This window comes from Bacillus testis (genome assembly GCF_001243895.1).
In the GTDB taxonomy this organism is placed as follows: Bacteria; Bacillota; Bacilli; order Bacillales; family DSM-1321; genus Bacillus_AD; species Bacillus_AD testis.
The window spans coordinates 1,984,866-2,042,536 of record NZ_LN851186.1 but is presented as its reverse complement, the minus strand read 5'-3'; the positions used below and the strand labels follow the sequence as shown (position 1 = coordinate 2,042,536).

Here is a 57,671-nt window from a genome sequence, read left to right as displayed (position 1 = left end):
TTTTGCGAAAGAAAAAGGGCTTTTTCATCTTGGCTCCCCTCGATGTGATCCCTCTCGTTTTCAATATATGCCTCCAAGGAATGCCTGCATGCTTGATTCAAGAAGATACTTCTTTCTTTATCGCCTTTCCCGATAATGTGGATGGTATCTCCCTGGATGGATTGCAGGTTAAGCTGGCATAGTTCCGATACACGAAGCCCCATATGTAGCAAGAAAGTAATGATACAAACATTTCGGTAATAATGATTCCCCTCTTTGATGCCTTCCATAAAAATTTTCGTTTCGTCCATATTCATATAGATAGGGGTCCGTTGCGCAATCTTAGGGCTTTCCAATTCATCGGCCGGATTATAATCCAACAATCTTCGTTTATTGGTTACATATTTAAAGAAAGACTTGATGGAGGCCACTTTTCTTGCTCTGCTGTGGGCACCGTTGCCCCGCACGCTTTCGCAATACTCCAGGAAGGCGTAACAATCCTCAAGGGTAATGTCACGTAGCAGATTAGCATTAACCCCTGAAAGGTCCGCCTGTTCCATTATTTCAGGTGTCAGCTCCAGTATCTCCTCATTTTGCACCGTACAGTAATATTTAAAAAATAAAAGTAAATCGTATTGGTATTCCCGTCTTGTACGCGGAGATTTACCTTTAATTGTTGTTAAGTAAATTAAAAAATCCTTAATGATCTTCGGTGTTTTAACTGCCACCTAAATCCCTCCCAAATCCCTATTATGTATGCTAAAATTCTATCATAAAATGTCGCCAAATTGTTATTTTGCGACATTATTTTCATTTTAACTGATTTATCTCCTATATATTGGTTTTTCAATCCTAAAATACAGGCTAAAAAGGCATCTCTATAAAAATAGTAATCGGTGGGATTTTCATGCATCCTCCGCAGCTTTATTAATTGAACCAATCGAAATTTTACTGGTGCTTGATCTTCCACTTCTTTTATTCTTGTGTTGAAGCTGGCAGCTCCAGATAAAACGGAATAAACAGGTAAAATTTAGTGTGTTGGAGAAACGCCCTCAGACGAAATGAAATCCTTATTTACTTAACCATCTATCATTCAATGCAAAATAAAAACCAAATAAAAAAATCCCTGATTTAGGAATATTTTTCTAAAATAAAGGGATATAATTAGTTAAAATGTTTAGTTTACATAATTAAATTATGATAAACCACCTCTTCTTCTTAAAACGGTCAATCAGATTCAAACCGACGAGGTAGCAATATTTTAAATATTTCAAATCTTTTTAACGCGACCACCCTATTTCTAAACCAATGATCCGCATATTATAGTGTAAGAATAGGTAAAATTTAGTGTGTTGGAGAAACGCTCTCAGACGAAATGAAATACCTGGTTACTTTATAACTAGCCACTCAATGCAACATAGAATATTTATATAATAGCTTTTTAAAAGTAGGTGTTATTATATCTTTTAGATCATCTAGTTTACATAATTAAGTTATAATAAACTACATTTCGATTCTATTATCGTAGAAGATTTTCATTTCTCCCCCCCTCTTCAGAAAAGTTTTCAATTTCAAAAAAATAAAGAAGACACTATGTTTTAATTAGTATCTTCTTTTTGACTTTTTACCTAAGAAGTAATTTATTTAATCTTCCATCCATTAAGTTTATAGATGCATCTAACAACTTAGTTATAAATTTGCCCACCGGCACAGTTAACGATTGATCCTGTTAATAGTTTTCCATTAGTCATCGCGAAAGTTACTGCTTCCGCTACCTCTTCAGCTGTTGCTGGGATATTGGGTCCTGTAGAGGCATGAATGGCTGCACCCACTTCATCTGTGAATGTGACAGCTGCACTGGCTGAAATATTTGTCTTCATCGTATTTGGCGCAACACCGACTGCAAAAATGTTCTTTGTTTGATAATCTTGGCCGATGGATTTTGTCATACCGGCTAAGGCATGTTTAGTGGCAGAATAAATACCATTATAAGCAGTAGGTTTAAAGGAGTTTGATGATACCGTATTTACAATTGTCCCTCCGCCATTTTCAAGCATGACAGGAATCACATATTTAATTCCCAAAAATGCACCTTTCACGTTAATATTCATGATTCGATCATATTCATTTATTTCATATTCGTGTATTAAACGGAACGGAATCATTATTCCTGCGTTATTTATGAAATAATCGATCTTCCCGAAACTTTCTACTGCTTTATTCACGTAGTTTTTTACATCTTCTTCGTTTGAAACATCCGCTTTCACAAAAATGGCTTCAGCGCCTTTTGATTTTGAGTCTTCAGTAGTCTGTAAACCATCTTTTTCATTAAAATCAACTAGCACTAACTTATAACCTTGTGTTGCTAATTTTAAAGCCGTTGCACGGCCTAAACCTGTTGCAGCACCTGTAATGACAACTACTTGATCCATTCCTGATTCTCTCCTTTGTGGAAAATGTCGTATAACTATTGTCTGCGAGAGTTCGTATTCACTACTTTAGTCGGTATTTAATCTTGCATTAACTTGCCACTTATAAAAGTGGGAGAATCTGATGACCGTAGTCAAATTATTCCTACTATTATTTTAAAACAGTCAAAGACTAATCAGCAACTACTTTCGACCGTAAAAAGTGAAATGTTAGTGACTGAAGAAGGGCTTATGGGTCTAACTAAAAAATATATAGGTGGAACAAATGCTTATTTCAACATGTATAAAAAAAAGACCCCTATATGAGGCCAATTTATCATTTTCTAATAGAACCACTAACGAAAAGCTCATCTACTGTTGTATTCAATACAGAGGCAATGTCAAACGCTAATTGTAAAGTTGGGTCGTATTTATCATTTTCAATTGCATTTATTGTTTGTCTGGATACCTTACAGAGCTTAGCCAGTTCTTCCTGGGATAACTTCGCTGATTTTCTTAATTCTTTAATGCGATTTTTCATTTAATCACCATATTTTTTCCTGTAAATGAGTAATGTTACCAGATATATAATTGAAATCACCGACAGAAACGCAATCGGCGAAATTCCCTTACCATTATAAGAAGTATTCCCCTGAATGGTGAGATAAATCGACTGTGCCACTTCTAAAATTAGCATACCTGTAACTACGATAAATGCATATGATTGAGCCTTCGTATAGATAAACTTCCTTCTTTCATCATCCTTCTGAGAAAATGGTGCAACAAAAATCCAAATACCGCAAACTAACAATATGGCTGAATACACAATTTTAACCCAATCCATTTTTAGTTCCCACCTTATTAAAAATGTAAAAAGTATTTGACACTCATTATGTAATATCCATCCTAAAATGTCAAATACTTTTTATATTGTGAATTATTTCCTTCGAATCCGAACAGCCAAAATAAAAGACGACATAATAGTCGTCTTAAATCACTTCTTATTCATCTTCTTCAGGGATACGATCAAAGATGATATGTTTTTCTTTAATATTTATTTTCGGATTCATGCCCCATCCTAATTTTAAGAATTGAACTTCATCATCTTTAAAATCAATATAGTCAATAAAAAATGGATCGTTCGTTCATGTAGAAATGAAAAACCCATTGGCACGTCAAGCATTCGCGCCATTTCCTAATCCCTCCCACCTTCTGCAAGGGGATTAAGACATAGCTCTTTCTATTGGTAGGTAGAACAGTTTAACGTTTACTCCGAGACAATCTGATTGTCTTGCAAGTAATGTTTAATTGATGATTGGAAACGGCTTTTCCTCTTTCCAATGATAGATGAATGTTTTATGTTGGGGATTAAGACTTTTCGGAAGGGTCGTCCGTTTATAAAAGCGATGCTCACGGTTGCTTTCATCGATAATTTTGACCTTTCCTGTAAATTCTGTGGCCAAAAAAAGGACCTGAAGGATAAATGCTTTATCACCGAATTTATTCGTTACAAAACAATCTCTGCCCGATAACATCCCGAAGAACTGCAGTGAATCTACTTTTAAAGCTGTTTCTTCCATTACACCCCGGATAGCGGCCTCTTCGTATTTTTCTCCGAGCTGCAGCATTCCGCCAGGCAAACTCCAATGATTGTCTCCCGGATTTCTTTGCAGCAATATTTTATCGTCTTTTTCAATAATTATCCCGCATCTGATATTGATCTGGTTTTCTTTTGCAATTGCCATATGGGCCCTCCTCTTACATACAACGGTCTACGAATATAAAATCCATCTTTACTATACAAGAAAGCCAGGCGATTTGAAAATACAGCTAGGAGAAGGAAGTTTTTTCTATAATCACTTTCCCTTCTTTCCACCAGTGCAGAATCCTTCGAGAACATATTTATATTCTTTAACCATGCAGATGACCCATTCTACACAATGATTAATGGGTAAGACATTAGCCAAAAAGCAATTTGATTTCATGGTTGCAATCTGATTGGCTTTTTCCTGCCATGCATTTTGTATCTTTTCTGCGTCGATTGCAAATGGTTGTATCGCGTAAATGGTCTCTCTGGTAATGTCTTTGTCCCCTTTTCGAAGGCCATATATGACGAAGAACTCAAGAATAATTAAAAAATGATAGGTTATGAAAAAAGTAGATAGCCAAATGGAAATTAAAGGAATTATAATAAAGAAGCAGGAAAAAGAAAAAACGGAGGGGTGCCTTATGGGAAAAATGTGGAAAACAATTAGTCTGATAGCAGGCATAACCTGCGTTGACGTGATTGTCCTGTCCCCTGGCCTTCTCGGCTTGCGGATTACGGGCGGCAGTGCGCTGCAAACAGCGGGCGGCGCAGCTTTCTTGACCTTAAGTGCGCTAGTGCTGATATATGGGTTATACATGCTCCATGCCAAAGAGAAAACGTCATCTCCACTTAATACGCTGGATACTGTAGAAGATTACATCCAAGCACTTCAGAAATACCAAAGCATCAAAGCTTTGCGGGCTGACATCCGTTTTGCGATAGAACAAACCGAACGGCTGAAAAAGAAAAAAGAAAAGCTCGCTGATATTCTGAGCCAACGATTCGACCCCAACGAAATCAGTTACGGAAAGTTCTCCTCTGTCATCAGCCAAGTCGAGGCACTATTTTATCGCAATCTGAAAAACATCCTGAACAAGGTCTCCATGTTTGATGAAAGCGAATACGCACAAATCAAGAATGGTTCGACCGTGCTTTCTTCCAAGTTGATCCGAGAGAAAAAAGAACTGTACGAAAGCTACCTGACCTTTTTGAAACACGCCCTCAACATCAATGAAGAGATCCTTCTCGACCTCGATAAACTCCTGATCGAAATCAATGCTTTGAATAGTTTTGATATGGAAGATGTGGATGAAATGACCTGCATGAAAGACATCCATGATCTAATCAGCCAGACCAAATACTATAAATAGGAAAGGAAGGACAATATGAACAAAAATAAAAAATTCATGCTTTTTTCCATCCTCGCTGTCGCCATTGTATTCGTGGTTGTGTATATTGGCGTCAACTTGACATCGAATCTAAAAGGCAGTGACGAAAGAATCACGGCAGCCAACGCCGATGAAAAACTCAGCGAATTATATGGCAAAATCCATGTCACGAAAGAAAAACCTATTAAAGGCCAAATCGACTTGAATCCAGCAGATGTCGCTGAAGAGCTGCCAAAAATTGATAAATACCCAGTTACAGTGCCCAATAGCACCGAATCATACGTTGAAATTTTCTCTTCCCCTGAAAAATCCGGTACTGGAAAAGACGGCTGGCTGAATGAAGTTGCAAAAGAGTTTAACGCTTCGAACCTGAAAGTGGACGGGAAAACAGTCTCCGTTAAAATCCGGAACATTGCTTCAGGAACTGCCATTGATTACATCCGGTCAGGTAAATATGTGCCAGATGCCTTCACCCCTTCTAATGAATTTTGGGGAGAAATGGTGAAAGACAGCGGCATCAAGACCGAACTGATTGCCAAGCGGCTCGCAGGAAACCTCCCTGGCATTGTGCTTTCGAAAACAAAACATGAAGCCCTCATAAAAAAATACGGCGCGGTGAATGTCAAGACGGTCACAGAAGCGATGACAAACAATGAATTGGCAATGGGGTACACCGATCCATTTGCCAGTTCCACAGGATTGAACTTCTTGGTCACGGCTTTGAACAGTTTCGACAGTACCCATCTTCTCGGCGATCAAGCTGTGAAACAATTCGAAGATTTTCAGAAAAATGTCCCTTTCATCGCATCTACCACCTTACAAATGCGGGAAGCCACCAAATCAGGGTTGCTAGACGGGTTTGTTTTTGAATACCAGACATTCGTCAACTCGCCTGACCTGAAAGACCGTTACGTGTTCACGCCGTTTGGTGCAAGACATGACAGTCCGCTTTATACGCTTGGGGAACTCCCTGAAATGAAAAAGAAGATTGTTCAAGCATTTGCTTCATTCGCTCAGCAAGAAACCTATCAGAAAAAAGCGAAAGAAGACGGATTCAATGCCATCAATGACTATGTATCCGACCTTAAGCCGATAGACGGGGCCACGTTAAATGCTGCCCAACGATTGTGGAAAGAAAAGAAAAACGGATCCAAACCAATCGCTGCCGTATTTGTTGCGGACGTATCAGGCAGTATGGAAGGGACTGCGATCCAACGCTTAAAAGAGTCTCTTCTGAAAGGGCAAAAGTATCTTGGAAGGGAAAACAGTATCGGCCTTGTCACTTACTCGGATGACGTTTCAATCAACTTACCGATTGGCATTTATGACACCAATCAGCAATCCAAGTTCGTAGGTGCGGTCGAAAACATGCAGACAAACGGCGGCACAGCAACTTATGACGCCATTATCGTTGCTTTAAAGATGCTGAAAGATGAAAAGGAAAAACATCCTGACATCAAACCGCTCATATTCGTCTTGAGTGATGGAGAAACAAATCAAGGCCACTCCTTGGATACGGTCAAAGGGCTCATCAAAGCCTATAAGACACCGATATACACCATCGGCTACAACGCTAACATCAAAGCGCTCGAAAGCATTTCTAAAATCAACGAAGCAGCAAGCATCAACGCCGATACCGACGATGTGACCTATAAGATCAAAGGACTTTTCAATGTCCAACTGTAAATAAAGGAGGAAACGTTATGTTATTTTCAATGACGGTGGCTAATGAAGAAGAAGTCAAGACGCTCATTGAGGAACAGGTCGCCCCTGTTCCTGCAGAAATCGCCAAATTGAAAGAGACTGCTGACAGCAATGTCCAGATGATCATGAACCTCGATGTGGAAGAACTGGCCGATCGAAAAAACATCCTGCAATCCATTGAATCCTTCGGCATGAATACCATGAAAAGCTCTTCGGAAAAAAACGCCCTGCTTCAAGTGTCCGTCGGGCGCTTATCCAAGACAGGCGATGAAGGCGGCCAAGTCGCCAAAAGCTTAACGGAGCTTCATACCCAATTGAAAGATCTCGACCCGAGCGTCATCGACTTTGCCAAAAAAGGGTTTCTTGGTTCGCTATTCAACCCCCTAAGGGCTTATTTCCAAAAGTTCCAGAAAGCCGACAGCGTCATATCCGACATCGTCGTATCGCTCGATAAAGGCCGGAACACCCTGAAGAATGATAACACCACGCTCGAAATTGAACAGCAAGCGCTCCGTGAACTCACAAAAACACTCGACAAAGAAATCCATCTTGGCACCATCATGGATACAAGTCTTGAAACCCAACTTGAACTAGCACGAAACAGGCAGGAAGATCCCGAAAAGATTCGGTTCATTACAGAAGAAGTGCTCTTCCCTCTCCGCCAACGAGTCATGGACTTGCAGCAAATGCTGGTGGTAAACCAACAAGGCATCATGGCTTTTGAAGTCGTCATTCGAAACAACAAAGAGCTGATCCGCGGTGTCGACCGAGCGAAAACGGTCACCCTCTCGGCCTTAAAAAACGCCGTCACAGTTGCAAGTGCCCTCTACAATCAGAAAATTGTACTTGAAAAAATCGAAGCGCTGAACGAAACGACCAATACCTTGATTGCAGGCACTTCCAAAATGCTGAAGGACCAAGGAGTGTCCATCCAAAAACAAGCAATGGAAACAAGTGTGTCCGTGGATACCCTGAAAGCGGCGTTCACCGATGTCTTGTCTGCCCTTGACTCCATCTCAGCATACAAACAAGAAGCTTTGCCAAAGATGCGGGAGACCATCCAACAATTCAAGGAACTCGCTCAAACAGGCGAACAAAACATTCAACGATTAGAAAAAGGAGCCCGCCTCGATATGTAGGTCAGTGGCCTGACAATGAAAGAGAGTCGGAAATCCTCTTACAAATGACGAGAAAAATATAAAAACTCGCGACCCAACCGGATCGCGAGTTTTTTATATTTTATGGATTTCATTTGCTAAGGTAGTAATGACAAATTCCATGTCTTCCTTGGCAATGTTAAGAGGCGGTGCCAATGTCAACACATTATTGTAGCCTGCAACAGTCGCTCCATTTTTTCCGATGATTACGCCATTTTCCTTGCATCCCGCAAGGATCTTATTCACTTGCTCTACTTCAATCGGTTCTTTTGTTTGGCGATTCTTCACCAATTCGACGCCGATCAATAAGCCTTTCCCACGTACGTCGCCGACATTGGGATGGTCCTTGAGTTTATTTTGGAGAACTTGCTTCATCTCCTCGCCAAGTTGCTTGGAGCGTGGGAAAAGCTGTTCCTGCTCCATAATCTCGATATTTTTCAAGGCAAGAGCACAGGCTGCCGGATTTCCTCCAAACGTATTGACATGCCGGAAATAATCATATTCCTCTGTTCCTTGGAACGCTTCATAGATTTCTTTTTTAACAGCCGTTGCCGAGAGCGGCAAATAGGCGCTTGTGATCCCTTTCGCCATGGTGATCATATCCGGCTTCACTCCATAATTCATGAACCCAAACGGCTCCCCCGTCCGGCCGAACCCACAGATTACCTCATCGACAATCAAGAGGGCCCCATGTTTTTCGCACACTTCCTTTACACCTGCCATGTACCCTTCAGGCGGCATAAGGATCCCACCGCCCGTAATGATCGGTTCCATGATCATTGCCGCAACGGTTTCACTCAATTCCCATGTCATGACGCGGTCGATTTCCTGGACCGATTTCAGTTCACCCGGTGCGCAATCCTTGCTTTCAGCATCCCTGTAAGTATCTGGGGGCGGCACATGGATGAAACCAGGAGCAAGCGGTTCGTACTTGAATTTTCTCTGTGCCTGGCCTGTTGCGGCAAGCGCTCCCATTGTATTCCCGTGATAAGAGCGATATCTTGATATGATTTTATAGCGATTATGCGCGCCTTTTTGCTCATGGTATTGCCTAGCAATTTTGAAGGCTGTCTCATTCGCCTCGGATCCGCTGTTCGAGAAGAAAATGACATACTCGCCGCCAAGCATTTCATTCAATTTGCTCGCCAGTTTAATGGCAGGAGCGTGGCTTTGGGTAAGAGGGAAATAAGCCATCTGTTTCAACTGCTCATAAGCGGCTTCCGCCAACTCGTTCCTGCCGTAACCGACATTCACACACCAAAGTCCAGCCATAGCATCGATGTAGCGGTTCCCATCCTGGTCGGTAATCCAGCATCCGTCTTTAGCTTTGTCGGCAATCATCGTTGACTCAGGGTTGTACGGCTTCATCGAATGCCAGACTTGCTCTTTATCATTCGTCAGTAAATCAACGCCATCCTTGATTTCTGCCATTTCGTTTCCTCCATATCTATTAATAATCGAATCTGGAAGTGATCATTTTCTTGCGTGTATAAAAATTGACCCCGTCCTTCCCATTTACATGAAGGTCTCCGTAGAAAGAATCCTTCCATCCTGAAAAAGGAAAAAACGCCATAGTAGCCGGAACACCGACATTGATACCGAGCATGCCAGCGTCTGCTTCCTCTCTGAATTGGCGCACCGCCTTGGCATCCTTCGTATAAATGGTCGCCCCATTGCCATATCGGGACTTGCGGATATAATTCAGCCCTTCATCCAGATTTTCGGCACGCAACAAACTCAAAACGGGCGCAAATAATTCCGTTTTGGCGATTGTCATCTCTGGTTTAACATGGTCGAAAATGGTCGGCCCCATAAAAAATCCTTTCTCCCCAGCGGTCATATCCTTCCTGCCATCTCTGATCAGCTCCGCGCCTTCCTGTAATCCTGTTTCAATGTAACCGCACACTTTTTCTCGCTGTGAATCCCTGATAACAGGCGTTAGCAGCACTTCTTCGTCCATCCCGTTTCCGATGATCATTTCATCCGCTTTCTTTTTCAGTTCGCTTACGAAGGCATCTCCTTCACCGACAACGACGACTGCGCTGCAAGCCATACAGCGCTGGCCTGCACTGCCAAAAGAAGAACTGATGATATGGGATACCGCTTTTTCAATGTCAGCATCCGGCATGACGATATGATGGTTTTTGGCGCCTGATAATGCCTGAACACGTTTGCCATTTGCTGCAGCACGGCCATATACATATTTTGCGACCGGCTGAGAGCCGACAAATGAAATCGCCTTTACATCTTCATGGTCCAGCAGGCCATTCACGACATCATGCGCTCCATGCACGATGTTTAAAACACCCTTCGGCGAACCTGCCTTCGTGAAAAGTTCTACAAGTTCATTAGCCAAAATCGGTGTCCGTTCCGATGGTTTCAAGACAAATGTATTTCCGCATGCAATCGCCAATGGGAACATCCATAATGGCACCATCATCGGAAAATTAAAAGGAGCAATGCCTCCAACGACACCATGAGGATAACGGTACATTTCCGAATCGATTTCTTCAGCGATATTTGATAGGGTTTCACCCATCATCAATGTTGGAGCCCCAGCAGCGAATTCAACACACTCAATTCCTCGCTGTACTTCTCCATATGCTTCCTTATACGCTTTACCATTTTCCTCAACGACCAGCTTTGCTAATTTTTCATGGTTCTCAGTCAACAGATAATGGTATTTATATAAGATCCTAGCCCGCTTCGGCACAGGCGTATTCTTCCATGTTTTGAATGCCTCTTTTGCTGCAGCAACAGCACGATTCACATCTTCAAGTGTTGAAATCGGCACCTTCGCCAGTACTTCACCGGTCGCAGGATTGAGCACATCCTCTACTTCAGAACCTTGTGAATCTACCCATTCCCCATTGATATAATTTTGTATGGTTTGTACTTCTGCCTTTATCATGGTCATTTGATCACTCCTTTTAATTTTATTCTCAATATTCTAATTTATTTAATTATCTCTCATTTTTAACTGTTCATCATTAGACATTATGTAAAATACCCCTCCCATATTCCTCGACATTTTGTTTTGAAAAGGGTGCTAAAAGTCAATGCTTTCGCCTCATTCCCAAAAAATCATAAGCCTTTAACAGAAATTCAATGGTAAGCCGCTTCTCTTGTTCCATAAAATCAGTGCCCAACAACGCCTCAATCTTCTCAAGACGATGGTACAAAGTTTGCCTGACGATATACAGTTTTTTGGCGGTATCCTTTTTGGAACCATTACAAGATAAATAGGCTTCCAGCGTTTCAAGGAGTTTCCCATTGTATTTAGAATCATGGTCAATAATCTTCCCGAGATATTCCTCGACCAAATCAGGAAGATTCATTTGTCTATGCATCTCGGAAATAATTCTGTATATATGTAAATTTTCATAGAAACAAACGAGATTCTGATCCGAAAAGCGTTCACGAATTCTCAGTGTCTCCAATGCGGTTTGATAGCTAATATGAATTTGGTCCATGTCTTCCAGATACTTTCCTATACTGATGAGAGGGAGATCTTTCTCTTTCAGTGTCCAGCCGGCAGAAAACAGCTTATCAAAGCCTTCCTCCATCCTTTTTTTCCACGTTTCTTTGTTCCGTTCATCAAATAAAAGCAATGTCATTATATTCTTCTTCTCCATGGCCAAAAAACGAATTCCTCTTTGTTCAAAAATGGAACGGAAGTAAAGCTTAAAATAGGTAAGGTTCGGAATTTCTTTAGGGAATTTCAGCAAGCAGGCTACGGAACCTTTTGGTTTGATTGAATCCATATTGGATGAAAGATACTCCTGAATGGTTCCTTCCCTCTGGTTGCCCTCTATCCATCTCATAATCGATTCAGTCTCTTCTGTTCTTCTCTTCTCCGCTACATACCATTCCCTTATGAAAAATTGGGCAAGCGCTGTTGCTGTCCGATCCAATATCAAGTGATCGTATTCAGTCAAAATCCTGTCATCCGAGCTGATGACTAATTCGGCATAGGTTTCCCCCAACAGATCGATCGGTTTGATCGCCATTGTGTGCCCATTGTCATTCGTTTCATCTGTATAGAACTGCTGCCGCTTTTGCAAGAGTGTTTGCTTGTCCGCTTTCGTCCGATCCGGTTGCAAAAGCACATTTTTGTCTTGGAAAATCAGCATCACCTGCACTTGAAGGGATTGCTGTATAAATGACAATATTTCATCCGGATATTCAATCGTCAAAAGTTTCTTGTTTAGTGTTTGTGAATAGTGTTCTAAGCTGGAGATCATTTGATGTTGCCGATTGATCAAGAATGTATGGATATCTTGCGTTATTTCGACGAATGATACCTCCTGCCGAAAGAGGATTATGGGGAAATGATTTTCATTGGCGATTCGTATTGCTTCCTCCGGTATCGTAGATGTATAAGTGCCTATTTCTATACATAAGCCAGCGGCATTCGCTTCGATAAGCTGTTTGATCATGGATATGAATACATCTTCATTTTTTGCCCATGCAACACAAGTGGATAGAATCAGCTCGTCCCCTTTCAAAAGATTGCGGATATTGGTGACTTCCACAATATGCACCCACTTGACCACCCTATTCAAACCTTCTATACCGGCAATGATATCAATGTTATGGAAGAGCTCTCTTTTGAGAATATCCGACACGCTACTGTAAGCATTCATTGCATTCACCCCTATATGAATTGGCGATGTAAAATTGGATAAGCGGAGTTTTCATCTATTCACTGCCTGCCACTCGTTGAAGCCATCCGAGTTCTCCATCCATACACTTCTCCGTCTTCAATCTCTGTGTGTATGCGAAAGGCCCAGCGCAGTGGAACATAAAGGCAAAAAGGGCATCGTCCTTTTGACAAATGCCCGATTCTATCCATCATTTCGATTGTAGTTCCATTACCGTTTCCAATAAGACATTTACGCCTTTCTCACAATCCTCCCACTCGGTACATTCCACTTCTGAATGGCTCTTCCCGTTGATACTTGGTACAAAGACCATAGCGGTCGGAACCATGGAAGCGATAAACTGAGCGTCATGCCCGGCGCCGCTTACCATCCTTTTATAGGAATAGCCAAGTGATTCAGCAGACTTCTCCAAAGCGCCGCAAAGCGCCTCATCGAACATGACAGTGTCGCGTCCCCATAATTTTCGGTTTTTGACTTCACATTCTTTTCCTGAAAAGGATTCCTGAACAGATGCGATGATGTTTTCAACCTCTTGAATGACTTTCGGGTCCTTATGCCTTGCTTCTAAAGAGAACACGACCCGGTCAGGGATGACGGTATGGATATTCGGTTCGGCGTTTACTCTCCCCATCGTATAGACTAATTCTTTATCCAGCTTGGTTAGTTTGTTTCTGAGTTCCATCATCATATCCACTGCCGTAAAAAGAGCATCCTTCCTCAAAGGCATCGGAGTCGTGCCCGCATGATCCGATTCGCCAAGGACTTCCCACTCATAGCACACCATACCGACAACACACTCAACAACACCAATGGACAAGGATTCCTGCTCAAGGATCGGGCCTTGTTCAATATGAAGCTCAAGGAATGCGCGGGCATCATTCAATCTTGCTTTTTGCTTCCCTTCGTAGCCGATTGCCCGCAATGCCTCTCCGAAAGTGATTCCGCTTGCATCCGTCTTCTTGAACATTTCCTCTTTATCAAATTTGCCGGATAGGATACCTGATGACATCATGGAGGGTTCGAACCGTGCACCTTCTTCATTCGTAAAGTTAACAATTGTCAACGGCAAGCGGGGAACCACTTTGTTTTCCACCAATGTCCGGACAACTTCAAGGCCGGCAACTACTCCCAATACACCGTCGAATCTGCCCCCTTTCTTGACGCTGTCCAAATGCGAACCCATCAGGATAGGGGCTTTATCCTCTATTCCCGGTAGAGTCGCATAAATATTCCCAAGATCATCGATCGTGATTTCCATCCCCAACTCCTTGCAACATTCACAGAAATAATCGCGCACCTGCCGGTCTTCCTCTGACAATGAAAGCCTAGTCACCCCATTGTTTGATGTTCTGCCGAAATCAGCAAATCTCTCAAGCGTCTCCCTTAGCCGCTGGCCGTCAATCAATAGTTTTTGTCCTTCCAACCGATCCACTCCCTTATCCATGTATTTTAAAGCTGGATTGTTATCTATAAGATTCAATATTTTCTTTAGGAAATCCTGGCTTGCTGCTCCATATATTTAACAGAAAAATATTTCCTAGCATCCGCAGTTGTAATATGCAAAGATTTCATTTCAGCCGAGCCGTCTTCAACGGCTCTGTGAAATTCGAGAAAGGCTCCGCTTAAGTTTTCCGTAATGTACCGTATAGAAAATCCCTGAGAGAGCAAGTGGTCAATCTGCTTTTTTTCTTTCAAGAACTGTTGGTAATCAGACATATTCAATCGTCCCTTCCTTACTATCTATTTGGAAATATCTAGAGGGGCAGGTATAGTCGTCGGTTCCTCTTCGACTATTTCCCAGTCCCGGCCAACCGTAATGCCCAAATACTTCTCATCGCTTGGGTCCTCCATTTCAGCCTGAGGATATTTTTTGAACCACCAATATTTTGCCAACACATAATAGACAATAGCTCCGACGGCAAATCCAACAAGTGATGAATAAGCAGGCAGCAGATTGGCCGCTGTTCCTCCGACGATCCAAGCAAGCAATCCAGCAATGTTTAACCCTTTCCAGTATTTGAATTGGCCATTCATTTCAAATAAATCGACAACATGGACTCTTCGCTTGCGTAGCACATAATAATCCGTAAACAAAATACCGACAATCGAGGCCAATATCCCGCCGATGATTAAAAGGACCGAATTCAGGATGTCAAATAAACTCCACGGTTGAGCAATGACTCCGATTATTCCAGCAATAATGACCCCCACCCAAAACGGCACTTTGGGCCCTCCGACATTAGAAAATATAGTAGCTGCTGGAATGACATTCGCAGACGTATTCGTAGACCATTGGGCAAGCACAATCATTAATAAAAGGACGCCCAGCACAATTCCTCCGGCTGATTCCTGCAGGGCAAAAATCGGATCTGCCGTTTTGACAGCGATATAACAGACCGCTCCAATCATGATCATGAAAGTGTTCACGATCGGCATAACGATGAGACTGCCGACCAATTGTGTCTTATTCCGCTTAAACCAATTCCGCTCGTAGCGCGGAGCCTTAAAAAAGCGGGAAAGCGATGGCATATCGGCAGCAAGTGTCGACCAAAAACCCATATTGGCCATCACGACCACCATGAAAGCTGTGAATGCGGCTCCGCCTGACGCAGGGGCTTCCACCCATGTCCAAATATCCTTATCCTGGACAGCAGCCTTGTCTTCTAAAGTAATATACATCCAACATGAAATTAGAATGATGACCGGCGCCGCCAAATCGGCAAACCTTTCAATCGACTTGATGCCGAGTGCTGTATTCAGCAATTGCAGGGCAGCGAAAATAAGAAAGCAGACGATCCAATTATCAAATCCGAATAACATGTTCAACACAGCGTTAATCGCCGTGGCGCCGAAATACGTGTTAATCCCGAACCAACAGGAAGCCGTTATCCCACGGACGATGGAAGGGACATGGGTGCCTATTGTTCCAAAGGGTGCCCTCATGTATACAGGAAAAGATAGGCCATGCTCAATACCGATATCCCCTATGATGGTCATAAGAATACCGATTGCAACCGAGCCGATCACAGTTGCCAGAATAACCATGGGCAGCGGCAAATGAATGATTCCACCGCCTCCTATTGCAAATGCAGCAAGAACGATGGCCATGCCTACCCAAATGACCGCAAATCCGAAGGTGCTTATTTCTCTGCCTCCATGACCAACCGGAAGTAAATCAGGAGACTGTAAATAATTTCTCTTCTTTTCCATAAGAACACCCTTTTTATTCAATTTTTTATGGATCCATTCAGGAACAGCCCGGAGATGGACTCTTGCTTCTCCAGGCTTTCATTTTGCTATCTCCATTTAGTTAGGATTGCGGAACAGCTTTCTTTTCGGCGCTCAATGTTTCCCCGTATTTGGCACGCTTGATGTACTGTCCGCTTCCGGCTTTTCCGACAAAGGTTTTATCCTTTATGACGAATTCGCCCCTCGATAATACGGAAACTGGTTCTCCTTTCACTCGGATGCCTTCAAAGGCGTTATAATCAACAGCCATATGGTCTGCATCTGAAGTGATCACCCTTTCGGCATGCGGATTGAATACTACCAAATCTGCATCTGATCCTACTGCGATCGTTCCTTTTTTAGGATATAAGCCGAAGAGCTTGGCAGCTTTTGTGGACATGATATCAACAAATTGATTGAGGTTGATGCGCCCCTTGTCAACTCCTTCAGAAAAGAGAATACTCACGCGGTCTTCAATAATCGGTCCGCCATTCGGTATTTTTGAAAAGTCTTCCTTACCAAGATCCTTTTGCCCATTAAAATCAAAAGAACATTGGTCTGAGCCGAGTGTCTGCAGCTGGCCGGACTTTAATGCATTCCATAGTACTTCTTGGTTCCATTTTTCACGCAATGGCGGCGACCAGACATATTTGGCCCCTTCAAATTCAGGTTTCTCAAGATAAGATTGATCGAGCACTAAATACTGAGGACAAGTTTCACCCCAGATATCGATGCCTTTGTTTCTTGCTTCCGCTATTTTTGCGGCCGCCTCCGCACAGGAAACATGCACGACATATAATTGGGAATTGGCCAATCCCGTAAGCGTGGCAGCTCTTCCCGTTGCTTCCGCCTCTGCTTCAGGAGGCCTTGTAAGCGCATGGTAGATCGGTTCGGTTTTTCCTTCTTCAAGTGCTTTCTTGACAAGATAATCAATTACATCGCCATTCTCGGCATGCACCATGACAAGTGCCCCTAATTCCTTTGCTGCAACCAATGTCTTGAAGAGTGTTTCATCGTCTGCCTGAAACTGATTTTTATAGGCCATAAATACCTTGAAAGATGAAATTCCCTCTTCTTTAGAAACGGTGGCCAATTCCTTCAATATCACTTCATTCATCTCAACGATTTGCAGATGGAACCCATAGTCGATGACAGCATTCCCATCCGCCTTTTCATGCCAGGTATCCAATGCGCTCCGCAACGTTTTTCCTTTCTGCGTCAGACAGAAATCGATAATGGTGGTTGTACCGCCAAACGCAGCCGCAATTGTTCCAGTCTCAAAATTATCCTTCGTGACCGTTCCGCCAAATGGCATATCGAGATGGGTGTGCGGATCAATCCCGCCGGGGAAAATATAGTTCCCTTTCGCATCGACCACTTCTGCGTCAGCGGAAGACAAATCTTTCCCAATCTGACTGATCATCCCGTTTTCGATCAAAATATCGGCTTCATAAGTATCCGTTGCCGTGACGATTGTTCCGTTCTTAATGATTTTCTTCATAAATAAATCCTCCTCCATTCCAGATTCTTTATTTTCCGAAAACTTCCGCTTGCAATGCGGCCGATCCGATGACTGCCTGCCGTTCATTCCATGTCATCGGTTGCAAGTCACGATTGACCTCCACCATCTCAATCGCGCCGTCAACCGGACAAACAATTGAACATAGGTTGCAGCCGACACAATCTTCTTCCCGCACCTTCAGATACCCGACTCCATCTTGCCCTTTCAGCATATCGATGCATTGATGTGAAGTATCTTCACAAGCGATGTGGCATTTATTGCATTTGATGCAGAGATCATTGTTGATTTGGGCCACTACTTTGTAATTCAAGTCGAGATCGCCCCAATCAGAATACTTATGCACTGATTTTCCAACAATGTCCATGACCGAAGCGATTCCTTTTTCATCCAAGTAGTGATTCAAGCCATCGATCATATCCTCGACAATCCTGAATCCGTGGTGCATGGCAGCAGTGCACACCTGGACACCTGTTGCCCCCATCAGCATAAATTCGACGGCACTCTTCCAATCGGATATCCCTCCGATACCTGAGATTGGGATCGGGATCTGTTGATTTCTTGCGCATTCACCGACCATATGTAAGGCAATCGGTTTTACCGCAGGACCGCAGTATCCGCCGTGCGCCCCTTTTCCTCCTACATGGGGGATTGTATTCCACGTATCAATATCTACGCCTGCCAGGCTATTAATGGTATTGATCATGCTTATGGCATCGGCTCCTCCGGAAACAGCTGCTTCTGCCGTAGCAGTGATATCTGTTATATTGGGCGTCAGCTTGACGATTACCGGTGTTTTTGCCACTTCCTTAGCCCAGTATGTTTGCTTTTCGACCAAGCTTGGCACTTGGCCTGAAGCGGCACCCATGCCTCGTTCGGCCATCCCATGTGGACAACCAAAATTTAATTCCAGGCCATCAACGCCGACATCCTCTACTCTTTTTACGATTTCATGCCACTTTTCCTGTTTGGGTTCCACCATCAAAGAAGCAATGATCGCATGGTCCGGAAACTTTTTCTTCGTTTCATACATTTCCTTCAGATTGACTTCCAACGGACGGTCGGTGATCAATTCAATGTTGTTGAAGCCTGCCACTTTTTGCCCATTAAAGCTCACTGCCGCAAACCGCGAGGACACATTCAGGATAGGGTCTCCAAGCGTCTTCCATACCGCCCCTCCCCAACCTGCTTCAAATGCGCGCTGGACTTGGTAACCCGAATTCGTGGGCGGAGCAGATGCTAACCAAAATGGATTCGGCGACTCGATTCCCGCTAAATTGATTCGTAAATCTGCCATGCTATGACCTCCCTGATCGATTTCTTATTTTCTCGATTGAATGCATATGTTTTCTGTCCATTATGCTGTTACCGAGTCAGCTTTAGCGAGTGATTGGTGAATGGCATGAGCTACTTTCTTCCCTTGATTGGCAGCCGATACAACCATCGCCTCTCCCTGTCCCTTGCCAAAAATCACATCTCCACAGGCAAAAATCTTTTGGTTGGACGTTTTATAAGTCAGCGGATCGATCTTAACCACCCCACCATCATGCTGAAGCCCAAATTGTTCAATCAATGAAAGATGGCGGGATTGGCCTATTGCTTTAATGACCGCGTCCGTTTCTATGAGGAATTCTGAGTTCTCGACAACTGTCGGCCGGCAACGTCCATCCGGTCCCGGCTCTCCTAATTTCATCTTGACGCATTCAATCGCCTTCACCTTTCCTTCTGGATTGCCGACGATCCGTTTCGGCGCAGTCAACCATCTGAATTCCACCCCTTCTTGCTTGGCGAATTCATATTCAAAATCATAGGCTGTCATTTCTTCTGCTGTACGCCTATAGAGGATTTTTACATTTTGGGCACCAAGCCGCACCGAGCAAGTGGCTGCATCGATCGCTGTATTCCCGGCACCGATGACGACCGCTTTTTTATTTAAAAATGCATCCGTAATTTCACTTGTTTTTGTATTTTTCACGAATTCAATCGCATCGTATACGCCCTCGAGATTTTCTCCCTCTATTCCAAGAGAAGGAACATTCGCCATGCCAGCCGCCAAAATGATAAAGTCAAAATTTTCTGTTATTTCTCTGGCGGAAATGTCCTTTCCTACCCGAGTATTCGTCTTAATGTCGACATCCAGTTTTTCCACTTGGCTGACTTCCCAAAAAGAAATGGCCTGCGGCAACCTAAAGGACACAATTCCGTATGAATTCAACCCGCCAGCCTTCTCTTCCGCTTCAAAAATCGTTACTGTATATCCAAGCAAAGCCAGTTCCCTTGCCGCTGACAAACCAGCAGGACCGCCGCCGATTATCGCCACTGAAATACCGTTTTGGGGTCCCTTACTGAATAGTTCCTGTCCATTGCGGATTGCCCAATCCGTTGCATAACGCTGCAGATTCCCTATCATGATCGGTTTTGTGGAGCTGTTCAGGACACAAGCTCCTTCACAGAGCTCCTCTGTCGGACAAACACGGGCACAGCTGGCGCCGACCGGATTGGCTGCCATAATGGTTTTCGCCGATCCTTTCAGGTTTCCGGTTGAAATTTTCTTGATGAAAGAAGGGATATCGATTCCAGTGGGGCATGCTTGGATACAGGGTGCGTCATAACAGTACAAGCAACGGTTCGATTCCTCTAGCGCTTCTTGATTTGACAATCCCGTATCCACTTCTTCAAAATTGGATTTTAACCGTTCTATTTCTGTCTGAAAAACTTCTTTCATTCAGCAAACCTCCCTCTTTGATTAGCCCTTTCCTTAAACAACAAAGGAAAAAGGCCATAATAGGAATCATTCACTATTCAAGTTTTAAACGTGCAGCTTAAGAAATTTGATGGTTCTTGGTGATTGAAGAATCACAGTGAGAGTAAAGTGGGTATGAGGGGGAAATTGTAAGATTACTTAACATCCATATTACAGATATTGTAAATGAAGAAAACAACCATGTAAACATATTATCTATTTTAATACCCAAATAACCTTGTATCACTAGACAAATTGTAAAGGAATTGAGTTCGATATCAGACATTTAGTTAAAACAAAGAAACTCTTAGACTCATCAAGAGGAAAAATCATATTTATTTTATAAAGGATTTGTAGATACCGGTAGAATCCTGGCGATTTTTGTTATTAAACCTAACATAAAGAATACTAGCATCTGCTTAATGATGGCATTTCATTAGGAATCTCATCAACTGGCGGACACACTCTTTCTCTATTTGCTTGTGATCTATTGAAAAGATCCTTTTTATCAGAACTACTTCGGCCAACATACATTTTTTTAATCGTTAATACCTGGCCATTTTTAAAAATAGCGCTAACATCCTGCCTAGTAACTTCCGCTCAGCGAGAGGTTGCTCAAAATTGAATGTTATCTTTTCTTTCGAGAACCACCTTCAGACTGGGGAGTCTTTTTGTAACGGGTTCTCTTTAGGGGGACAAAAATAAAAAAAACATTAAAAATAGCAGGTTGTTTAACATACGAAAAAGCATCAGTATTAGCACTGATGCTTTTTAAAATACTATTGTTTTCAGTATATAGAATAGCAATACAAGTTTAGTGTGTGAAGTAAATAACCGCCCGTAAAACGGGCGGTTTTGATTTCGCCCTATAAGGGCACTTTACCAACGTAGCCCCTAAAGGGACCTTTTAAATTGACCGTCAACCGTTTGTTCCGTGCATTTTATTTTTTAAACGGATCTATGTACTCTCGTTTACTCATATGATCTCGCAATTGGTCTTCGGCTTCCTGTTCACGAATATACTTCGCAACAGTTTTTTCATTTAATCCAACTGTACTTACATAATATCCCTTTGCCCAAAACGTGCGATTCCCATGATTATACTTTAAGTTTGCATGTCGATCATGAATCATAAGAGAGCTTTTTCCCTTTAAGTATCCCATGAAATAGGATACAGACATTTTAGGCGGTATTCTTACCAACATATGAATGTGATCTGGCATAGCATGTGCTTCTATAATTTCTACATCTTTCATTTCACACAGCCTACGCAATATAACACCTATATCCCTTCTTAATTTTCCATAAATCAGCTTTCTTCTGTACTTGGGTATAAACACGATGTGATACTTACAATTCCATCTTGTATGTGATAAACTATTGTCACTCGACATGAGTAAAATCCCCTTTCGTTCATTGAATTTGGTTTGACGGCCATTTTCTATTATAACGAAAGGGGATTTTTTATTCATTTACAACTCTATAAGTTTCGTTTGCACACGTGCATAGCACGTGGTTTTAAAACCCTAATCAATAAAAGAGCCATTCTAACTGAATTGGCTCTTTCGGTTTATGGTGTATTCCAGAATAGAGTAGAAGCAAATGGAAGTACAACAGCCCAAAAAAGCACAAATGAATTCCCAAGTAGCCCCACTATTTTAAGAGATTTTTTCTTAGTGTATAAAGCAGTGATTATTCCAATAATCGGCAGTATAACCGCTATTATCATTGCTGATTTTGAAAATAAATCTTCGTTAAAGAACCACACAGAATAGACCAGCAAAGAAATCAAAAAGGCTACAATTGATATGATACCAGCCTTTTTCATACCCATCCCCCTTTCCCTGTATTTTCTTTATTTTCCATTTATTATAACATTCCTCTATTATACACAAAATAAAAATTATTATAACGATAAAATCATCTTAAGTATAATATATCTTCAATTGTAAAAACTTTTTCTGTAATTCCTAAACGTTGTGCAGGAGTTAGTTTCTTCTTATCTCCTGATTTGTAAGGTATACAAAAGTTATAGTACGTTCGTAAAATAGTCAAAGCCATTTGAGCATATTTCGGATTGAAATTAGAGTAAATAAACTCTTCTTGTCGCCCCTTGCAGTGGTTAAAGGTCTTTCCAACACCGATAGTTTCCTTCTAATTTGCTGAATAAAAAAGTTTGTAGCGTGGGCATTCACATTCAATATCATTTTAGCCACTTCCTCTGGTTCATAAGAAGATAAATCAGTCGTACAGTCTACTGCTGCATGACCCTTATCAATGGATGCAAGTGGATGAAGAATCGGCTTATCAGCTTTTACTGTATATCGGTTGGTTGGTAATACAATCTCTTCGTGGAACTGATGTCCTTGATTTTCGAATAAATCTTCCAAGTAACTTAGAGCAAGTGTATAAAGGGATTTACTTTCTATTCCCATAGAATATCCCCAATTTAATAAATCTTCTTTAGCCTCCTTGAACTCATTGTAGGCTTCTTTCCTTGTTTTTTCTCGGTCAGTCAAACACAAGAAATGGTGGGCTGAAAAGGAGGTGAAATCTTCCGAAAATATTCGATACATCGCTGCCATTAAAGAAGTATCATTATCAGTTACAAAACGCCATTCCTTCGCTTGCACCAATTCCTTTATGAGCCAAAAATGAGCCATTGTTGTATAGGTTGAATTCGTGTGCAAACCATCAATGTAACGTTTTCTTGTATCAAATTTACGAAGGTCTTTGTGGTACTCATTTAACGTTTGTGTGTCGTTAGGAGTTGGTTCTTGTGGAAATAAGCTGAATCGTAATCGTGCGTTTTTACGAGCAAAATCGTGAAGATGGTCATCTTTATAGAGTACCGTATCCAACATTATATCTTCTAAACGAACATCTCAATCATAAGCTACATCAGCTCTAAATACATATCGTGAAAAACAACAGCAGAAACAATAATATGGGTAGGAAAGGTTGAATCTTCTACATCATCATACTTCTCTCCGCCCATTCCCTTTTTACGAACAATATTCAAATAATAAATCATCTTTTCCGTATTAATCCAAACTGTTCCAAATGATTTGTTTTGGATTGATTTTTGTTCGTGTCGTTCCAAGAATTCCAAGCACCTTCGATATACCCACTCTAATTACTGTAATAGGTTTTTACGCCAATCCCTAATACTTCAATCGATCGGGATACTGGCATTCTGTTTACCAGTACTTTTGTGAACAAAGGAAGTATGTCATTTCTTTTTTGAAGGTAGGTTGATGTTTGTCTTCTTGTAGGTATTATGTTTGTTCTTTTTCCGCACTTTTTACATTGCCATCTCTGTGTACCTGTTTTGCTTTTTCCCCTTTTGTAAAAAAGGTCGGTATCTTCAAATGGATTTTTCATTGTATAAATGCAAGTTTCTTTATGGAATTCATATTCAGGCTCAATGTCCTTAACAGTTTCACTTCTGATTAAACGCTCAATTTCTTGAACTACACTCCAATTGGAATACGGTGTCGCTTTACAACTATGTGTCATTGATTGATTTATCAATGCTTTAGCAAGAGTAATATGAGGTATTTCGGCAACAATAAATGTTCACTGCCGATTGAAGATAGGTTTTCGATTCCGGCCGCTATAAGCGAAACGATAATCAGTTGGTGTTTTCATCCAGCATCCAACGTCTACGGGTTCACACTTACCTTCCTCACCTTGAAATGGGAGCGTAAACGGCAGTTAGCAAAGATAAAGCACAGTCAATTCCATTTTCCATTTTATCTAAAGTATATTGAAATAATTTTATATTGTTTGCGCTTACAATGCGTATGGCGCTTAGAGAAATGGATTGGCTAGCGATTGGAATACTTAAGCAACCAATCAGAATTTGAAAGGATAGAAACTGTATTATATAAGATAGGATAGCTGTATGAATAATTTTAAGGGAGTGAAAACATAGATTTTTGCAGAAAAAAAGCCCCGCTCTAGGCAAGGGCTTTGATCTATAATCAGCATTATTTAGAAGCTTTAAGTGCTCTTTTACGTGCTTCGTAACGTTCCATTGCGAATTGGTAATGTTGTTTTTCTTCTTCTGTTTCTGGGATAACTTGAGGAACTGGAGTAGGTCTGTTGTTTTCATCCACAGCAATCATTGTTAGATGTGCTTGTGAAGTCATTTTTGTTTCGCCAGTCAACAAGTCTTCAGAATGGACTTTCACGAAAACTTCCATAGATGTTCTATGTGCGCAGACAACGCTTGCTTCAATGCAGATTGCATCCCCGGCTGTGATTGGTGCATGGAATTCGAATGAATCGCTTCGTACAGTTACAACCGGCTTACGGCAATGGCGCATCGCTGAGATAACAGCAATTTTATCGGCATATGCCATAACTTTACCCCCAAAGATTGTTCCGTGGTGGTTTGTGTCAGGAGGTAAAACCAAATCGACTAATTCTGCTTTAGACTCGCTTACTTTTTTTGGTGTTAATGTTTCTGTTTCAACTTTTGACATAAGTATTTACATCCCTTTCATTACGTATAATCTTAGTTGCTCGACCAATTTTTAAACAAAAATTTCATTTTTTCTGTTTAACTGAGGCCATTCAACTTTCGTCCGTATTAACCTATTTTGGTCATTCTTCGTGATCCTTTTATATTGTACAATAATTTCTACTATTTCTTCAACTAAATGAGCTTAGGGAGATGCATATCATTCTCAGCAAATATCAAAATACTTCATTTACCGACTAACTAAACGGACTTCCAATGGTCACATAGCTAGAGTCTCTAAATAGCAGAAACATACAAGTGAAAACCACAACGTGCCGGATGAAAGGTTAAGACGAAAATCCTATCAATATCCTCTCCCCCAACTTTCGCACTTTAAAACTGGTAAATGCAGGACATGTCTCTACAATCTGAAATCACCTGCTAACGACCAAAAACCCTCCACGCTATGTGAAGGGTTTTTCGTGTTACTGCTTAGAAACACTCTTTGCTTTTGGATCCGCTATTTCAACTTTACGGCGATCCTTCAGGAAGAATGTCATTAACAATGCAAGCATACAAAGGACAAATGTAAAAATGAAGGAACCATTGATCCCGTCGACTGCTGCGTCAGCCATTTTCTTCATATACGATGCTTTGTTCGTCACTGCCAAAGAAGCATCCGGACTGTGTGACTCGGTCACATTTGTCATGATTGTAACTAGAATGGCTGTACCGACCGAGCCGGCAACTGTTCTTAATGTGTTATTTACAGCAGTACCATGGCTGATCAATGAATTAGGCAACGAATTGATCCCAGCTGTGGTCAGAGGCATCATGACCATCGAAATACCGAAGAATCGGGCTGCATAGATAAAGGCAATCCATCCCATGCTAGTGTCTAAACCTAAATTCATAAATGGAATCGTAGAAACAACCAAAATAGTTAAACCAGTCAATGCTAGCCAACGAGCGCCGAATTTATCAAAAATGCGCCCTGTGATCGGTCCCATGACTCCCATCAAAATCGCGCCAGGCAATAGGACCAGCCCTGAGAACAAGGCACTCTTGCCATGGATGCTCTGAATATAGATAGGAAGAATAATGCTCGCTCCAAGCATAGCCATATTCAAAATGGCACCAATAGCGGTTGTTAAAGCATAAGTTGGTGATTTAAACACCCGGAATTCGAGCATTGGTTTTGCCATCGTTAATTGTCTCCAAATAAAGGCAACAATGCCAAGTACACCGATTAGTAATGTCCCTATAACGACCCCATCTGACCATCCGTCATTACCGGCAGAACTAAATCCATAAAGGATAGAACCAAAACCGATTGTAGACAGGATAATAGACAAAATATCAATTTTTGGTTTTGTAAGAGGGACTACATTTCTCATCGCAAAGAAAGCGAAGATAATATCCAGTACGGCGATTGGCAACACAATAAAGAACAGATAATGCCAATCCCATGTATCAACAATCCATCCTGAAATCGTTGGCCCAATAGCCGGAGCGAATGCGATTACCAGTCCGACCAGCCCCATTGCAGCTCCCCGTCTTTCAACCGGGAAAATCAATAAGAAAATAGTTTGCAAGAGAGGCATCATAATGCCGGCGCCCATCGCTTGGATAATGCGGCCGATCAATAAGACTGCGAAACTGTCTGCAATAGCCGCAAACACTGTACCGATGGCAAACAGAACCATCGCAATTAAGAATAGGGTTTTCGAGTTGATTTTATTAATCAACAGAGCTGTTAATGGGATCATGATTCCATTAACAAGCATGAAGGCTGTTGTTAACCATTGCCCTGTCGATGCCGTAATATCTAAATCAGACATTATGGTTGGCAATGCCGTGGAAAGCAATGTCTGATTTAAGATGGTAACAAAAGCTCCTACTAGTATAACCGCTACCAATAACGATCGATTAAATGGTTTCCCATGGATATCTTTCGGATTCTCATGTGAATAGCTCAATTAGAATCATCCTTTCTTGCTAATATGAAATTTTCTATAAAACGATTCGTATAGATTTTATACGTTCAGTATAATATGGAATTTTACTCTTCTTTTATTAATTGTCAATCCATTTGTATCGTTCACTTTAGTTGAATTTTAAAAATTATACACTTATTATAAAATGATACTGACCGTCCAAAAGGAGTCTTTGATATGTTAAACAGACAAGAAATAATCATTAATTGTGCGCAAAAATTATTTAACGAAAAAGGGTATTACTCCATTTCCGTCCAGGATATCATTGATGCATCCGGCATCTCTAAGGGTACTTTCTACAATTACTTCCACAGTAAGAAAGATCTTGTCCTCGCATTGCTTCAGCATGTGAATAATGAGATTGCCATCGAGCGGCAATTCATTGCAAAAACCGGCAGCAAGAAAGACAAACAACTGCTGAAGGAGCAAATCGCCATTAAGATGAGGCTATTCAAGAAATACAGAGTATTCTCTCTTTATGAAGCATTGGTTCTGGAGAATAACGCAGACCTTAAAGTTCTGATTTCGGATGAACGTGTAAAAGAAGTTGCTTGGCTGGCCCACCGGTTCATTGACGTATACGGCCCTGAAATCAATGATTATGCGTTTGACCTGGCCACAGCCTTTATTGGCAGCCTCCATCAACAAATACGTGTAGCCGAAATGATTTCTTTAGAAAAAAAATCGGTCGATGAATTTATCGAATTCAATCTGTATTATCTGGAATGTGCCCTGCCTGCCATTAAGGAAAAGAAAAAAATATTGTTTTCTGAGAGTTCCACTAAAATCGTCAGTGAACAATATTGGGACTGCCCTTCTAACATCCTTGAGAGAATTTGCACCCTTATCGCTGTGCTTCTGAAGGATACCGAAAACGAAGGACCGGAAATGGCTGAAATGCTCCATTTTATCCAAAAGGAATTAAAGGAGGAACAACCTCGGCTCCATGTGGTCATCAATATCACTAAAGTTCTTACTTCCACACCGGACCTGCCTTCAGATCTGTCCATGCTTTTACTAGAGCTGTTGCAATTTGTCCATATGTACCAAAAACAAAAACAGCGCAAATAAATTGTTTCTAAGGAGCTAGCAATCATGGTTTCATTCATCTTAACAGCAAAACGGTTTTTAAAATCATTTTTTTCGTCCATGCAATATAAGGCATTCCGCAGGCTCTTCTACACATTGGTATTAGTCCTGTTATCAGGGACGTTATTTTATCACGAAGCTGAAGGTATGACGTTATTTGATGCTTTTTATTTCAGTATCATGACCATCACAACTGTCGGCGATCCCCATCTGTCTCCGCAAACGGTATACGGCAAATCATTCACTATCCTGTATGTTTGCGTTGGAATCGGGTTGATTTTCACCTTTATCGCTTATTTAGCCAAAAGTATCATCAAACATGAAGAAGATGTTCATCTAAAAAAAGAAAACAGACAATGATAAAATAACCTAACTATATTTGAATTCATATCTCAATAAGCTTTACCACAACTGAACTTGCAAGAAACCAACTCACAAAATAAGCCCTATTCCTTCTATAGGAATAGGGCAAGTGTAACGTTACAGTTATTCACCTTTCGAGATAACTTCCTCATAAAAAATGGTCTTCAAACGAATAAACCGTTCAATTTCATTAATCAAAATCAATAAAGCGGCTCTAGTCTCAAATTCTTCCCGTGTTTTCGGCAAGTCCATCTCAGCAAAAGTGGCTTTCAGCTTGCGGAGATTCTCCAACAATTCAACAGCAGGATTATCCTGGGCCATGCATATGCTCAGCTCTTCAAGAAAGTTCGCCACCATATCACTTTGTTCGAACTTAGAAGGCAAATGGAGGATGGTGGGGATTGCCCGATGGAGAATGTCCACCTGCTGAGAACGCATTTTGAAATACCGGTCAAAGTAATTTTCCTTCTTCGTAAAAGTATTTTCTACGCTCCTCTTTGCCACCTGCAATCCATTTTTAATGCATTCAGCTGTTTTAATCTCAAATTCATCGTTCCAAATGGGTTCTTTTTTACGGATAAAACGAGATAGCTGCAATAACAGGAGCTTCATGTTTTCTTCCGTTTCTTTAGCAAGCCGCTTTAGCGTATTTTCCGTGCTTGGCATATACAAATTCACTAATAGAGCAATCATAATCCCAATCACGATCAGTAAGACTTCATTCACGATGAAACCCACTGTCAATTGCTTTTGCATATACACTTGCATGATGATGACGAAACCAGGCACAATCCCATCTTGAAATCCAAGCTTCGCCATAGACGGAATATAAATGAATAAAAGCAATCCGATCGTCAAAGGCGTATAAGCAGTCCCCTCAAACAATAGGGCGGCAAGCGCAATGCCGGCAATCCCCGCTGAAAAACGTTTTAAAGCGACAATGACGGATTGCCTTTTCGTGCTTTGCACACTTAGCAAAGTGATAATGGAAGCTGTACTGGCATTATCTAAATCCAGCAATTGAGCAATGACCAATGATACCATTGCCCCAATGGCTGTTTTAATCGTTCTTGTTCCAATTGTAAACATTCAAGACTTCCCTTCAATCATGATCAAGCACTACTTATTATGATAGACCCAGGGGTTTTTCTTACTTCAGTTTTCCCATTAAGAAAAACATCATATATCCGACAAGCGCAGCGACCAAATAAAACAAAAGATACAACAAAGCTCCCGGCCCTAAGAAAATCAATGCCAACACGGCATAAACCGCTAAACTGACCAGTACGGCTGGCATCAGTTTCACTTTGGAGAGACAGGAGAATATACCTTGGACTGCGAAAATAAGCGGAAAGATCACCAACAAACAAACGTTGTAGAATCCTTCCCATTGACTGCCTCCATCATTCTTAATCATCAGATCGGCCAGAACCGTCAAGATGATCATGATGATTGCCGGAAAAAACATAATCATACTGCTCTTAGGTGTTAATTTCTTCATTTCAGCATCCCTTTTTTAGTATTACTATTTTTTTGAACTAACATATTCATTTGAACTATGATTATGGTTGACATAACAAAGTAGCGACTTCTATTATACTATTTTAATATATTAAACCCTCATTTAACTAGCATATATAAGCCATTTTCATGAATATGGCTTATATATAGAATTTTGCTGTCCATAATCCTGTTTCTTCTATTATATAGGATTTTCTTTTTTCTCGCGTTCAAGCAGATAGGCCTTAATGATGAAATACGTTATTTCTTCAGGCAACTTTTCACGCAGTGCTTTCAACCCTTCTTGCTGAACATCGGTATTTTCAAGCGCCTGTTCGATTAATTCTCCGCAACCTGACGGGATATAAGATGACCAATCAATCTTTAGCCCTTCCTGATGGCAGACGAACAAATGCTGTTCGATGGTTCTTGTTTTTACATCACGCAATTGTGCGATTTCTTTAATGCTTTTCCCTTCCTGCAAGAGTTGATACGTTATATGATGGGATTTTTCTTTCAGACTCCCCACTTTCGTTTCATTGCTTGCTCTTGGTATGTCATGGGTTTCATCCATAACTTGCCCCTGCCCGCCATCTTCTTTGATGACTTCCAGGAAAGCAGCGGCGAATTTTTTCATCTTCACTTCGCCGATTCCTTTGACATCCATAAAATCGGCTTCCGTTTGAGGAAGTTTAAGGCACATATCATGCAATGTTTGATCAGAAAAAATCACAAAAGGAGGCACGCCTTCCCTTGATGCAAGTTCTTTGCGAAGCGCCCGCAATTTTTCAAATAAAGGACTTTGTGCGGAAACTTGGGCAGCTGCCACCGTTTCTTTTTTCCAAACCTCTTCCTCATTCTTTAACACGGCCATCCCTTTAGGGGAAACAACCAAATAAGGATACTCACCCTGCTTCATCGTAATGAATTCTGTAGCAATCAGGTAATCGATAAATGCATTCACTTCTTTGGTGGTTGCTTTACTCATTAAATTATAAGTGGAAAGTTCATCAAAATGAAATTGCAGGACCTTTTTATTTTTAGATCCTGTTAGCACCTGGGAAATCATGTTCTTGCCGAACCTTTGGCCTGTCCGAATGATACACGACAAGACCATCTGGGCCTCTTTTGTCATATCCACTGCATTCCGTTGGTCGGTGCAATTTCCGCAACTGTTGCACGGAGAACCTGCCAATTCACCAAAATAATTGACAATAAAATTCTGAAGGCAGCTTTCCGTATGGCAATAATCAACCATTACTTGCAGATTGGCATAGTCATGCTCGATTCGTTCGTATTCGGAATCGCCTTGCTGAATTAAAAATTTCTGCACCTGAACATCCTGGGGATTGTAAAAGAGAATGCACTCACTATCCACGCCGTCCCTGCCTGCCCTTCCGGCTTCCTGGTAATAGCTCTCCAGATTCTTAGGCATTTGGTAATGGATCACAAACCGGACGTTGCTTTTATTTATACCCATTCCAAAGGCATTGGTAGCGATCATGACATGGACTTCATCATGCAAGAATGCCTCCTGGGCTTCGAGGCGTTGCTTTGATGTTAATCCGCCATGGTAAAGGGCTGTGGAGATCCCTTTCTTCTCAAGCCATTTTTGGAGATTTTCACCGCTATTGCGCGTAGCCACATAAATAATGCCGGTCTCTTCTTTATTCTTCTTCAGAAAATCCAGAAGGAAGACATTCCGGTTTTCACCCTTCATGACGGAAAAAGCGAGGTTCTTCCGTTTGAAAGTAGTCATGATACTATTAGCATCAGGTATACGCAAAGAATCCCTAATATCTTTTTGCACATGCGGCGTTGCTGTAGCTGTTAAAGCTAATACGGTAGGTTTATTGTTCAATTGTTCAATAAACGGATAAATATGTGCATAGCTTGGCCGGAAATCATGTCCCCATTGCGAGATACAATGAGCTTCATCGACAGCCACCAAATCAATATTCAAATAGGGAAGCAAGCTTTGAAAATCATAAGATTGCAGTCTTTCCGGCGACAAATATAATAATTTATATTCTCCGTACCGGACGGCTTCTAAGATATCCCGTTGTTCCTGCACCGTCATGGTACTATTCAAATATGCCGCTTTGATCTCCAGTTGCTGCAAGGCATCTACTTGGTCCTTCATAAGTGAGATCAATGGGGTAATAACCAGTGTTAATCCTTCGAATAACAATGAAGGGATTTGATAACAAAGGGATTTCCCTCCCCCAGTCGGCATAATGCATAATGTATCTTTTCTTTCTAAAACTTGTTTTATGGCCTGCTCTTGGCCTTCTCTAAAAGCATCATAGCCAAAATAATGAGCCAATAGCTTCTGTGCTTCTGCTAACATTGATACACCCGCTTTATTTTAAACTTATGCATTTATTCTACCATAGATAGAACGATAAGCGAGAATCTCGAAAAAAGGAGAATGAGCAAAAAAACGGCCGAAAAAGGCCGTTTTTTCACTTGCTATTCTTTTATTTTCTCACTTTGAAACCACGGATTGTCTCAGCTTGTCTTAGGAAAATCCCTTCTATAATATCTAGAGGGCTATTCTCATCAATAAATTGATCCATTTCCTGTTCTGTGCGGAACCATTTAATTTCATGCTCTCCGCCGCGGTTATAAATTAAAAGATATGGTTTTTCTCTCATTAATCGATCAACCTTTCATATTATGTAATTAGGACGTTATGTATTAATAACTCTACAATCTATACCTCCTGCTTAACCGCATTAAACAACCTATTTATTCTTTTACGCCAGGTACTAAGACAACCGCTCCAAAAGGAAAAATGGTCCATCAATCTAGATCCTACATATAAAATGCGGGCTTACACAGTTTCGCTTTTTGCTTGCCTAGGAACCATTAGATAGGACTTAATTATCACTTCAAAAACGACTCGCATAATGTATTCGTTTTCCCTCGTTTTATGGCACTCCCAACGTTAGAAAACGCAGCAACCGGTATACAAGGGTTCATTCCATCTTGTTCAAGCTTATAGGAAACATTTTTCAGACTTTTCAAATTTCAATCTTTTTGGTATTTTAGTAACATATATCAGAAATAAAGGGGGATTAAGTAATGAATTGGGATAAAGAATATGATGTATTGGTGATTGGTTCTGGCGCAGCAGGGTTTTCTGCGGCATTGACGGCTACATTAGAAGGATTGGAAACTCTTTTAATCGAAAAGGAAAGCACATTCGGGGGCGCCTCTGCCCTTTCTGGCGGCGGGGTTTGGATACCAAACAATCGGTATCTCGTCGAAGCAGGCGCCGCCGATTCCTTCGAAGAGGCCATGGAATACATGGACTCAACCATCGGCGACCGTACGTCCCGTTCTATGAAAGAAACGTACCTCAAAAAAGGGATCGAAATGCTCGACTATTTCTATGAAAAAACGAATCATATGCGCTTTTCTTACGCGACCAATTATTCCGATTACTATGCCCATTTGCCAGGAGGAAAAGCGCATGGCCGTTCCATTGAACCGCTGATTTTCGATACGCGCAATCTGAAAGAATGGGAAACCAATCTCAAACAACCAACCTTGTCCACGAAAGGGTTCACAATGACAGGACAAGATTTCCATAAAGTCAATATGATCACCAGGACAATGGAAGGCAAGATGCGTTCCCTACGGTTAGGCATGCGCATGATTGGTTCCAAACTGTCCGGTTCCCATCTCTCTTCCTTGGGAACTGCTTTGATCGCACGGTTTGCCCTATCTTATAAAGAAGCCGGCGGACAACTTTGGCTGAATACAGCATTTGAGGATTTCATCATCGAAGAAGACCGGGTTGTCGGTATTAAAGTGAAAAAAGAGGGAAAAGAACAATTTCTGAAAGCGAGAAAAGGAGTCATCCTAGGGTCTGGCGGTTTTTCAAGAGACCAGAAAAAACGGGAAAAATACCTGCCTAAACCAACTGAAAAAGCTTGGACTTCATCTCCTGAAGGACAAACGGGCGACTTAATTCAGCCTGCCGAAAAATTAGAGGCTGCATTTGATCTGATGGATCGTGTTTGGGGAGCGCCATCCATCATTAACCACAAGGGAGTCCCTTTCTTCTTGGTGGCCGAACGAGGCATTCCAAGTATGATCATCGTGGATCAGGAAGGCAAACGCTATTTAAACGAAGCGATTCCGTACCACGAATTCGTCGATCTCATGTACCAGCATAACGATCAGACAGGTGGAAAGGCGATCCCTTCCTGGATGATCATCGATAAGAGGACGAAAAAACGCTATCTCTTCGGAGGCCAATTCCCAGGCCAAGATTTCCCGAAAGAGTATTTTGAACACGGCATCGTAAAAGTCGGCGAAACCGTCGAAGCACTGGCAAGTGAGATAGGGATCCAACCAGCAATCTTGAAAGAAACCGTTGATCGGTTCAACACCTTCGCACGGAACGGTAAAGACGAAGATTTCGGAAGAGGAGACAATCCATATGAACGCTATTACGGGGATCCAACCATGCCTAATCCGAATTTGAATACACTGGAAAAAGGACCTTTTTATGCGCTTCGTGTATATCCGGGCGATATCGGAACCAAAGGAGGCGTCGTTATCGATGAAAGCGCTCGCATTTTGAAGAAAGACGGCAGTCCAATCAAAGGGGTCTTCGCAGCAGGCAATTGCTCTGCTTCCATTATGGGTGAAACCTATCCTGGTCCAGGAGCCACTCTGGGACCAGGCATGACATTCGGCTATATTGCTGCACAATACTGTACAAATGAGACGGATTGACTGAAACATATATAAGAATATAATGTTCGAAAAAGCGTTGAGAACACAAAGTTTTCACGCTTTTTTTGTTTGATTATCTTCGACACTATCATTTAATGTTGGTGTTCTGAGATATAGTTTATAGAATGTATGGAGTGCTTCCTGGGAAGTGTTTCTTTTTATAAATGGATATTTATTTTTAAATTAACTATTGATAATTAGGAACATAGTTTAACTGGAATAGAAAAAGGAAATTTACGCTCTCTAAAATGCTCCCTTTCGTTGTTCCTTCGCCTTTTTACAATGATCGACAATGTCCACGCGCCACATAAAAAAGCGCGCTAGTTGCACGCCCTTTTTGAGTTTGTATGCACTAAGCGCTAACCATTATGCCTTATTCCATAGGGTCTCCCCGATTGCTAAAACAGCCAATTTCCCCTTTTCTAACCCGAACTGTTCCCACGCCTCAAACAACTGATCTAATGCCTCAGGACCGGTATCGTCTGCCAGCCGGTATGCCCCGTAATGCATGGGAACCATCACCCTTCCTCTTGTATCCATAAAAGCCATTACCGCATCTTTGGGTGTCAGGTGAGCATTGCCCATCATCCATTCCGGTTCATAGGCTCCGATAGGCATCAGTGTATAATCGATATCAAAAGCTTCGCCAATTTCTTTAAAACCTCTAAAATACGCAGAATCGCCGGCGAAATACACCGTCTGCTGCGAAGATTGAATAACCCAGCCTCCCCAATGGGATGTATTGGCATCAGTCAATCCTCTTCTGGTCCAGTGCTGGGCGGGGACAAAAGAAAACGCAAGCGACCCGATCTTATAGGTATCCCACCATTCTGCTTCGATCACCGGTGTAAACCCTTTCCGCCTAAAAGCATTCTTCATGCCATGGGGTACCAAGTAGGTGATATTCCCCTTTAGTTTTCTCAGGCTGCCGTAATGGAGATGGTCATAATGATTATGCGATAGAAGCACATAATCAATATCCGGCAGCTCCTCAATAGGCAAACCTGGCTCGGTCTCCCTTCTTTCATATCCCATCCAGTTTGCCCAAACTGGATCCGTCAAAATATTGGCTCCGTCTGCCTGAATTAAAAAGGTGGAGTGCCCAATCCAAGTAATAGAAAAATCGCTTCTGTTCCTTCTTAATGCTTGGGCTTCTTTTTTGGATGATTGTGGAATACGAATGCTTAAATCCTTTATTTTTTTTCTTCTTTCCTTCTGCCATCGGCGTGTATCTCTTAACGTACTTTGAGATTTGATCCGGTCGTAATTATAGTATCTTTTTCTCAACGCAATCACCTGCCAGTTTTATCCTTTTTAACTAGCACCCAAGTCGAAGATCGAGCGCCAACAAGAAGTTCATTCAACCATTATCGGCAAAATCGCCGCCGATTAAAGCTTTGTTTTATCCTTATTTTCCCTGTTCCCGCAGACAATTGTAAAAAATACGAGAAAAAAGAACAGCAAGAATCAATTGCTGCTCTTTTTCACTTATCCAACTTCGATATCCTTCTTAGTGGTTAATACACCATCTTCATCACAATATACGAAATCCCCCGGATGCCATTCGATCCCTCCGAAGAATAACCCGATGTCCCGGCGCCCTTTTCCTTCTTTATTACTCTTTTTAGGATGGGTGCCGATTGCAAATACACCAAGATCCATGCTCGATAACGCACTTGCATCTCTCACACAGCCGTAAATGATAACACCGGCCAATCCCCTCTCCAATGCCAGTTCAGCTAATTGGTCGCCCATAAGCGCACAATTCTTGCTGCCGCCGCCATCAACCACCAGTACACTTCCAGCCGGCGCCTGTTGGATCGCTTCTTTCACGAGGACATTATCTTCAAAGAGCCGTACTGTTTGCATGGGTCCGGAAAATTGGTGCCGCTTGCCGAAGCTTTTAAACTCTATTTCACAAATGGATACTTCTTCCGGGTAACGATCACAAATATCTGCCGTTTTCACGTGCCTTCCTCCCTACGTGATAAGTATATTCTTAACTGGCGCTAAAACGCCCACTTCACCTTAGAAGTGAAAACAAAAAAGTATATATGGGAGATCAAGCGCCAATAAGAATTCGATTGGTTCGACTACTATTAAAAGGGAAATCAATCCCCCCGCCGATTAAAGCTTCACTTTATTATACCACTTCTTTTGTGCCAGCGTTTTCCAGCGAAGAAAAAGCGTACAGCCAAGTATTCCTTTAACGAAGGGAGTGTTCCTGCAACCATTGCTTTAACAGGTGCTGGTCATTTTCAATCATTTCCTTCAGTTTAGGGTTATAAAAGATAGATGCCGGATGAAAAGTAGGGAATATCGTATATTTTTTCTCTGACCATCGGTATCCATCTTCCCCGTCCCATTCCTGCACAGATTGATAAAGAAACGAACCATGATCTTTCGTAATGCTATGTTCATTGCCCACCAACCGTTTCAAACCGACATTTCCCAATGTGACGATCAACGGGGCATCCACATGTTGGACTTCATAATCCAGCAAAGGGGCATGGGCTATTATTTCTTTGCTGGTCGGGGCGCGATTGTATTTTTTTTTGCCCTCAGAGCCGTCCCTTTCCTTCTTCTTGCGCCACTTGTATGGACGGCTTCTGACGGCGCTTGTGATGAAGACATCTTCCCTGACTAGCCCCAAACCAGCTATGAACTCCATCAATTTTTTACCTGCTCGCCCGCTGAACGGGACGCCCGTATGGATTTCTGTTTCTCCAGGCGCTTCACCGACGAGCATAAATACCGGCTGATCGGGGCCTTCGCCATAAACGAATCCTTCGACAGCGTTTCCTTCTATCCGTTTTTTGCCTAACTCCGCCAGTTCTTCAGGAAGTCTCATGAATTAACCTCTCCTACATCGATTCTTATTTACCCTATACTCTTCCCATTACAAGGCAAAGTCAAAACCATTGTCAGTCCATTTGGATTTCATAGGAGGTAAACTTCGCTTTTCTAGCCACCTGCATGATCTGCATATTCAGCATAGTGTTCCCCAATAATTTCATAATGAAAATCACTTTTGCATAATTATCTTCTTTATATAATTGATAGACATCCTTAAGGAGAACCGCGGAGATTTCAGGCAAGAACTCCATCTTCCTGCAATCAAGCAACAACGTGTACTTAGCTGTTTTTATAGTAGCTGCTTTCTCCTGATATTCCTTTATGAATGCATATGCCGTTTCCTCATCGATATAGCCCAATATGGCCACTTCTACTTTTTTCTCCATCTTATTTATGTGGATGGTATACTTCTCTGTCATGCTAGGACTCCTTTACTCGCAAGCGCTCTTTAAAGCAGCCGGGGCATTCTGTCTTAATCTGATTGAACTATTTTCTTATTATATAGCAGTTTCTTTCTATTGTGAATATTCTAATACAATGCTGCGATTGACGGATGGCTACTCTTCTTACTATACTTCAGAGAGTAACTAAAAGATTAGGGGTTAAATAGATATGGATTTTGATATTATATATGCATCCTTCTACGTCATCCAGGATGAAGGCGAAGAAGGTTCTAAAAAAGCAAAACACTTCCAGACAATGGAGAGCGAAGAATATCTTCAAAGCCCTCTCAGCGATTTTCTAGGCGGAGAATTAAAAAAAATCGCCAAACGGAAAGTCGAAAAGCATCCAAAAGGTGAAAATGTGCCGACCAAATTAGGATACTTCATCGTCCAAGAAGGTTTTGATGCCACTTCGAATCCAAATTTTGTTCTTTTCAATAAAACATGCTTCGCAGAAAATAAGGAACAATTCCATGAACAGGCTGAACAATTCGTCCAGCTATATATGGATACAAGTGCAGTCCGTGGCGGGGCATTCATCATATTGACTGCCAAGCTTAACAAGTATTTTGATGAACCATTTCTTTTCCTATTAAAATGTGATTTTGAGCCCAAAGTCGCTTCCATCTCTGATGAACGGACTCTGATTCGCAACGTGGAGATGGCCATCACCACCAAAAACATGAAATCGATCATGTATCCATATATGCCGGAAGAAGGCATGGTCGAAGAGACGGAACTGAAAATCCATCAATCCTCACATGCCAAATACTTTGAGGACTTCCTGAAGTTTGTTGACTATAATGAACCAATGCCGGAAATCATGAAAAATCAAGTGATGGAAATGGTGACTGAAACCATTTTAGAGTCTTTGGAAGATGAAAGTGAAGAGTTCAAGCAATTTGAGCAGGAAATGGAAGTATGGAGTGTCAGTGAGAAGCGGGAAATCAAAGAGCAGCTGGACACCCATCAAATCGTGGAAGCAACTGCATCTTTGGTGGAAATCACACCTGATTTGGAGCTGAGAATGAAGCTTGGCCACGTCGGTGTGAATGGGATGTTATCAGACTTCGGCGAAACTGTTCATGTAGCAAAACTGAATGGGAAGTACGTAACAATTATTGAATCCGATACGATTACATTCGAGAAGACTGCTAGTCCGATTGAGTTTTTGAAGCCAGATGAACTGGATGTTGTGATTGAACGTATTAAGGATCGAAATCCAGTGGAGTGAGTATTAGAAAAACTTATTTTTTAAGGATTTGGCATCAACTAGCGACAAAAAATGTGACCGCTCCATTGAATGAAAAAGTTTTGGAATAACAAAGATTTTCACCTCTATTAGTGCCCAAATAATACACTTAATTAAAACCAGTGGAAAATAATTCGCTGGTTTTACACTTTTAAAACAGGATTAATGCATTTAATTCACGAAAAAATAGTAAACGTGAATTATTTTTCTTTGCTGCCAATTCATAACTTGCACATACTATAATAATGTTGATACGCTTAATTAAGAAAGTTTGCCAGAAGGAGTTTTTGATCATGGGGTTTATATTACGATTTTTTGTCAATGGCTTTTTATTGCTGGGAATTGATTGGCTATTTGATGGAATGTGGATAGAGGGATATGGAACAGCATTGCTCTTCATTATAATCCTTAGCATTTTAAACATACTAGTGAAACCGATTCTATATATAATTAGTCTCCCTATCACGCTATTGACATTAGGACTGTTCTCTTTTTTAATCAATGCCTTTGTTTTTTATCTCTCCTCTCAATTTGTGTCAGGATTTCATATCGAAGGATTTTTCACGACGTTATTTGCTTCCATCCTATTCAGCCTTGGACAAAGTATGTTCGCATCTATAGAAAAAGAATAATACTTTAGACAAAAACACCCAAAGGTTCGTTGTTTACTCTAACCTTTGAGGTGCAGCACTGAATAGGTCAATGAATACATGCAAACTGTTGGATCAGGCCACATTTATGCTTGCGGCGATGCTGCGGATAGCTGCGGCCTACTGCTTACACCTGTTGCGAGACTCGAAGCTGATGCCGTCATTGAAAATATTTTGCACAAGAACTGTAAGAAAATCCATTATCCTGCTATTCCAAGCGCCGTTTTTACCAGCCCTAAATTGGCACAAATCGGCATAAGCAGCAAGGAAGCAGCAGAAAGGCCAGATCTATATCAAATCAATAAAATCGATACAACCAAATGGTATACGTACCGCCGGACAAACGAACCAACTGCCCAAGCCAAAGTCATCCTTAAGAAAGATACGCAGCAAATCGCCGGCGCTTCTTTCTTAAGCGAAGAAGCGGATGTCATGGTGAACTATATCGCCTTCATGATGAAAGCTGGCTTGAAGGCTAGCTACCTGAATGACCTATTATTTGCCTATACATCTCCAGCAAGCGATTTAAGTTATATGGTGAAAGATTAATAAAAAAGTGCACCTCCATAAGTTCTTGTAAAACTTATGAGCCAGCACTTTTTTATCTATCTTTACTGCATTCTCTATTATTCAGATAGCAGCAAGATTTTTTAGTGCGCCGACAAATAATATCGGCACACTATCTTATAGTTAAGGTTGGATAACGGCTCTACCTTTCAGTTGACCTTTTTCCATTTGTTCATATGCTTTTTCAATATCCTCAAATGGGAATAGATCAACTTCTACTTTAATTAAACCGGATTCTGCTAAAGCAATTACTTCTTTAGCATCCGTGTAAGATCCCCCTTGAAAATTGAACACTTCAGCATCAAGCGGAAAACTGCCATACCAAGGTTGCTTGTTTGTCCCATGGCCAGCTCCGACCAGTCCATATGAGCCGCATTTCCGGACAACCTTTAATGCAAATTCAATGGTTGAATCAAAGCCTGCGAAATCTAAAACTGCCTCTACTCCGCGACCATTTGTTAGATCCATTACTTCTGACAAGGTAGATTCGTTAACACCTTGTACGGCAAAATCTGCGCCGAGCTCTTTTGCAACTTTCAACCGATTTTCATTCATATCCACTGCTATTATGTTTGCTGAACTCATAGCAGATATAAACTGTATCGCATAACTACCCAATCCACCAGCTCCAATGACAATCACACTTGATCCTGGAACTAATTTAGGCAATACCCGTTTTACAGCATGATAAGAAGTTGCTCCTGCGTCTGTTAGTGGTCCCGCTTTTATAGGATCGAGAGAGTGAAGTTTAATAATATGCTTAGTATTTGTTACTAAGACATAATCAGCTAACCCTCCATCTCTTCCGTAGCCACGGCCCGCCAATCCATGGTCGCAATTATTAGTTAACCCCTTCATGCAGTATTCGCACTCGCCACAGAAAGCAGAACTTGAAAGGGCTACAGCTTCTCCTTTTTCAAACCCTCTAACACCCTCACCAACTTCTTCAATATATCCTCCAATTTCATGCCCAAGAGTAAAAGGCATTTGCCAACCAATGGCTTCACCAATTTCTTTACTCATGGTTCTCATCCCGATATCCGAGTGGCATAATCCGTTCCCGGCAACCTTAACAAGAATCTCTCCTCTTTTTGGTTGTGGGACTTCTAATTCTACAAATTGAGGATCTTGTCCCCATTCTACCATTCGATACGCCTTCATTTTTTTCATTGTAAAACCCCCTTTGCATTAATAGAAAACTATTTATATATTTATTTTAAAGAAATTTTCTTAAAATAACAAAATGTAAGCATTTTCACTTATTTTCCAGACCGTTCAATCATCAACCTATCTGTCATTTTAATAAAAAAACTGTAGGTAGAACACTCCTTTTCAAAGTGTCCTACCTACAGGTACCCGTTATTAATCATCTCTTTTTCATATGTTTATAAAATCTACCTTTTAGTCATACAGCTATTTTTCTTCTAGTTTATAACCAATCATCTTACTACCTTTTTCATCTAAGTAAACATCTAAAAACTTATGTTCACTTGTTTGAAATCTCACCAAAATAGTATGAATTTGTTTTATGTTCATTCTTTCAACATTGTCTATATAAAAATTACTCCCCGATTTAAAGAAAATGACTTCTGGGCTTACTTTGTTTATAATTCGACTTTTATAAGGATCCGGAAGATTCCCATATGCTTCTTCTTGTAAGCTTTGTTTTTGCTCCTTAGTAAGAGAATAACCTTCACTGCTTACACTATTGACAGGTATTTCATTGTACATAAAAATCAATATAATACCAAACATTATGAATGTAATGAAAGATATCACCATTTTTGATTTCATAATCAGAGTCCTTTTAGACCAATATATCACAAAATACAAAATTTTACATATAGATAATTCTTGCAACGTTTTCCCCTTTTTTTTACTAAATATAATCCCATTTTGTTTTAAGCATCGCTGCTGCATAAGTGTAAAGCAAAGACGAATGCGTCAAATATATTTTTTAACTCTTAAAGCTGCATCACTTAACCCCGCATAACTAATCTGTCCATTTCCGAAAAAAGGAGTGGAAAGCAAATATACAGTTATCACTCGAATCCTTCTAACCTTCCACTCTCAATTTGGTATCCATTTCGTTTATAAAATATTCAAAACTTAAAATAAATATAATGATCTCTTCCTACATACCACTAAGAATTCAACCAAATTTTCCCTTTATATTAAGAACAAAATACTAAACTTTCCTTTTTTTCTTCACAATTCATATATACATATTATATCCTCTTTCCTATAATTATACTGTACAGCACTTGTAAAGAGAGGAACTAGATCAATGGATGAACTTAATAGAACTAAGAAAAAAAAGCGTAAAAAAAAGAAGAGGACTTGGTTAAAGGTTACAGGCATTGTTGTTGGATTGCTGATTCTTATAGGAGGCAGTTGGGCCTATTCGATATGGCATTCACTTTCTAAATCCGTCGATTCTATGTATACGCCCTTAGACCGGACATCCGATAAACGGAATGATACAGTTACACTTACGGAAAAAGAACCATTTTCCGTTTTATTATTAGGGGTCGATGAACGGAAAAACGACTCAGGCCGATCAGATTCAATTATCGTCCTGACGGTGAATCCGAATGAAAAGTCGGTAAAAATGCTCAGCATCCCGCGCGATACACGGACAGAAATCATCGGCAAGAATAAACAAGATAAAATCAATCATGCCTATGCATTCGGTGGAGCAGAAATGGCGATGGATACAGTAGAAAACTTCCTGGACATCCCGATTGACTACTATATCAAAATCAATATGGAAAGCTTCAAGGAAATCGTCGACGCAGTCGGCGGAATCACCGTTCAGAATGATTTGGATTTCACTATAGACGGCTCCCACTTCAAAAAAGGAACAATCACCTTGGACGGAGATGAAGCGTTAAAATACACTAGAATGAGATACGAGGATCCACGAGGAGATTTTGGAAGACAAGCTCGCCAACGGCAAATTATTGAAGGCATCCTTTCAAAAGGGGCAAGCCTTTCTTCTCTAACAAATTACCGTGAAATCTTCAATTCACTAGGAAGCAATATCCAAACCAATCTCTCTTTTGATGAAATGATGGATATCCAAAAAAATTACAGGGACGCAACAGGAAAAATTGAAGAAATGTCCGTCGAAGGAGAAGGAACCAAAATAAACAAAATTTATTATTATTTAGTTTCTGATCAAGAGAAAGCGCGGCTTCATAAGGAATTACAGGAACATTTGGATATAGATTAAAAAAGTGAATGCCCCCTTTAAAGATAGACAACTGTTTTTAAAGGGGACATTTTATGTATAAATAAAGCTCTGTCTATCGAATCTGAATAAAAGTTAAAGTTTTCGCGATATAGCTGAGACCTATAATCATACACGCATAGAAAAAAGACCTGAACCCAGTCGAATACTGAACTCAGGTCATCGAAGTCTTAACGAAACTGTCTAATCTTGCTTCCGACTATTGCTCCTTTGGATTATCCGAAGAAAGAAGAAAATACCAAGTGCTCCTCCTACACTATCAATCATGACATCCTGCACGAGCGGTGTGCGGTCTCCTGTAAAGTACTGATGCAATTCATCAAGAGATGCATACAAAACAACAAATAAAAAGGCATAAAGGCCAATAAATCTAGCCGTTTTCCATAAAAGCTTTAAGGAACCAACCGTAAAGAAACCGAGACAGAAGAATACAAACAAATGGGCAAACTTGCGCATAAAGAATTCAATCACACCCGGTACCCCTATTGCCTCGACACTCACTTCACTGCCTGCATATGTAAATGAAATGAAAGACAAAGCCTTTTCCCAAAACGGCCGGTTAAACACTTGCCCTATTTCTGACCGCATATCCTGATCACCGTAGGGTTGAGATGACGAATAAAAAATCACCCCCATGACAAGTAAGACTCCTATTATAAATAGCCAATTTCTATGCTTCTTCATGTCTTAACACAACTGCCTCCACTCGTTGTTACTTAAATCATTCAAGACTTCTGGAGAAACACAATAGTAAATATTCAGAAAACCTCCTACATATCCAATTGCTCTTCATTTACAATTTATATAATATTATATATTTAGCTAAAAGTATATAAATATAATGATATTGTCCTCTATCTTGGAAAATACCACTTCGTTTACTTTTGGATTGATCAGCATTTTTTTCATTTTACGACAGAAGATTCCCTCTTCAATTGTGTTCAGACTATATCCCAACGATAGGCAAGAAGTAAATATCGGTAGGTGCAAGCATAAATGGTTCATTTATCAGAACAATCACGCTATACTACTATAGTTGTAAGTTGTTCCTTCAAAACGAAAGATACAGGGTTATGCCAGGAAAAACATCTGTCACGTAAAATTTCCTTCGTTCTAGCAACCCCTACGCACCAAATTAAAATCAAGCACAGTAGAGTGCATGGTAAGTTTAACGTATAAAATAGGTTGCGTATTCACCGTAGAGATTACTACGATAAAACGTTTTAACACATAAATAAAATTTGTGGAATCAAAAAAACCCTATTCTGATTGATTAGGAGTCTCACTATTATTTTCAACGTAAAAAAGAGTGGGAGCTTCCACTCTTTTTTATATCATTATTATTAATTTACTTAATCACAGCTTGAGTTGATTAAGTAATCACCATTAATTGTCTATAAAAATGTTTTCTTCTTTTAACCGTCCCTATCAGTTTGGATAAGTATGTAAGTTTAAGGAATAGCAGCTTCTTGATTGCAAAAAATTTCTATAATGCTTTACTTTTATGAAAGTCTCTTTATGTCTTAATAACCTATCTTAAAATTCCCCTAAGGTGATAATGCCTAACTTGTTATTGGACACCCATTAGCATTCACTATAGTAGTTACATCAGTTATCTGCTTTTTTAGCTCCGTTCGTTCAGATAATATAGTTTTTCTTAACATGGGTATTCTGAAGCAACTCCCCATCACTTTTATTATGGGCATCATTAATGAAAGATCCTACTTCTCCCATATTCATCGATTGCATTCCATATTTATGCTGAAGTTCTTTGAAATGTTCTAAGATATTCTTTAATAACCGGCAATTCTCTTCAATGTGAATGCCAAAATTATGAGGATGCCACCATAAATGATAGATTTTCTTTTCTTTAGCCGCTTTCGTCATACTCTTTTTAATGCGATTTAATTTTAACGGTTCAGCCCATCTTAGGTGGTGATTATATGGTCGAAGGAATTTGCTGGATGGCAGATTAATCACTGATAATTGATGTTTCTCTTCTAATGAATAAATATGGTCTCCAGTAATATTAATATATGTATCCAGCAACCGAAGGGCTCTTTTATATACTGATTGATTTTTTTTATGACAATCAGGATTGTATAAAAATGATTGCTCGTTTCCACGGTAAGTCGACAATCCGTGCTTTTGGCATATATGTAGATACTGCTCATTGATCTGGTTTCTTGGGAATACAATTGATTTAATATTAACGTCTTTATGGACTCCTGCATGAACAGCCGCTTTTAAGTCTGCTTCGAAATCATCGCCATTTTGCCCTTCTTCCAAACAATAATAATGGGAAAATGTATGCGTGCCGATTTCTTGAAAAGGGACTTTCTTTATTATATCAATTAAAGAAGAAGCATAATGGAAAGGATCAGTCGTTTCACCCTCTCCGATATTCTTTATTTTCGGATAAGGGGACAATCCTTTGTCGGAGTATCCAGGTTTCTTATCCGGCAAATTGGCTAGCAGTTTTTGCTTGTCGCTGTAAAACAAAAAACCAACCGTCGCCCAAGTTACATGGATATCCAGACTTTTAAATAGATCAAGCATTCGTGGTACGACTTGACGGACTCCCAGCAGGTTATTTTGGTAATCCGCAATGTCCATGACATCATGTATTCCCCAGTATAATTCACAGTCTAGCGAGATGATCATTGCTCCGTGATCCACTATGCTTTCTCTCCTCTTTTTCATTTTCAAATTCCTGAAGTAAAATTAACCCCACTTTTTCACTAGATTCCAATTTGAACTTGCTGATGAAAGAATCCGGAATATAGGTGTTTTTGATCCCTAAGATCCTTCTAGTGATTAACATCATACCGAGTCTCCTCTACTATGCATCTATTTGTCTTATTTTTATTTATAAGGTTTTTTATGGAAGTGTGCCCTACTATAGTACGGATACGACAGATGCGATTGAGCGTATATCCAAACGATTCAACTGTACTGTCCCTGTAATGCTGTACAAGATAAATCTCCTTCAATTCTGGATTTTCCACCGACAGGCTCTGTTCTATGCCTTCAATATGCCCGTTTGTAGATAATTCGTTGATTACGGCGGTATGTGGGTTTAATTTTACTTTTAGCCCTTCTTCCCCTAGTCTCATTTCTTGTGTGCTGGTCCAAGAAACCTTTTGAAAGTTATGATCTTCCTTAAACGAATAACCTTTTTCGCCTTTGAAAAGCTTCGTTACTGCGGTCCTCAGATTCTCCCCCTGAAAGTCTTTTTTTTTGATAAGGTCCTTTAGCGCTACAGGAAAAATCACTGAACCCTGCCCGTCATTCTTTACATCTGGCAACCTTTTCTTGTAGATGAAACAACGTTCAGTGAAGAAGATTTTATGACTCAGCATTCGCAGTTTTTTCTTTCCAACCTTGACGAATAATTTTCGGTCGGATATAAGCTTCCTCCACTTCCCCAGCGTGTTTCTCTTGAACAAAATAATCGGACGGTATTGTTTAAGAACGGCATTAATCCTGAATTTCCATTTCAAAAGTAAATATGAAAGTGAATTGGTACCTTTCCCTGCGAAAAGGTACAGATGGGCATAGTCGTCTGCTGTCTTCCACTCCCTTTTGTATGGCTCATCTCCTATCGTCATATCATATATAAATGCACCATTGTTGAAATGCTCAGCGATGGATGAATTAAATATCATCTTGCCCGGACTAAAAACCCCAAAATCATCATCATGCCCCAACAGGTAGAACAGATAGCGTCCCCTGCATAGAAATCCAAAAAGAAAGGCAATCATACGGCCTTCGATAAATAATCCATGGCTAACAGGTTTTAATGCTTCGCCATGCAGCTTGGCCATTTTCTTGAAAAACGTGCGGCCTGGCTCTTCCGAAAAATAGCTCGTATCCCATTTTAGATTCCACCTTTTTTTATGGAGAGAAAACATATCATCCAGATGTTCTTCTTCTATGCGCCGGATCGAAATATCCGCCAATTTCTTTACTCTTTTTTCTTTCCGGTCGACTCCATGGTGCTTCTTTCTTTTTTTTATAAAAGCCGGCATATCCGGTTCCTGAAAAGAAATATAAGGTGAAAACGTTTTAGTGGATGAGTAATCGTATCCATTGTTTTCGAGGAGTAATTGCAGGACATCTGCAGTCCCACTGCTTTCTAGTAGGCCTGACCATATAAAAATTGCCTGGCGGTTCCTATCTATTACATATGGTACAAGTTTGTTTAATGCTTCATTCTTCATTGTCGGATTGACGACGATGTCCATATAATTGCTTTGACCTTGGCCGATCATATAAATGGTTTGCTTCGTGAATCCCCTTTTTTTCATCAGCGGCAAAAAAGCTTGATAGCTGCTTTTGTCCTTTAATGCCACAACGTACATTTCAAAGCCAAAGCCAAAAACTTCCCACCATTTTTCAATCCAGCTGAATTCAAGAAAGGGAATATCATTGTTCATTTTTATGAGAATATTGTTCCATTCATTCCGCAATGACTTCAATTTCTCTAATGAGTCGATTTCTTCAAAATTCAACGCAACACCCTCCAATCCCTTTCTTAAATGAATAAAGTATCACTATTTGTTGGCGGCTCTTTCATAAACGGCCTCAGTTTCTTGCAACATCCTCTCTGCCTTGAAATGTTGCTCATATAACCGTCTGGATCTTTCCCCCATTTGCTTCCGTAAAAAGGGGTTATGCAAAAGAATCTTACATTTTTCTGCTAGCGCTGCTTCATTTTTCCGAGGTACAAGATATCCGTTTTTGCCAGGTATTACCACTTCTTTTATGCCGCCTACGTCCGTTGCGATGATGGGGAGCCCGCTCCTCATCGCTTCCAATATACAGAGAGGCAATCCCTCCCAATTGGAGGTGAGAATGAATAACTGTGATTGTTTAAGGAGTTCTGGTATATCCCTCCTGCTGCCAAGGAATTCAACTTGATCTTCCATGCCAAGAAGACGGACCAGCTCTTCAGCTTCTTGAAGTAAAGGCCCCTCTCCTACGAAACGCAACCGCCACTTATCATTATTTAATAAATGAAGAGCTTTTAGGAGAACTAGTTGGTCTTTCGGTTCAGCAAACCGCGCGACCATAATAATATTAATCGGCTCCAAGAAGGGATTGGCCATTGAGTCTTCTGATGTATCTGAAACACCATTTTGGATAACGGCCATTTTTCGCCTTGGAACGATCCGCTTGTTATCAGCAAGATCATAATCATAGTATGAGACGGTAATAACCCGCGTTGTCAAATAACCGGCCAGCTTTTCGATTGAACGATAGAGCAACTGTTTACGTTTGGAGACGCCACCAGTAAATGCCCACCCATGGGCAGTGAACACCGTAGGAATTCCCAAAGACCATCCAGCCAATCTGCCTACAATTCCTGCTTTAGATGAATGGGTGGCCAACACGTCCGGCCTGATTTCTTTCAATTTTTTTCTGATTATGAGGAACGCTTTGAAATCCTGCAAAGGGTTAATAGATCGTTCCAATGAACGAATTGCTATGTAAGAATCTGCATAATCAGTTAAGGAAGGATTGTAAGGTGCTATGCTCCCTGACATGATGGTGACGGAATGGCCCGTCCTGTTCAGGTATTTACTAACTTCTTCCACATGCATCTGAGCACCTCCAGCTTCATCCATCCGTGTAATTAACTGAACTATTTTCATCTGAAGCCTCCTTAATGGTGTCAGAATCTTCTCCTTTGAACCATGCCATCGATAATAGCAACAATGAAGCGTATTGATAAAAAGCGATAAAACGCAATTCCAAAAATAACTACATATAATCTGCTGTTAGTGGTTTGGAAACAATGCTATTTCTAAATCTTTGAGACAGTCTAATCCCCATAAAGGCCAATAATGCCATTAAACCCACGTCACGCTTTTAGATAAAGTAAAACTTTGATCGGTAGAAGTTTTCATTCACCTCCACCAATCATTAAAAGGATAAAACTTATTATAAAGAAATTTCTTTTCCCTCATGTATGCTTAAATCAGTAAAAAGAATCTAAATGGACCGAAAATAGTCGGGTTAAAAAAACAAAGTCGTACCGAACCTATGCGAGATTCCGACAAAGAAGAACCAAGAGACGATTAAATAGATAGATTGTTAGAGTCATAAAACTGTATGCTTCCGCCGATATCCTTCACAAAAAACACAAAAAATTATAAGATGATTGTTCAGCCCATTAATGCACCAAATTGATAGGGATTCCGTTTAATCCTTCATATGTCTTTTTTAGGCCATCAATTAGCTTATATTGAGGATGCCATCCAAGTGTCTCTGTTAATTTGTGGTTCTCCAACAAGGAATGGCGAATATCTCCTTCACGGGCTGGAAGATAGATTACATCCACATCCGGTATAAATGACTGAAGAGACTGTATGAGGCCATTTATGCTGCAAGACTCAAAAGTGGATAGATTGAATATACCTGAGACTTCTGCCATCAAAAACCGGTAAATAGCTTCACTCACATCTTCCACAAAGATGAAATCCCTCGTTTGTTCTCCGTCCCCATATACCCATAAATGGTCACCGCGAAGCAATTGATTCATGAATAACGGAATTACACTCCCCTCATTGTTTTCCGTATTCTTTGGTCCATATACATTGGAAAACCTTAAAACAATGCTTTTTAATCCGAATAAAGTTTCCCATAGCTGACAGTATTGTTCACCTACCCATTTATTCAGGCCGTACGGGGAAGCCGGTTCACATACAGCTGTTTCAGAAAGCGGAGATTGAGCATTATTTCCGTATACAGCAGCTGAGGATGCAAAAACAAATTGTTTAACTCCATATTTTGCGGAGAGATCTAAAATGTTACATAAACCTTTTATGTTGATATCACAGTCGATGACAGGTTGATTGATTGAATGTTGGACAAGTGTCTGGGCAGCCAAATGAATAACGGCATCAAACGAATTTTCCTTAAAAAAAAGCTCGCATTTTTCGCTTTGGATATCTTCAATCAGAGCGATGTGTTCAAAGGATACATTTGATTTTTTACCTGCAAATATATTGTCCAAGATATAGATTTCATGGCCTTCAGAATGAAACTTTTCGGCTACAGAAGAACCGATAAAACCATATCCACCAGTGATTAATACTCTCATCTCTTTACTCCCTTTTCCTAAAAGAATAGAAACCCATACATCTGTGCAATTATGATAATCTTTTTAAATCCTAAGAAATATTTCCATTATTAAGAACCGAAAAAGTAAAAAGATTGGATATGATAATTTTGCAATTTCAATAAAGTCGAGTTTTATACACGATTAATCAATGCCATCAACATTTTCGTTCTTTCTAAAGAATAATATGATAAACAATCTAACTTTATGATCTTTTTAAAAATTTAACTTAATTAATTTAATCCGCTTATAGGATAACCTCCAGATAACTGACAATTGCATGGAAAAAGTACCAAAATGAACGGCATTTATTACTATTTGGTTTCCGACCAGGAGAAAGACCGGCTTCACAAGGTATTGAAAGAACATTTAGCAATATAGACTAATTACAAGAACAATAGAAAGTGAATGATCCCTTAAAAAGTTAGACAGTTATTCTACCTTTTAAGGGATGTTTTTATGAATAATTGTCTAGTTGAATAAAAGTTCTTTTTCAAATGTTGAGCTAAGGTACGTTTTTTGCACCTTTACCTAATGAATTATCTATCTTTTGATTTATAGTAGAGAATGCAGGAGGATTCACTCCGTAAAACGAGTGAAGTTCCTGAAACCAAAGGCAATCCATTTCCTGGCCTTAACCCTTCCACAAAGCTGTTGGTGAAAGCGTGGCTCACACCCATGACGGGCCATTCCACCCATTACCCCATGTTTCCGAAAGTGCTCTTTCAACGTGGCTTTCCGCCTTTTTAGCAGGGTATCTGATTGATTCGCGGGTCGCTGCATTGGCAATGATCAGTTGGTATTTTTTCTTGTTCTGAATCCCTCTTGAATTCATCAATCGCAAACACTTTGGCAAGATCGTATCTCCCTTAATCACTTGGGGAAGAGACGGTCTCAAAACGCCGTATGATCGTTCTGACAGAAGTGTGAAAATAAGCCGTGATTTCGGTGAATGAATCTAACATTTGTTTCGAGGATAGGAGATGTGATTCTACTAAGAGACCGAAATAATATGTAAGCGTCAAACTGTCCCCACCTACCAATAGAATGAGTTCATGTCATAATCTCCTTACGTACATGCGGAAAGGAGATATTTTTATGGCTAAAATAGATCAATCAATCAATCTAGTGGAAGAATCGGGTGGACACTAGCCGTAAATGTGAAGCAGATGAACAATCCACACCGATTGTCACAGCGAAAATGCCGGCCTCCGCCTTTCCAAAAAGCATCGCTTCTCCGTCGATTATGGCTTATATCATGACACAAAAATATGTGGAAGGTCTTCTATACATCACAGAGGAAATTGATCGCATTCTTCCGTGATCACAGGACCTGCCCTCCATATTCAGGGTGCCTAGCCATACTAAATGAAAGAATAAAAATAGACCTAAAAAATCAATTTGATGACATCTTTAGGTCTATTTGTCATTTACAATAATATGAGGTTTTATAGGATGTTTCACTTAGTTGAGGAATTTGAGAAGATTAAAAAATAATATTTGCAATATTTTCCTCTTCCGTTTTCTGTACTACAGTTTCTATATGGTAGGCGTATTGTAATATCACTATGAATCGTTCTTTTTCTTCCTTCACAATATCATATATTGAAAATTTATATTATTCATTATATAAGTAATCAATACTCTCAATCATATTTTTCAAATTATAGGGTTTACTACTATTAAAAGCATTGGTCTTCATTAAAGTTAAATCATCTTTCTTCATATTTATGATCATTTCCATTTTCATATAAATATCTTCACTATTTTTGGGGGTTAGTAAAAATCCATTAAACTGATCTTTTAAAACCTCTGATATTCCACCAACATCTGATCCTAGCACGACTAATCCTCTTGATAAAGATTCAATCAAAGTATAAGGAAAACCTTCTTGTACTGATGGTAATAAAAAAACATCATATAACAATAATACTTCACTTACTTTTTCTGGTTGGACAAATCCTTTCAATTTAACATTGTTAAGTTTATTTTCATTGATAAATTTTAAAATCTGATTTTCTAACGGACCAGAACCATATATATCCAAACTGTACTGATTAAAATACTTATTATTCAATTTTTTTATAGCTTCTAGCAAATAGAATAATCCTTTTTCTTCGACAAACCTTCCTACAAACACAAATTTTGGTTTATTGATTTGACAATCAACAACAGGTAATTCTTGAAGCAGTTCAATTCCATTAGGAATAACACTAATTTTTTGATGTTCAACGCCCTTCTCTATTAATAGATTTTTAACTTGAGTTGATACAGCAATTATTTTATTAACATTTCTTAGTGATAAGATATATAAAAATTCAAAAACTTTACTGAATTTAAATCTTTCTGGAATCCACCCGTGGGCAGTAACTAAAATCTTCTTATGTTTTTTTTTACCCGCCATGGAAATATAACTTAAAAAGGAGGCTCTTGGACTATGTATATGAATGATATCAGGGTTTTGTTGAGTAATCACCTTTCTCAAATTACCTACATTCCAAAGACTAGTGTTTATTTCTATTATGTTTATCCGTTTTTTTAACATACTACTTAGCTTTGAATTTTTTGCAGCAATTAGTGAAATTCTATATTTATCTTTATCCAAGTTTTCAATTAGGTCATATACATGTTTTTCAGCTCCACCATATGATGAGTTTAAAATAATAAATAATACGGTCTGCATATGGATCAACCTCTTTTACTTGGATTTAATATTTTGGAAACAAAAAATATAATCAACATTATTGACAATATATAAATAAATTCTGTGAATACTGATTGAAAAGATCCTCTTTGGAACCATATAACAAGAGCTAATAACAAATATTTGTATTTTTTAGTATTATTCAAACAAGCAATAAATATGCCGAAAATCAAAAAAACACCAATAACTACCTTTAATCCGCCATTCATCCATGCTTGGGCAATAGGTGAAAAACCAAACCCACCGCCAGATTTATACATATAAGGATAATACTTAACTGTATACCAATCAGCAATATTTAACGGCTTATTAGATCCAGTTATAAATTCAAATATAACGGATGGTAACGCATATAAAATTGAAGTTAAATAACTTGGATCAGCATCAGGATAGTATTCACTGTTAATAATATCACTTGTTATTTTGAAAGCAGTTCCTGTTTCGCCACTTGAAAAAGCCCATTCTTGTTTATTTTTAAAATTTATAGGTTGATCTGATATCAATGAATCTCTATAGATAGTAAAAAAAGGTGAGACCAAAAGTAATATAGCGATTCCTAATAATATCCCGGTTTTTTTATTGATTTTTATAAAATCTTTATCAATTAAAACACCTAGAATAGGAAAGCAAACAAAAAGAATATATGTCCTACTTCCCAAACAAAAAAAGAAAAATAATGATAATACTATTAATCCAATTAAAAGTCTAACTGCTTCCACTCTATTTCGAATAGACATTGCATAAACTAATAACCCAGCAGTGATGATATCATGCCATGGTAGGGACATCATTGTATCCCCTGTATTTCTCTGTATTTCAAAAAAATGCAATCTGTTTTTGATTCCTAACACACTTAAACCACCTAGTCGGTATAAATCGTAAATCATCAAACAAATTCCCAAAAAAACAAAAAACAATGCGACTTTACCTGAATTATTATGTTTTTCTTTTTTTAAAGTATTGATATTTAATGGTGAGATATGGATGCCTATAAAAATTCCAATTAATAAAGAAATATTCGCAACTATCGTAGTTGCAAGTGTTTTATAATAAACATTTGTAGAAATATCATTCAGGATTTTCAGTGAAAAATCGATCGGATATGAATAAAAGTACAAAAATGTACTGATAATAGTTATGATCGCAACATCGCTATATGGATTTAGATTTTTATTTTTTCCTTTAAACTGAATTACGTAATATACTAGGAATAATAAATTCATGACAAAAGACAATATCAGTAAAAAAATAGATATATTTTCTACAAAAAAACTTCCTGAAATGACACTTAGGATACCAATAACCAATGTTAATAGAAAAAATCCTAAAATATTCAATTTATTTTGTCTGATCATTAAATTTATCTCCAAAATAGTATTATAAAAATAACTAATAATCAAAAAAATCAATATTTATGAACCTAAATAAATACTATGTAAAATAGTTTTAGATTTTGAGATATCGTATCCTTCGTTTTGTAGCGCTTTACTTCTTTCAGTCCATGATATTTTTTTTGAATTTATTTGACTCAATATACCATTACACCAATCTTCCACTGGACAATTTAAACTTATGAACCTCAATAACCCTAAGTTTAAATCAACTTCTAAGGGAACAGTATCTGAACAGATAGAAGGAATACCTGCAGCTTGGGCTTCAATTAATACAATCCCTAACCCTTCATATAGCGAGGGAAAGAGAAAAACATCAAACACATTTATTATTTCTGGAATATCATCCCTTAATCCTAAAAACAGTACACTTTCCCCTAGATTATTGATTTTAACAAATGTTTCTATTTCCCCTTTTAAATTTCCTTTACCTACCAACAAAAGAATGCTTTTTGGCATTTTTCTCTTAATTTCCATAAATACCTTTAAAATAAATTTGTGGTTTTTCACTTTTTCAAACCTTCCTATATGACCAAAAACGATTGCATCTTCCGAAATTCCTATTTTTGATTTAATAAATCGAATTTTTTCTTCTTCGATATTATATTTCTTTATTTCTATTCCATTGGGAATAATTCTGGTATTACCTTTAGTTACATTTTTTCCACCATATAATGAAATACAGCTAGGTTTAGAGCATCCTACCATTTCTGTCGAATTAAAGCTTATTAGCTTTCTCATTGTATATTTATAGAGCCATCTTGGAAAAGAAGTTTTTCTATCATCTTTAGTAGTATGACTATGTGCAATTCTTATAGGAACGTTATTTTTTTTGGCAATAGCAAGTACAATTCCACTAAAAAAATGAACATGACTATGAATTGCCGCAAATGGGCCTTTATTGATCAAGATGTTTTCTAAAGCAAAATAATACTTTGTTACATTTTTTCTATCTGGTTTAGAAACAACATAAATATTGCCTCCTAATTGTCTTATTTCATCGTCGTAATCACCTTGAAAACCTGATTCTACTGCAAAATCAAATTGAATTTTTTTTCGATCTAGATTTCTATATATGTTCATAATAAATGTTTCTGCCCCACCACGATTCATCACACCAAATACATGAAGAACTCTAATTGGTTTGCACATTTTTTTTCAACTTCCTTAATACAGAATAAATGATCAAAGAACTACCCAATAACTGTACCGAAGTGCCGATGATCATTGAAACAGCTATTCCATAAATGTCCCAACGATTCACTAAAAAGAAACAGAAACTGGTAGTGATTAAAATTACAATTCCAAATAACACTGGTTGACTATTAAAAATCCTAGCAGAAGTCATAGCAAATCCGAACAAAGAAGCCAGATATCCAACTAAACCATTAACCATTAAAAGAATGAATAAAAAATAATATTTTTTATATTCATTGTTATACATAATTTCTAAAATATCCCTTCCAAAAATCATTACAGTAATAAGACCAATAAAGCCTATCAAAAATCCAAAAAACAGCAACTTGTTTATTAATTTCTTGAAGTCTATGTAATTTTTATTAACACAAAACTCAGATAATCGAGGAGATGTAGACTGTCCAATTGCATTGATTACCATAGAACCTGCTACCATAATATATGATATGGCTGAAAAATAACCTAATGTTTCTATGCCTAAATATTTTTCTATAAAATATTTAGGTATATTAGTATTTAACGATATTAGCAACATTCCAATCCCCATTGGGACACCTAACTTTATCAACGAAAAGTAATTCTTTTTGTTTTTATTTTTTGATAATTCTTCAAAATATTTAATTCTAGGTATATCATATATTACTAAAACGATTAACGAAGAAATTAATAACATGCTAACTATTAATATAATGTTTTTACTATATAAAAGCCCCAGTGAGATAAGTATAATTGATAAAGCTCCCTTTAAAATTAAAGAGATAGACATAAACTTCATTTTAAAATTTTTAATAAATAAACCATAAATAAGATCACTTATTGAATCTATAGCTTTAACAATACTAATGATAAAAATTGTGACCAAGGTATAATCTTTGTATCCACTAGATATTGCAAGAATAAAAATGATCAAAAGAGCAGTGATCGTTGATAATCCACGCATTTTTAAATAATCATTGAATGAATAAGAATAGGTTTTATCCGTTACAAAAATGGGTTGTAATTGTAAATTTGTTAACATATATATTGGGGAACTTATAGCTAAACCTAATGAAAATTGGCCTAGCATATTACTATCTCCTATTTTCGTAAAAAAAACCATTATTAGCCACTGAGAAATAGCATATATTGCGTTGCCAAAAAAAGCCCAAGAAAAATTCCAGTAACCTTCTCTACTTTTTTTTATGTTCACTGTTATTACTCTAGATAGGATATATATTTTATTTACTAATTGTTTGATAGCGCATTCCATAATTAATGGAATCACTCTCCCCCTTCATTTTCAATATTCTGTTATAGGCTGCAGTATTTTTGCGGTAGATCAGTTTAAAACCTTTTTAGATAGATCGTTACTCTGTTTGTAAAAATACACGTGTTCGAAGGATTGAGCAGGATGCGCACACTACTTTTTCGTCTCGTGGAATGGTTCTAACAATGCTTCTAGTACTGCTTGGACCTGATTAAAACGATTATGGCAACGTGTAACGAGTGATATATACTATTTTTTAGACACGGTATATTGGCGCATCAAAATACATGTATACATAGCGATGAAATACTGAAGAGTTATAACATGCTTCAAGCGTATCTTCTATCTAAACGTTATAAAAAAACCTCTGTGAAATATAATATGTTTCTGTTAGAAAAATTATCAACAATACTCACAAAATATTCTTCATTAATTAGAG

50 protein-coding genes and 1 pseudogene (1 of these 51 only partly in view) are annotated in these 57,671 nt (G+C 39.4%); 11 read left to right on the top strand and 40 right to left on the bottom strand.

What is annotated here, in order from left to right:
- The 5 genes from BN1765_RS10390 to BN1765_RS10370 form a co-directional block, all read right to left on the bottom strand.
- Positions 1–707, bottom strand: the 5' portion of a protein-coding gene (locus BN1765_RS10390) for a tyrosine recombinase XerC (protein WP_050615063.1). The gene continues 259 nt to the left of window position 1, outside the view; 707 of the gene's 966 nt are visible here — the first part of the coding sequence; its start codon is at positions 705–707; its stop codon lies off the left edge, out of view.
- Between the two features lie 957 nt (positions 708–1,664).
- Positions 1,665–2,411, bottom strand: coding sequence for an SDR family NAD(P)-dependent oxidoreductase (locus BN1765_RS10385; RefSeq protein ID WP_050615062.1), 747 nt, complete (start codon positions 2,409–2,411; stop codon positions 1,665–1,667).
- 313 nt (positions 2,412–2,724) lie between these two features.
- On the bottom strand, positions 2,725–2,928 hold the full coding sequence (locus tag BN1765_RS10380) for a helix-turn-helix transcriptional regulator (protein WP_050615061.1): 204 nt from the start codon (positions 2,926–2,928) through the stop codon (positions 2,725–2,727).
- Entirely contained in the window at positions 2,929–3,231 is a 303-nt protein-coding gene (locus BN1765_RS10375; RefSeq protein WP_050615060.1) for a hypothetical protein, read from the bottom strand.
- A 460-nt stretch (positions 3,232–3,691) separates the two neighbouring features.
- Entirely contained in the window at positions 3,692–4,132 is a 441-nt protein-coding gene (locus BN1765_RS10370) for an NUDIX domain-containing protein (RefSeq protein WP_050615059.1), read from the bottom strand.
- 484 nt (positions 4,133–4,616) lie between these two features.
- Here BN1765_RS10370 and BN1765_RS10360 point away from each other — a divergent pair, with 484 nt between their 5' ends.
- Genes BN1765_RS10360 through BN1765_RS10350 form a run of 3 tightly spaced genes read left to right on the top strand, consistent with a single transcriptional unit; the run spans position 4,617 to position 8,206 of the window.
- Positions 4,617–5,345, top strand: a complete 729-nt coding sequence (locus BN1765_RS10360) for a hypothetical protein (protein WP_069203077.1) — start codon at positions 4,617–4,619, stop codon at positions 5,343–5,345.
- 15 nt (positions 5,346–5,360) lie between these two features.
- On the top strand, positions 5,361–7,049 hold the full coding sequence (locus tag BN1765_RS10355; RefSeq protein ID WP_050615056.1) for a vWA domain-containing protein: 1,689 nt from the start codon (positions 5,361–5,363) through the stop codon (positions 7,047–7,049).
- 17 nt (positions 7,050–7,066) lie between these two features.
- Positions 7,067–8,206, top strand: a complete 1,140-nt coding sequence (locus tag BN1765_RS10350) for a toxic anion resistance protein (RefSeq protein ID WP_050615055.1) — start codon at positions 7,067–7,069, stop codon at positions 8,204–8,206.
- Positions 8,207–8,299: 93 nt separating this feature from the next.
- Here the strand turns inward: BN1765_RS10350 and BN1765_RS10345 are convergent, their stop codons facing one another.
- The 15 genes and pseudogenes from BN1765_RS10345 to BN1765_RS10275 form a co-directional block, all read right to left on the bottom strand.
- Positions 8,300–9,655: an aspartate aminotransferase family protein gene (locus BN1765_RS10345; RefSeq protein WP_050615054.1), complete on the bottom strand. Its 1,356-nt coding sequence runs from the start codon at positions 9,653–9,655 to the stop codon at positions 8,300–8,302.
- 19 nt (positions 9,656–9,674) lie between these two features.
- Complete coding sequence (locus BN1765_RS10340; protein ID WP_050615053.1) at positions 9,675–11,141, bottom strand: CoA-acylating methylmalonate-semialdehyde dehydrogenase; 1,467 nt, start codon at positions 11,139–11,141, stop codon at positions 9,675–9,677.
- Positions 11,142–11,280: 139 nt separating this feature from the next.
- On the bottom strand, positions 11,281–12,870 hold the full coding sequence (locus BN1765_RS10335) for a PucR family transcriptional regulator (protein ID WP_050615052.1): 1,590 nt from the start codon (positions 12,868–12,870) through the stop codon (positions 11,281–11,283).
- 208 nt (positions 12,871–13,078) lie between these two features.
- On the bottom strand, positions 13,079–14,311 hold the full coding sequence (locus tag BN1765_RS10330) for a Zn-dependent hydrolase (RefSeq protein ID WP_050615051.1): 1,233 nt from the start codon (positions 14,309–14,311) through the stop codon (positions 13,079–13,081).
- A 65-nt stretch (positions 14,312–14,376) separates the two neighbouring features.
- Positions 14,377–14,604 carry a hypothetical protein gene (locus tag BN1765_RS10325; RefSeq protein WP_050615050.1) on the bottom strand — a complete coding sequence of 76 codons (228 nt, stop codon included), beginning with the start codon at positions 14,602–14,604 and terminating at the stop codon, positions 14,377–14,379.
- A gap of 24 nt (positions 14,605–14,628) precedes the next feature.
- A complete protein-coding gene (locus BN1765_RS10320; protein WP_050615049.1) occupies positions 14,629–16,098 on the bottom strand; it encodes an NCS1 family transporter in 1,470 nt (489 codons plus the stop codon).
- A 100-nt stretch (positions 16,099–16,198) separates the two neighbouring features.
- On the bottom strand, positions 16,199–17,617 hold the full coding sequence (gene hydA / locus BN1765_RS10315) for a dihydropyrimidinase (RefSeq protein WP_050615048.1): 1,419 nt from the start codon (positions 17,615–17,617) through the stop codon (positions 16,199–16,201).
- Between the two features lie 28 nt (positions 17,618–17,645).
- Complete coding sequence (gene preA, locus BN1765_RS10310; RefSeq protein ID WP_050615047.1) at positions 17,646–18,932, bottom strand: NAD-dependent dihydropyrimidine dehydrogenase subunit PreA; 1,287 nt, start codon at positions 18,930–18,932, stop codon at positions 17,646–17,648.
- A gap of 60 nt (positions 18,933–18,992) precedes the next feature.
- Positions 18,993–20,360, bottom strand: coding sequence for an NAD(P)-dependent oxidoreductase (locus tag BN1765_RS10305; RefSeq protein ID WP_050615046.1), 1,368 nt, complete (start codon positions 20,358–20,360; stop codon positions 18,993–18,995).
- A 959-nt stretch (positions 20,361–21,319) separates the two neighbouring features.
- On the bottom strand, positions 21,320–21,772 hold the full coding sequence (gene tnpA, locus BN1765_RS10300) for an IS200/IS605 family transposase (RefSeq protein ID WP_050615045.1): 453 nt from the start codon (positions 21,770–21,772) through the stop codon (positions 21,320–21,322).
- A 176-nt stretch (positions 21,773–21,948) separates the two neighbouring features.
- On the bottom strand, positions 21,949–22,206 hold the full coding sequence (locus BN1765_RS10295) for a hypothetical protein (RefSeq protein ID WP_050615044.1): 258 nt from the start codon (positions 22,204–22,206) through the stop codon (positions 21,949–21,951).
- Between the two features lie 92 nt (positions 22,207–22,298).
- Positions 22,299–22,639 (bottom strand): annotated as a pseudogene (locus BN1765_RS20755) (insertion element protein); the annotation flags it as partial.
- Between the two features lie 635 nt (positions 22,640–23,274).
- Positions 23,275–23,481, bottom strand: coding sequence for a hypothetical protein (locus tag BN1765_RS10285; RefSeq protein ID WP_050615042.1), 207 nt, complete (start codon positions 23,479–23,481; stop codon positions 23,275–23,277).
- 889 nt (positions 23,482–24,370) lie between these two features.
- On the bottom strand, positions 24,371–24,868 hold the full coding sequence (locus BN1765_RS10280; RefSeq protein ID WP_050615041.1) for an acyl-CoA thioesterase: 498 nt from the start codon (positions 24,866–24,868) through the stop codon (positions 24,371–24,373).
- Positions 24,869–25,331: 463 nt separating this feature from the next.
- The gene (locus tag BN1765_RS10275; protein WP_050615040.1) at positions 25,332–26,825 is read right to left on the bottom strand and encodes an MDR family MFS transporter; all 1,494 of its coding nucleotides are present in this window, start codon (positions 26,823–26,825) and stop codon (positions 25,332–25,334) included.
- A gap of 195 nt (positions 26,826–27,020) precedes the next feature.
- Between BN1765_RS10275 and BN1765_RS10270 the strand changes: the two genes are divergently transcribed.
- Both BN1765_RS10270 and BN1765_RS10265 read left to right on the top strand, forming a co-directional pair.
- Positions 27,021–27,914, top strand: coding sequence for a TetR/AcrR family transcriptional regulator (locus BN1765_RS10270; RefSeq protein ID WP_050615039.1), 894 nt, complete (start codon positions 27,021–27,023; stop codon positions 27,912–27,914).
- A gap of 24 nt (positions 27,915–27,938) precedes the next feature.
- Positions 27,939–28,292 carry a potassium channel family protein gene (locus tag BN1765_RS10265; RefSeq protein WP_050615038.1) on the top strand — a complete coding sequence of 118 codons (354 nt, stop codon included), beginning with the start codon at positions 27,939–27,941 and terminating at the stop codon, positions 28,290–28,292.
- 126 nt (positions 28,293–28,418) lie between these two features.
- Here BN1765_RS10265 and BN1765_RS10260 read toward each other — a convergent pair whose 3' ends face one another.
- The 4 genes from BN1765_RS10260 to BN1765_RS20030 form a co-directional block, all read right to left on the bottom strand.
- A complete protein-coding gene (locus tag BN1765_RS10260) occupies positions 28,419–29,384 on the bottom strand; it encodes an aromatic acid exporter family protein (RefSeq protein ID WP_050615037.1) in 966 nt (321 codons plus the stop codon).
- A gap of 61 nt (positions 29,385–29,445) precedes the next feature.
- The gene (locus BN1765_RS10255) at positions 29,446–29,796 is read right to left on the bottom strand and encodes a hypothetical protein (protein WP_050615036.1); all 351 of its coding nucleotides are present in this window, start codon (positions 29,794–29,796) and stop codon (positions 29,446–29,448) included.
- Between the two features lie 201 nt (positions 29,797–29,997).
- On the bottom strand, positions 29,998–32,145 hold the full coding sequence (recQ, locus tag BN1765_RS10250; RefSeq protein ID WP_050615035.1) for a DNA helicase RecQ: 2,148 nt from the start codon (positions 32,143–32,145) through the stop codon (positions 29,998–30,000).
- Between the two features lie 130 nt (positions 32,146–32,275).
- Positions 32,276–32,452 (bottom strand): hypothetical protein, encoded by a 177-nt coding sequence (locus BN1765_RS20030; RefSeq protein WP_154666081.1) that lies wholly within the window; start codon positions 32,450–32,452, stop codon positions 32,276–32,278.
- A 430-nt stretch (positions 32,453–32,882) separates the two neighbouring features.
- On the opposite strand from BN1765_RS20030, the gene BN1765_RS10245 reads away from it, so the two are divergent.
- Positions 32,883–34,547, top strand: coding sequence for an FAD-dependent oxidoreductase (locus tag BN1765_RS10245; protein WP_050615034.1), 1,665 nt, complete (start codon positions 32,883–32,885; stop codon positions 34,545–34,547).
- 366 nt (positions 34,548–34,913) lie between these two features.
- Here the strand turns inward: BN1765_RS10245 and BN1765_RS10240 are convergent, their stop codons facing one another.
- From BN1765_RS10240 to BN1765_RS10225, 4 genes are all read right to left on the bottom strand, one after another.
- Positions 34,914–35,834, bottom strand: a complete 921-nt coding sequence (locus BN1765_RS10240) for an MBL fold metallo-hydrolase (RefSeq protein WP_050615033.1) — start codon at positions 35,832–35,834, stop codon at positions 34,914–34,916.
- Between the two features lie 201 nt (positions 35,835–36,035).
- On the bottom strand, positions 36,036–36,515 hold the full coding sequence (gene rraA / locus BN1765_RS10235; RefSeq protein ID WP_050615032.1) for a ribonuclease E activity regulator RraA: 480 nt from the start codon (positions 36,513–36,515) through the stop codon (positions 36,036–36,038).
- A gap of 238 nt (positions 36,516–36,753) precedes the next feature.
- Entirely contained in the window at positions 36,754–37,398 is a 645-nt protein-coding gene (locus tag BN1765_RS10230; protein WP_050615031.1) for a uracil-DNA glycosylase, read from the bottom strand.
- A gap of 73 nt (positions 37,399–37,471) precedes the next feature.
- The gene (locus BN1765_RS10225) at positions 37,472–37,822 is read right to left on the bottom strand and encodes a hypothetical protein (protein WP_050615030.1); all 351 of its coding nucleotides are present in this window, start codon (positions 37,820–37,822) and stop codon (positions 37,472–37,474) included.
- Positions 37,823–38,015: 193 nt separating this feature from the next.
- Between BN1765_RS10225 and BN1765_RS10220 the strand changes: the two genes are divergently transcribed.
- The 3 genes from BN1765_RS10220 (at position 38,016) to BN1765_RS10210 (ending at position 40,297) form a co-directional block, all read left to right on the top strand.
- Entirely contained in the window at positions 38,016–39,080 is a 1,065-nt protein-coding gene (locus BN1765_RS10220) for a DUF3900 domain-containing protein (RefSeq protein ID WP_050615029.1), read from the top strand.
- Between the two features lie 311 nt (positions 39,081–39,391).
- Positions 39,392–39,730: a phage holin family protein gene (locus BN1765_RS10215; RefSeq protein ID WP_050615028.1), complete on the top strand. Its 339-nt coding sequence runs from the start codon at positions 39,392–39,394 to the stop codon at positions 39,728–39,730.
- Between the two features lie 78 nt (positions 39,731–39,808).
- Positions 39,809–40,297: an NAD(P)/FAD-dependent oxidoreductase gene (locus tag BN1765_RS10210; RefSeq protein WP_050615027.1), complete on the top strand. Its 489-nt coding sequence runs from the start codon at positions 39,809–39,811 to the stop codon at positions 40,295–40,297.
- Between the two features lie 141 nt (positions 40,298–40,438).
- Here the strand turns inward: BN1765_RS10210 and BN1765_RS10205 are convergent, their stop codons facing one another.
- Positions 40,439–41,485 (bottom strand): NAD(P)-dependent alcohol dehydrogenase, encoded by a 1,047-nt coding sequence (locus BN1765_RS10205; RefSeq protein ID WP_222705397.1) that lies wholly within the window; start codon positions 41,483–41,485, stop codon positions 40,439–40,441.
- Between the two features lie 243 nt (positions 41,486–41,728).
- Positions 41,729–42,109: a hypothetical protein gene (locus BN1765_RS10200; protein ID WP_147554174.1), complete on the bottom strand. Its 381-nt coding sequence runs from the start codon at positions 42,107–42,109 to the stop codon at positions 41,729–41,731.
- Positions 42,110–42,602: 493 nt separating this feature from the next.
- Here BN1765_RS10200 and tagU point away from each other — a divergent pair, with 493 nt between their 5' ends.
- Complete coding sequence (gene tagU / locus BN1765_RS10195) at positions 42,603–43,550, top strand: polyisoprenyl-teichoic acid--peptidoglycan teichoic acid transferase TagU (RefSeq protein WP_050615025.1); 948 nt, start codon at positions 42,603–42,605, stop codon at positions 43,548–43,550.
- Positions 43,551–43,751: 201 nt separating this feature from the next.
- Here tagU and BN1765_RS10190 read toward each other — a convergent pair whose 3' ends face one another.
- The 6 genes from BN1765_RS10190 to BN1765_RS10165 all read right to left on the bottom strand — a co-directional run bounded on the left by BN1765_RS10190 (position 43,752) and on the right by BN1765_RS10165 (position 51,550).
- On the bottom strand, positions 43,752–44,252 hold the full coding sequence (locus BN1765_RS10190; protein ID WP_050615024.1) for a VanZ family protein: 501 nt from the start codon (positions 44,250–44,252) through the stop codon (positions 43,752–43,754).
- Between the two features lie 954 nt (positions 44,253–45,206).
- Positions 45,207–46,271, bottom strand: coding sequence for a polysaccharide deacetylase family protein (locus BN1765_RS10185; RefSeq protein WP_069203014.1), 1,065 nt, complete (start codon positions 46,269–46,271; stop codon positions 45,207–45,209).
- 107 nt (positions 46,272–46,378) lie between these two features.
- Entirely contained in the window at positions 46,379–48,082 is a 1,704-nt protein-coding gene (locus BN1765_RS10180; protein ID WP_050615023.1) for a GNAT family N-acetyltransferase, read from the bottom strand.
- 42 nt (positions 48,083–48,124) lie between these two features.
- Positions 48,125–49,225 (bottom strand): glycosyltransferase family 4 protein, encoded by a 1,101-nt coding sequence (locus BN1765_RS10175; protein WP_069203012.1) that lies wholly within the window; start codon positions 49,223–49,225, stop codon positions 48,125–48,127.
- Positions 49,226–49,746: 521 nt separating this feature from the next.
- A complete protein-coding gene (locus BN1765_RS10170) occupies positions 49,747–50,676 on the bottom strand; it encodes an NAD-dependent epimerase/dehydratase family protein (RefSeq protein ID WP_050615022.1) in 930 nt (309 codons plus the stop codon).
- 688 nt (positions 50,677–51,364) lie between these two features.
- Positions 51,365–51,550 (bottom strand): hypothetical protein, encoded by a 186-nt coding sequence (locus BN1765_RS10165; RefSeq protein ID WP_050615021.1) that lies wholly within the window; start codon positions 51,548–51,550, stop codon positions 51,365–51,367.
- Positions 51,551–51,835: 285 nt separating this feature from the next.
- Here BN1765_RS10165 and BN1765_RS10160 point away from each other — a divergent pair, with 285 nt between their 5' ends.
- Positions 51,836–52,018: a hypothetical protein gene (locus BN1765_RS10160; RefSeq protein ID WP_050615020.1), complete on the top strand. Its 183-nt coding sequence runs from the start codon at positions 51,836–51,838 to the stop codon at positions 52,016–52,018.
- Positions 52,019–52,312: 294 nt separating this feature from the next.
- Here the strand turns inward: BN1765_RS10160 and BN1765_RS10155 are convergent, their stop codons facing one another.
- Genes BN1765_RS10155 through BN1765_RS10140 form a run of 4 tightly spaced genes read right to left on the bottom strand, consistent with a single transcriptional unit; the run spans position 52,313 to position 57,250 of the window.
- Positions 52,313–53,377, bottom strand: coding sequence for a glycosyltransferase family 4 protein (locus BN1765_RS10155; RefSeq protein WP_050615019.1), 1,065 nt, complete (start codon positions 53,375–53,377; stop codon positions 52,313–52,315).
- Positions 53,378–53,382: 5 nt separating this feature from the next.
- Positions 53,383–54,753 carry an O-antigen polysaccharide polymerase Wzy gene (gene wzy, locus BN1765_RS10150; protein ID WP_050615018.1) on the bottom strand — a complete coding sequence of 457 codons (1,371 nt, stop codon included), beginning with the start codon at positions 54,751–54,753 and terminating at the stop codon, positions 53,383–53,385.
- Between the two features lie 57 nt (positions 54,754–54,810).
- Positions 54,811–55,941: a glycosyltransferase family 1 protein gene (locus BN1765_RS10145; protein ID WP_050615017.1), complete on the bottom strand. Its 1,131-nt coding sequence runs from the start codon at positions 55,939–55,941 to the stop codon at positions 54,811–54,813.
- Complete coding sequence (locus tag BN1765_RS10140) at positions 55,925–57,250, bottom strand: lipopolysaccharide biosynthesis protein (RefSeq protein WP_147554173.1); 1,326 nt, start codon at positions 57,248–57,250, stop codon at positions 55,925–55,927. The genes BN1765_RS10145 and BN1765_RS10140 overlap by 17 nt, the downstream gene beginning before the upstream one ends.
- Positions 57,251–57,671: the final 421 nt, after the last annotated feature.

Excerpts from the sequence above, each read along its gene's own strand:
- BN1765_RS10265 (WP_050615038.1), top strand. The coding sequence starts at position 27,939 with ATGGTTTCATTCATCTTAACAGCAAAACGGTTTTTAAAATCATTTTTT.
- BN1765_RS10185 (WP_069203014.1), bottom strand. The coding sequence starts at position 46,271 with ATGAAAAAGAGGAGAGAAAGCATAGTGGATCACGGAGCAATGATCATC.
- BN1765_RS10245 (WP_050615034.1), top strand. The coding sequence starts at position 32,883 with ATGAATTGGGATAAAGAATATGATGTATTGGTGATTGGTTCTGGCGCA.
- wzy (WP_050615018.1), bottom strand. The coding sequence starts at position 54,753 with ATGATCAGACAAAATAAATTGAATATTTTAGGATTTTTTCTATTAACA.
- BN1765_RS10200 (WP_147554174.1), bottom strand. The coding sequence starts at position 42,109 with ATGAAATCAAAAATGGTGATATCTTTCATTACATTCATAATGTTTGGT.
- BN1765_RS10205 (WP_222705397.1), bottom strand. The coding sequence starts at position 41,485 with ATGAAAAAAATGAAGGCGTATCGAATGGTAGAATGGGGACAAGATCCT.
- BN1765_RS10370 (WP_050615059.1), bottom strand. The coding sequence starts at position 4,132 with ATGGCAATTGCAAAAGAAAACCAGATCAATATCAGATGCGGGATAATT.
- BN1765_RS10335 (WP_050615052.1), bottom strand. The coding sequence starts at position 12,870 with ATGAATGCTTACAGTAGCGTGTCGGATATTCTCAAAAGAGAGCTCTTC.
- BN1765_RS10170 (WP_050615022.1), bottom strand. The coding sequence starts at position 50,676 with ATGAGAGTATTAATCACTGGTGGATATGGTTTTATCGGTTCTTCTGTA.
- BN1765_RS10345 (WP_050615054.1), bottom strand. The coding sequence starts at position 9,655 with ATGGCAGAAATCAAGGATGGCGTTGATTTACTGACGAATGATAAAGAG.
- BN1765_RS10255 (WP_050615036.1), bottom strand. The coding sequence starts at position 29,796 with ATGAAGAAATTAACACCTAAGAGCAGTATGATTATGTTTTTTCCGGCA.
- BN1765_RS10280 (WP_050615041.1), bottom strand. The coding sequence starts at position 24,868 with ATGTCAAAAGTTGAAACAGAAACATTAACACCAAAAAAAGTAAGCGAG.
- BN1765_RS10145 (WP_050615017.1), bottom strand. The coding sequence starts at position 55,941 with ATGTGCAAACCAATTAGAGTTCTTCATGTATTTGGTGTGATGAATCGT.
- BN1765_RS10340 (WP_050615053.1), bottom strand. The coding sequence starts at position 11,141 with ATGACCATGATAAAGGCAGAAGTACAAACCATACAAAATTATATCAAT.
- BN1765_RS10325 (WP_050615050.1), bottom strand. The coding sequence starts at position 14,604 with ATGTCTGATTACCAACAGTTCTTGAAAGAAAAAAAGCAGATTGACCAC.
- BN1765_RS10190 (WP_050615024.1), bottom strand. The coding sequence starts at position 44,252 with ATGAAGAAGCATAGAAATTGGCTATTTATAATAGGAGTCTTACTTGTC.
- BN1765_RS10155 (WP_050615019.1), bottom strand. The coding sequence starts at position 53,377 with ATGCAGACCGTATTATTTATTATTTTAAACTCATCATATGGTGGAGCT.
- recQ (WP_050615035.1), bottom strand. The coding sequence starts at position 32,145 with ATGTTAGCAGAAGCACAGAAGCTATTGGCTCATTATTTTGGCTATGAT.
- BN1765_RS10305 (WP_050615046.1), bottom strand. The coding sequence starts at position 20,360 with ATGAAAGAAGTTTTTCAGACAGAAATAGAACGGTTAAAATCCAATTTT.
- tnpA (WP_050615045.1), bottom strand. The coding sequence starts at position 21,772 with ATGTCGAGTGACAATAGTTTATCACATACAAGATGGAATTGTAAGTAT.
- tagU (WP_050615025.1), top strand. The coding sequence starts at position 42,603 with ATGGATGAACTTAATAGAACTAAGAAAAAAAAGCGTAAAAAAAAGAAG.
- BN1765_RS10225 (WP_050615030.1), bottom strand. The coding sequence starts at position 37,822 with ATGACAGAGAAGTATACCATCCACATAAATAAGATGGAGAAAAAAGTA.
- BN1765_RS10380 (WP_050615061.1), bottom strand. The coding sequence starts at position 2,928 with ATGAAAAATCGCATTAAAGAATTAAGAAAATCAGCGAAGTTATCCCAG.
- BN1765_RS10320 (WP_050615049.1), bottom strand. The coding sequence starts at position 16,098 with ATGGAAAAGAAGAGAAATTATTTACAGTCTCCTGATTTACTTCCGGTT.
- hydA (WP_050615048.1), bottom strand. The coding sequence starts at position 17,617 with ATGAAGAAAATCATTAAGAACGGAACAATCGTCACGGCAACGGATACT.
- BN1765_RS10360 (WP_069203077.1), top strand. The coding sequence starts at position 4,617 with ATGGGAAAAATGTGGAAAACAATTAGTCTGATAGCAGGCATAACCTGC.
- BN1765_RS10215 (WP_050615028.1), top strand. The coding sequence starts at position 39,392 with ATGGGGTTTATATTACGATTTTTTGTCAATGGCTTTTTATTGCTGGGA.
- BN1765_RS20030 (WP_154666081.1), bottom strand. The coding sequence starts at position 32,452 with ATGAGAGAAAAACCATATCTTTTAATTTATAACCGCGGCGGAGAGCAT.
- BN1765_RS10385 (WP_050615062.1), bottom strand. The coding sequence starts at position 2,411 with ATGGATCAAGTAGTTGTCATTACAGGTGCTGCAACAGGTTTAGGCCGT.
- BN1765_RS10210 (WP_050615027.1), top strand. The coding sequence starts at position 39,809 with ATGCAAACTGTTGGATCAGGCCACATTTATGCTTGCGGCGATGCTGCG.
- BN1765_RS10230 (WP_050615031.1), bottom strand. The coding sequence starts at position 37,398 with ATGAGACTTCCTGAAGAACTGGCGGAGTTAGGCAAAAAACGGATAGAA.
- BN1765_RS10295 (WP_050615044.1), bottom strand. The coding sequence starts at position 22,206 with ATGAAAAAGGCTGGTATCATATCAATTGTAGCCTTTTTGATTTCTTTG.
- BN1765_RS10175 (WP_069203012.1), bottom strand. The coding sequence starts at position 49,225 with ATGAAAATAGTTCAGTTAATTACACGGATGGATGAAGCTGGAGGTGCT.
- preA (WP_050615047.1), bottom strand. The coding sequence starts at position 18,932 with ATGGCAGATTTACGAATCAATTTAGCGGGAATCGAGTCGCCGAATCCA.
- BN1765_RS10220 (WP_050615029.1), top strand. The coding sequence starts at position 38,016 with ATGGATTTTGATATTATATATGCATCCTTCTACGTCATCCAGGATGAA.
- BN1765_RS10350 (WP_050615055.1), top strand. The coding sequence starts at position 7,067 with ATGTTATTTTCAATGACGGTGGCTAATGAAGAAGAAGTCAAGACGCTC.
- BN1765_RS10260 (WP_050615037.1), bottom strand. The coding sequence starts at position 29,384 with ATGTTTACAATTGGAACAAGAACGATTAAAACAGCCATTGGGGCAATG.
- BN1765_RS10375 (WP_050615060.1), bottom strand. The coding sequence starts at position 3,231 with ATGGATTGGGTTAAAATTGTGTATTCAGCCATATTGTTAGTTTGCGGT.
- BN1765_RS10355 (WP_050615056.1), top strand. The coding sequence starts at position 5,361 with ATGAACAAAAATAAAAAATTCATGCTTTTTTCCATCCTCGCTGTCGCC.
- BN1765_RS10270 (WP_050615039.1), top strand. The coding sequence starts at position 27,021 with ATGTTAAACAGACAAGAAATAATCATTAATTGTGCGCAAAAATTATTT.